Genomic DNA, 54,047 nt, shown 5'->3' on the forward strand with positions numbered 1-54,047 from the left:
TTCGGTGGGGCGCGGGGTTGAAAAGGGTGGCCGAAGGCCATCGCGAAGCGACGCGACGAAGGAGCGCCCTTGACAGGCCGGCCCGACGCGGAAGGACGATGAGGCTGACGGGAAAGCCCCCACCGGTCTCTGAGACCGCTGAGTGAAGTCCGGTCCACCCCCCGTCCCCTCACTCCCCCAGCGCCTCCAGCTGGGCCTCGAACCATGCCGCCGGGGGGAGGGAGGTCGCCGCTGCCGCCAGGCGCTTCGTGCGTTCCGCGCGTTCCTCCTCCGGCATCGTCAGGGCCGCGTGCAGGGCCTCGGCCGTCGCCGTGACGTCGTACGGGTTGACCGTCAGGGCGTCCTGGCGGAGTTCCTCGTACGCCCCCGCCCCCGTCGACAGGACCAGGACGCAGCCCGCCTCCGAGACGACCGGGATCTCCTTCGCCACCAGGTTCATGCCGTCCCGCACCGGGTTGATCAGTGCCACGTCCGCCATCCGGTACGCCGCGAGGGACCGCGCGAAGTCGTCCTGGACGGAGACGAGCACCGGCTGCCACTCCTCCGTCCCGAACTCGGCGTTGATGTCGGCGGCCAGGGACGCGACCGCCGCCGTGTAGGTGCGGTAGACCTCCAGGTCCTGGCGCGACGGGTAGGCCGAGGCCAGGTGGACCACCCGGCCCCGCCACTCCGGGTGGACGGTCAGCAGCTCCCGGTAGGCCAGCAGGCCCCGCAGGATGTTCTTCGACAGCTCCGTGCGGTCCACCCGCACGATCGTCCTGCGGTCCCCGACCTCCGCGCGCAGCGCGGCCAGCTTGTCGTCGACCTCCGGCCGGTGGGCCAGGGCCCGCAGGTCGTCGCCGTCCACACCCAGGGGGTACTGGCCGACCCCGGTGAAGCGCGTCTCCCCGTACCGGCCGTCCTCCGCCAGCCTGCGGTGGTGCACCCCGCCCTGGTGGCCCTCGCGGGGGACGAAGCCGTCGGCGACGCCGTGCACGTCGTCCACCGTGGCGCCGCCGATGAAGGTTGCGGCCCACGCCGCCGTGTGGAAGCCCAGCTGGTCGGCGCCGAGCATGCCCCACACCAGCCGGCTGCGGATGTCGTCCGGGAGCATGTGCAGGAAGTCCGGCGAGGCCCACGGGGTGTGCGTGAAGTGCGCGATCCGCAGGTCGGGGCGCAGCTCGCGCAGGGCCCCGGGGACCAGGGCCAGGTGGTAGTCCTGGACGAGGACGCGGGCGCCCTGCGCGGCCTCCTCGGCCAGGGCTTCGGCGAAGGCCTGGTTGTAGGCGGCGTACGAGTCCCAGCGCCGCCGGAACTCCGCGTCGAAGACGGGCTCGCGGGGGACGTCGTAGAGGTGGTGGTGGGTGAACCAGAGCACCGAGTTCGCGATGCCGTTGTACGCGTCGTCGTACACCGCCGGGTCGATGTCCAGCATCCGCACGCCCGGCTCGGAGATCCCCCGCCGGACCGCTTCGCGGTCGGCGTCGGAGAGGGCCGCGCAGATCCACAGGGCCTCCGGCTGCGCCGCGAGCGCCGCGGACAGGCCGGAGACGAGACCGCCCCCGCCGCGCCGGGCGCTGAGGCTGCCGTCGGCGGCGAGGGCGTACGAGAGCGGGCCGCGGTTCGCGGCGACGAGTACCTGAGAAGCCATGCCGCGAACCTAGCCCGGGGCCTCCTCGCTCAAACGTCCGGGAAATGCCCGAATCGTCACGTGGCGGTCAAGCCGCGACCCGGATCACGGGCCCCGCCCGTTCAGGCGCCGCCCGTTCAGGGCCCGCCCGCTCAGGCCACGCGCCGGACCGCGTACTCCTCGATCTCCAGCATCGGCGGCCGCTCCTCCGTGTCCACGGGGTAGGTGCGCGGAACGAACCCGTCCGGCCCCCTCTCGAACTGGATCAGCTCCGGCCGCACCAGATGGCCGCGCGAGAGCCGCAGCTGCGCGGTGCGGTAGATAGCCGCGGCCATCCGGCCCAGTGCCTGCCCGCTCTGGTGCTTGTGCAGCCGGACCCCGACGTCGACCTGGGCCATCGAGTCCAGTCCGACGGTGTGCAGCGCGTCGACGAGCAGGCCCAGCTCGACCCCGTAGCCGACGGGGAAGGGGAGACGTTCCAGCAGGGAGCGGCGTACGGCGTACTCGCCGCCCAGGGGCTGGACGAAGCCGGCCAGCTGCGGCCAGTGGAGGTTGAGGAGCGGGCGGGCCACCAGCTCCGTGACCCGTCCGCCCTGGCCGGGGGCGTCCCCCAGCGGGCGGTCGTACATGGCTTTGACGAACTGCACCTGCGGGTCGGTGAGCAGCGGGCCGACGATGCCGGAGACGAAAGCGGACGAGAAGTCGCGCAGGTCGGCGTCGACGAAGCAGACGATCTCCCCGGTGGTGGCCAGCAGCGAGCGCCACAGCACCTCGCCCTTGCCGCGCACGGCGGGCAGCCGGGGCAGGATCTCGTCGCGGTGCACCACCCGGGCGCCGGCCTTGGCGGCGACCTCGGCGGTCCGGTCGGTGGACCCGGAGTCGACGACGACCAGCTCGTCCACCAGCGGCACCGGCAGGCCCTCGATCAGGTCGCGCCGGATCACCTCCACGATCTCCCCGACCGTGGCCTCCTCGTCGAGGGCCGGCAGCACCACGCTCACGGTGGTCCCGGCCGCCCGTTTGCGCTCGAGGAGCTGGTCGAGCGGTCGGTCGGCGGCGGACCAGGAGCGGTCGGCCAGCCAGCGCTCCACCTCATCCAGCACTCTCAGCACTCCCTGGCTACTCTGCGGCGGCATCAGACCCGGCGGTTTTCGGCCGAATCGTGATCCATCTCGCGGTTCGGACGGCTGTCTCAACCCACCGCCCCTTCGGTTACAGTCTTGAACAACGCGAAGGTCCACCGCATGCCGGGGGCCCCGCGACAAACGCACCGGCGCGCCTTCGAGCGCGTGTGCCGGTGCCATACCGCTCATCCAGAGGGGCAGAGGGACACGGCCCGTTGAAGCCCCGGCAACCCTCCAGTCGGTTCTCGCGATGCGATACGCATCCCGCGGGGTCCCCGGCTAGGGAAGGTGCCAATTCCGTCTCATGGCGAAGTGCGCCATGGGGAAGATGAGGAGAAAGGGCCTCGCCATCATGGCTGCACAGTCTGTCGCCACCTCTGCCGCTCCGGGATCCGAGACCGCCGGGTCCGTCGACCTCGGCCCCGCCACCGGTCTTTCCTGTCGTGAGTGCGGCACCCGTTTCGAGCTCGGCCCCATCTTCGCCTGCGTCGAGTGTTTCGGTCCGCTGGAGGTGGCCTACGAGCTGCCCACCGGTGACCCGGAGGCCCTGCGCGCGGCGATCGAGGCCGGCCCGAACAACATCTGGCGGTACGCGCCGCTGCTGCCCGTCCCCGCGGACGTGGCCTCCAAGCCGAGCCTGAACCCGGGCTTCACCAAGCTCGTGGACGCGCAGAACCTGGCCAAGGAGCTGGGCGTCACCGGCAAGCTCTACGTCAAGGACGACTCCGGAAACCCGACGCACTCCTTCAAGGACCGCGTCGTGGCCATCGCCGTCGAGGCCGCCCGAGCCTTCGGCTTCACCACCCTCTCCTGCTCCTCCACCGGCAACCTGGCCGGCGCCGTCGGCGCCGCGGCCGCCCGCGCCGGCTTCCGCTCCTGCGTGTTCATCCCGCACGACCTGGAGCAGGGCAAGGTCGTCATGGCCGGTGTCTACGGTGGCGACCTGGTCGGCATCGAGGGCAACTACGACGACGTGAACCGCTTCTGCTCCGAGCTCATCGGCGACCCGCTGGGCGAGGGTTGGGGCTTCGTCAACGTCAACCTGCGCCCGTACTACGGCGAGGGTTCCAAGACCCTGGCCTACGAGATCTGCGAGCAGCTCGGCTGGCAGCTGCCCGACCAGCTCGTCATCCCGATCGCGTCCGGCTCGCAGCTCACCAAGATCGACAAGGGTCTGCAGGAGCTGATCAAGCTCGGTCTGGTCGAGGACAAGCCCTACAAGATCTTCGGCGCTCAGGCCGAGGGCTGCTCCCCGGTGTCCACGGCCTTCAAGGCCGGCCACGACGTGGTGCGCCCGCAGAAGCCGAACACGATCGCCAAGTCCCTCGCCATCGGCAACCCGGCGGACGGCCCGTACGTGCTCGACATCGCGCGCCGCACCGGCGGCTTCGTCGAGGACGTGAACGACGAGCAGGTCGTCGAGGCCATCAAGATCCTGGCGCAGACCGAGGGCATCTTCGCCGAGACCGCGGGCGGCGTGACCGTCGGCGTGACGAAGAAGCTCATCGAGAACGGGCAGCTGGACCCCTCGCTGACCACCGTGGTCCTGAACACCGGTGACGGCCTCAAGACCCTGGAGGCGGTGGCCGCGGACAGCGGCCAGACCGCCACCATCCGCCCGAGCCTGGACGCGTTCCGCGCCGCCGGCCTGGCCTGACCCTTCCCTCGCACTCCACGGAAAGGCGGTAGCGCCATGAGCGTCAACGTCCGCATCCCCACCATCCTGCGCACCTACACCGGCGGCGCCGCCGAGGTCCCGGCCGAGGGCGCGACCCTGGCCGAGGTCATCGCCTCCCTGGAGGCGAGCCACCCGGGCATCGCCGCGCGCGTCCTGGACGACCAGGGCAAGCTGCGCCGCTTCGTGAACGTCTACGTGAACGACGACGACGTGCGCTTCGAGGGCGGCCTGCAGACGGCGACGCCGGACGGCGCGGGCGTCTCGATCATCCCCGCCGTCGCGGGCGGCTGCTGACCCGACCGAATCAGAATTGCCCCCTCCGCTAAAAGCGGAGGGGGCAATTCTGCTTGATTGGGCGCGGTAGAGTTGGGGAAGTCCCCTCCGCTGTTCTTGCCCGCCGCATATGAACGGGCTGCGTGAGGGTTGACATTGAGTCAACATGCGTGCGCCTTTTGGGGCATTGGTGCGGTTCGTCTGGCCCGACTTGCCCAGGAATACGCCAACTTTTCAGCCCATTTCCACGTTTGTTCGTGTCCAGATTTCTCGTCGGAATGACCTGTTGCAGACAGCAGCGGTGCAGATACATTCAGCCCCGGTCGAGGCGTTCCGGCGCAAGTTCTGACCCGGGTCCGCGAAGTGCGGACCTGCGCAAGGGCCAGTAATAGGGGAGTTAGGCATGGCTCAGGGCACCGTCAAGTGGTTCAACGCGGAGAAGGGCTACGGCTTCATCGCGGTCGACGGTGGTGCGGATGTGTTCGTCCACTACAGCGCCATCCAGATGGACGGGTACCGCACCCTTGAAGAGGGTCAGCGGGTCGAGTTCGAGATCTCGCAGGGCCAGAAGGGTCCGCAGGCTGACATGGTCAAGCTCGCGGCCGGCTGAGTCGAAGCGCGATCGGCCACCGACGCACGCACCAACACGTGAGGGGCCCCATCCCGGTCGGGATGCGGGCCCCTCACGTATGTGCCGACCCGGCGGTGGCCCGGCGCCGGCCCGGCATGTCTCGAAGCCGCTTGCACTCGTGGGGGCCGAGTGCTAATCATTGGCGTTAGCACTCTCCGGGTGAGAGTGCTACAAGACGAGGACCGGGCCGGTGAGGCCCGCAGGGTCCGGCGGGAAGGAACCGCCGGGCCGGCAGGCCGTCCGTCGCGGGCGCGGGCGCGGTCCGGAGCAATCCACCCTCCCCTGGTGCCTGGCGGCGCGGGGGGAACCCCAGTCCTGGAGGACCACTTCAGATGGCCAAGATCATTGCCTTCAACGAGGAGGCCCGGCGCGGTCTCGAGCGTGGCATGAACCAGCTCGCGGACGCCGTCAAGGTCACCCTTGGCCCCAAGGGTCGCAACGTCGTCCTTGAGAAGAAGTGGGGTGCGCCCACGATCACCAACGACGGCGTCTCCATCGCCAAGGAGATCGAGCTCGAGGACCCGTACGAGAAGATCGGCGCCGAGCTGGTCAAGGAAGTCGCCAAGAAGACGGACGACGTCGCCGGCGACGGTACGACCACCGCCACCGTCCTCGCCCAGGCGCTCGTCCGCGAGGGTCTGCGCAACGTGGCCGCCGGTGCCAACCCGATGGCCCTCAAGCGCGGTATCGAGAAGGCCGTCGAGGCCGTCTCCGCCGCCCTGCTCGCGCAGGCGAAGGATGTCGAGACCAAGGAGCAGATCGCTTCCACGGCCTCCATCTCCGCCGCCGACACCCAGATCGGCGAGCTCATCGCCGAGGCCATGGACAAGGTCGGCAAGGAAGGCGTCATCACCGTCGAGGAGTCCCAGACCTTCGGTCTGGAGCTTGAGCTCACCGAGGGCATGCGCTTCGACAAGGGCTACATCTCGGCGTACTTCGCCACCGACATGGAGCGTATGGAGGCGTCGCTCGACGACCCGTACATCCTGATCGTCAACTCCAAGATCGGCTCGGTCAAGGACCTGCTGCCGCTCCTGGAGAAGGTCATGCAGTCCGGCAAGCCGCTGCTGATCATCGCCGAGGACGTCGAGGGCGAGGCCCTGTCGACCCTGGTCGTCAACAAGATCCGCGGCACCTTCAAGTCCGTCGCCGTCAAGGCCCCGGGCTTCGGCGACCGCCGCAAGGCCATGCTCGGCGACATCGCCATCCTCACGGGCGGCACGGTCATCTCCGAGGAGGTCGGCCTCAAGCTGGAGAACGCCGGTCTCGACCTGCTCGGCCGCGCCCGCAAGGTCGTCATCACCAAGGACGAGACCACCATCGTCGACGGTGCCGGTGACAGCGACCAGGTCCAGGGCCGCGTCAACCAGATCCGCGCCGAGATCGAGAACTCCGACTCGGACTACGACCGCGAGAAGCTCCAGGAGCGCCTCGCGAAGCTGGCCGGCGGCGTGGCCGTCATCAAGGCCGGTGCCGCGACCGAGGTCGAGCTCAAGGAGCGCAAGCACCGCATCGAGGACGCCGTTCGCAACGCGAAGGCGGCCGTCGAGGAGGGCATCGTCGCCGGCGGTGGCGTGGCCCTGCTGCAGGCCTCCTCGGTCTTCGAGAAGCTGGAGCTCTCGGGTGACGAGGCGACCGGCGCCAACGCCGTGAAGCTCGCGCTGGAGGCCCCGCTGAAGCAGATCGCCGTCAACGGTGGTCTCGAGGGTGGCGTCGTCGTGGAGAAGGTGCGCAACCTGGCCGTCGGCCACGGTCTGAACGCCGCCACGGGCGAGTACGTCGACATGATCGCCGAGGGCATCATCGACCCGGCGAAGGTCACGCGCTCCGCGCTGCAGAACGCCGCGTCCATCGCCGCGCTCTTCCTGACCACCGAGGCCGTCATCGCCGACAAGCCGGAGAAGGCCGCCGCCGCTCCGGGCGGCATGCCGGGCGGTGACATGGACTTCTGATCGGCCCCTGGCTGATCGGCTGTTCTCGAACGAGGGCGGCACCCCTTCCGGCCGGAGGGGGTGCCGCCCTCGGGCGTTTGTGGGGGAGGTGCGGGCTCAGTTCGCGTAGTCCTTGAGCTTCTCCGTCTCCAGGGTGATGCCCACGGGGTCGGGCAGCACGATCGTCTCCCCGTAGGCGTACGGCGCGGACTGCCGGTACCTCCCGTCTTCGGGATCGCTGTGGACGGTCAGGGTGTCCGCGTCCCGGTCGATGAGCAGGTACACCGGGATGCCCGCCTGGGCGTAAGCGATGCACTTCTCGCGCCGGTCGCGCTGGTCGGTGTCGGGGTCGAAGGAAGTGACCTCCACGACCATCAGGGTCCCGGCGGGATCCGCCCACTCGCCGTCCTGGGCGGCGTAGTGGTCGTACGGCGCGAGCGCGCCGTCCGCGCGGGCCCGTCCGGTGCGGTAGCTCTCCACCTTCAGCCCTTGCTCGGGGTAGAGGGCGAGCTCCGGGCGCTGCTGCATGCACTGGCGCAGCAGCCACATGACGATGGCGCCGTGGCGCTGATCGGGCAACGGCTTGACTCCGAGCTTTCCGTTGATGAATTCGAGCGTGACCGTCTCGGGTGCGCGGCGGGCCAGCGTCTCGAAGTCCGTCAGGGACATCTGGGCGTGCGCGGCGGTGCTGGGGGTCATGGGGTCGCCTCCTCGACACCATGGTGCCCCGGTTCGGCGCCGTCGGAGCGGGGGACTGGTCATCGGCGGTTCCCTTCGCGGATGCGGGCCGCGTGGGCGCGGACCTCGGCCGGGGTGAGGGGCGGGGTGAAGACCGGCGGGCGGGGGCCGTCGGGGCGGCAGGCCCGGCAGCGGCCCTCGGCGAAGGCGCCGGGCGGGCCGGGGGCGCGGCATTCGGTGCACTCGACGCGGAGCGGGGGCGGCGCCGGGGCCGGCGGGGCCGCCGGGGTGGGGAGGCGGGCTTCCAGGCGCTTGCGGACGAAGCCGGCCGGGTGGTGGACCAGGGGCGGCAGGTCGGCCGAGAGGGCCGCCCGGATCCGGTCGGGGGTCGCTCCCCGGTCCAGCCAGGGCACGAGGAGAGGGGCGAGGGCCGTGCAGTCGGCCTTGGACAGGGCCAGCGCGGGGGCGGCGCGGCCGAGCGAGGCGAGGATGCCGTACGCGTCGGCGGCGGGTGGCGCGGGCGGTCGCGGGGCGGGGTCCGTGTCCCCGGGCGGTGTCGGGGACGGGGGCCGGGTCGTGGCACAGGGTCCGGCGGAGGCCGGGGACGGGGGTCGGTCCGGGGCCGGGGCCGCAGTCGGGGCGGAGGTCCGTGGCGGGGGTGGGGCTGGGGAGGGTGGTGGTGGGGTGGTCGGTGCCGGTGCATCCCTCAGGGTGAACCGGGCCCACCAGGTGCCGTCGCGGGCGGTGCGGGAGAAGAACGTGCGGGTGACCCACCGCGTGGCGTCGCCGGGCAGCCGCTGCCGCACCCGGTGCAGGTGCCCGGCGGTGGCCAGCCGGTTGAGGGCGGTGCGCAGCGCGCACTGGCCCCACAGGGGCAGCACGGCGGCGAGGGTCTTCACGCTGATGTCGGCGCCGTCCGGCAGGCGGTCGAGGTACCCGGCGACGGCCGCCTCGCGGGCCGGGAGGTGCGCGAAGTCGCGGGCGGTGCGGGGCGCCTGCTCCGGAGCGGCGATTTTGCCGTAACCGGGCTTGGCGAGGGGGTGCGGGGCAGCACTAAGCTGGCCGTCATCCATGGGGATCGTCTGCCGATCTTGATGGTCAGGCCCTCGTGTGGTGTTGGCGCACCAGCGGGGGCCGATTTACGTTTCCAGCCGCAAGGTAGGGCCTCGTGCCCCTGTGTGGCAAGCCGGTCACGGATCGTCATCCGGCCTGGTATGGCCGCCGGTTGGGGAGGGTGGGGGGTGGTGGTGGGCTCCGCCCACCACCCATTCCACAGACAAAGCGCTCGGACTCCCGGGGCTTGAGCCCCGGGCGGTGTTTGGTTGACTTGTGGCATGAGCGACCGGAAGAGCGTGTTCGTCAAGATCTGCGGGCTCAAGACGCCCGAGGACGTCGACGTGGCGGTGGAGGCGGGCGCGCACGCCGTCGGGTTCGTGCTCGCGCCGAACAGCCCCCGCACCGTCGACGCGGCGCTGGCGTGGGAGCTGGCCGCGCGGGTGCCGGCCGGGGTGCTCACCGTCGGGGTGTTCCGGAAGCAGCCGCTGGAGGAGGTGCGCCGGCTCGCCGAGGAGAGCGGCGTGCGCGGGGTGCAGCTGCACGGGGACGAGGGGATCGAGTACTACGACGGGCTCCGAGCCCCGGGCCGGACCCTGCTGCGGGCCACCGCCGAGCACGTCGCGCGCTGCGGCGAGTACGGCGAGGACCTGCTGCTGATCGACGCCCCCGACCCCGGCTCCGGCAAGCCCTGGAACTGGGGATCCGCGCAGTTCACGGCCCCCGAGGGGCGCTGGCTGCTGGCCGGCGGGCTCGGCCCGGGCAACGTCCGCGAGGCCGTCCGGGCCACCGGTGCGTGGGGCGTGGACGTCTCCAGCGGCGTCGAGCGGGAGCGCGGCGTGAAGTCCCCGGAGCTCATCCGGGCCTTCGTCGACGCCGCCACGCATTCATACGATTACTCTGAGTGAGAACGGAGGGGTGTCGGCCCGGAGGGTGGGCAGGACACTCCCATGGAATCGGACCACTCCGGATGGCTGCGCCGCCTGACCGGCCGCCTCCTGCCCTCGGCCGGCGGCGGGGGCCTGCCGGTGTTCACACCGCGCAGCGCCCCCGTCTTCACCGCCGACTTCGCCTCCACCGCCCAATGGGTCGCAGGCCGCTCCTGGGCCTATCCCGACGGCGGCCCGGTCAACCCGGGCGACAACAAGCTCGACCACCTCACCGCCGACCCCTCCTACAGCCGCGGCGGCACCTTCCGGGCGACCCGCCGCCCCGACGGGAACTGGGACACCGGGCTGCTCACCACCGAGGGCAGCGACCAGGGGTTCACCGTCCGCACCGGTGACGTCCTGGAGGCCCGGGTCCGGCTGCCCACCGAGACGGGGGCCTGGCCCGCGATCTGGACCTGGCGCGACGGCGGCCAGGAGATCGACGTCTTCGAGTACCACCCCGACAACCCCGACCTCCTGGAACTCTCCAACCACGTCCGCGAGGCCCACCGCTACCACCACGACCCGGCCGTCCGGCCCGGCGCCTGGGTCGACCTGAGGACCGAGTTCGGCAAACGGTCCGTGGTGTGGTGGGTCAACGGCGTCCGCGTCTACTCCGACGGGCGGGGGGTCGGCCGCGGCTGGCGCGCCCACCTCATCGTCAACCTCTCGGTCTGCGCAGGCCGCTACCACCCGGCGCCGGGGCCGGAGCAGACGGAGATGTCGTACGAGGTGGCGGAGCTGCGGGTGTACAGGGCCTAGGGTGCGTCCTCCCCGGGCGGTGATCGGTGGGGCGGCCGATAATGGGTGCCGTGGACTCGCCGCACAGGCACCGGCACACGCACGGGCCGACCCGGGCGCGGGCCACGGCCCGCCCGGCCGGGTCCGGCCCGGAGCTCTGGCCGTTCGGCGCACGGGCGGCCGTGCTGCTGGCCCCCGTACTGCTGGTCGTCCTGACCCTCGCCTGGGGTGCCGCGCGGACCGCCCTGGGCCTGGGGTCCGCGCCGGCGGGGTGGGTGCTGCTGGGCATCGTCCTGCTGAGCCTGCTGCCGCTGCTGCTCGTGGTGCTCGGCCGGGCCCTGCACGGCGGGGGCGCCGTCGATCCCGGCGCCGTCGAAGCCGCCCTCACGCAGGCCGCCGCCGCCCGGCGCGGACAGCCGGTGCCGCGCAACGTGGTCCCGGAACGGGGCGCGTCCCTGGCCGGGGCCGTCACCTCGCTGCGGGGGCTGCGCGGGGCCGAGGCGGTGATCGTGGACCTGGAGGACGGGCACGCCTGGTGGGAGCACCGGCTGCTGCTCCTGTGCGCCGCGGCCGCCCGGCTCGGCCGGCCCGCGGTGGTCGTCTTCACCGCCCAGCAGGAAGGCCGACCGGGAGGGTTCGCCGGCTGGGCCCGCCCGGCCGACCTCCTCCAGTGCCTCCAGGACGGGGACCCGGACCTGCGCAAGGCGTACCTGGAGGCCTGCGGGCAGGCCGCCGGGGTCCGCCTCGCCGAGGCGTCGGGGGCGGCGCCGGCGGCCCGGCTGATGAAGGAGCTCGGCCTGGAGGGCATGCGCCGCCTGACCCATCCGCCGCCGCGCGACGCCCTCCACCCGTTCCTGGAGGAACAGCTGCTGGCCCGCGCCGTGGACCGGTTCGACACCTCGCCCGAGGAGATCGACCTCCCGCGGCTGCTGGCGCTGTTCACCCCGGTGCTCCACACCCGGGCGCTGGAACGGTCCGACGGGGACGGGGCGTGGCTGCGCGCCGCCCTCTCCGACGAGGGCGAGTACGTCGCGTTCACGGACGCGGGCCGCTACACGGGCATCCTGCCGGGGGCCGCCGTGAGCCGAGCGGTGCTGCTGGCCGTCGTCCGGCCGGGGGCGTAGGCCTGGGCCGTGGCCCTGGCCCCGGGCCGGGCGGGTGGCCACATTCGATCTTCCGCCGTGGGACGGACCGGTGTCTTAATGGCCTGGGTCGGGGATCGCTCTCAACGCCACTCATCCAGGGGGGCCGGTGTCTTTTGACGCAGAATGGGCGGAGCTGAAAGCCGCCCTGTCCGACCGGCAGACGGCGATGCGCCTCAACCAGGTCGGGTCGGGCGGCGGGGGCGAGGGACCACAGGGTGACCTGGAGCTGGACCATCAGGATCTCGCGGCCGTCGGTGACGCGGCGTTCAAGCTCCGCCGGCGGCTCGGCACGGACGGCGATCACGCCAAGGCGAGTACGCACGAGGCGGCCGGTTCCCTGAAGCAGGGCTTCGATCTGGGCGCCGCGCTGTCGACCGTCGCGGACACCTGGCACGCCCAGGTGGGCACCCTCCAGGACGCCTGCGCCCACATCTCCCACCACCTCGCCTCCACGCAGAAGGCGCATGCCGGGGACGAGCACTGGCTCGTGACCCGGTTCAAGTACGCCCAACTGGACAAGGGCTTCGAGGAAGGGGCGCAGCACTGATGGACCTGGACGCGCTGCGCTCCGCCGACTTCTCCAAGCTGGCCACCGCCGTCGGCGACTGGACCGCCATGGCGAAGAAACTGTGGGAGCTGGAGCACGACGCCCGCGGCGATCTCGGCGGGAAAGCGGCCAAGGCCGGCTGGGCGGGGGTGAACGCCACCGTGACGAGGGAGTTCATCACCAAGACCGCCAAGGAGTTCGCCGACGCCGCGACCGAGGCCACCAGCATCGCGAACATCCTGCGGGACACGCACGGCGAGCTCGTCGAGTACAAGGCAAGGCTGGACGAGGCGGTCCGGCGGGGCCTGGAGAAGAACCTCACCGTTGTCGGGACCGGCGGGTGCGGCTTCACCGTCACGATGAGCGTCCACCCCGACCGTGCGGCCGGGGGCGGCACCACGCCCGAGCACACCGAGGCCGAGGCGATCGCACTCCGGGACGAAGTACAGCGGATCCTGGAAGGGGCGACCGAGAGCGATCCCTCGCCACCACCGTCGGCCCGCGCGGCCTGCTCGACTTCTGGGCGGACCTGGCCGACCCGTCCGACGGCGGCGCGCTGCAGCGCTCGCGCCACGACCAGCTCCGCGACTTCCAACGCAACCTCTCCCTCATGCTGGCCGGCGCCACCCAGTCCGACAGCCCGGCCATGCGCGCCTGGGAGAACGACATGGTCAAGCTGGGTGAGGAGCGCATCCAGACCCGGGGCAGCCAGCTCTACGGCTACCAGCTGATGAGCAACCTCATGCGCAACGGCGACTGGGACAACCGCTCGTCGCCACCGAGAAGAAGATGAAGCTCCCGGTCAGCTCTCCCGCGACCAGAACGCGTACGGCATGTTGAACGAGGCCATGAACCGCGAGATGGTCAAGGACATCCATGAGGATCGGCCGAGTGACCCGAAGGAGAGCCTGCTCAGGGCCGGCGCGACGGTGGGCTTCCTCGAAGAAGCCCGATACCAGGCACTGAAGACCGACAAGGACGACCCGTCCTGGGAAGCCAAGTGGCTTTACCACGGCTTCGGCGGAGCCGCGAACTTCATCCCTGTCGTGGGGGACGCCGCCCAGCGCGGAGTCGATGCCCTGGCCTACCAATGGCAGCTCGATGAGCAGGCGCGGATCAACGCCGAAGCCGTGCGCCAGAGCGGCGAAGCCTTCAGCGTCCGCAGATACCAGCTCCAGGCCCTCGCCGACGAATGGGCGAAGGTCAATCCCGCCAGCGGCAACAACCGCTACACGCTCACCTCGGAGATCAACGGGGCCGCTTTCCACGGAAACCAGACGGCCCAGGGCTTGGCAGGCGACCAGTGAACCGCCGCCACGCCGCTCTCATGGTTGCGCTCCTCGTGGCCGGGGCCACGGCGTGTGCACAGGGACAGGACTATGCGGTGCCCGGAGACGTCTGCGACGTCGAAGTACCGTCCGCTCTCGTCAAACCGCTGCTGCCACCTGGTGAGTCGTTCACACAGCGCAATACCTACGAGAGGGGCGGAGACATCAGCGGCTGCGAAATGTCAGTCGACAGGCGCCAAGAACTGACGTTCCAAGCCAGCTTGATGCCTGCCGACCTCGACCCCCTGGACGTCAAGCGCGACCCCCTGACGCGTTCCGGGAATCCGCAGAAGGCCAACATCGGAATCGACGCCCGGATCGCGGACGACGCGGCCATGGCGTACGCCGCGTGCACGTACAAGGGTGAGCCACACCGCTACGTGGTGGAGGTGTGGGTGGAAAGACGCCCGGCGGACGTGGCCAAACGCCGTGAGGACCTTGCCCGGTTCATCACCGCCTATCTCCCGTCCGCCCAGAAGGCGGCGGGGTGCACGGCGTGATCGAGCAGCGGCATGCCCGGACCGCCGCCGTGTTGCTCCCGGGCGAGAAGCTGGACATGTCGTCGGCCAATTCCTGGCAGGACGCGCCCAACTGCCTCGTACGGGTGGACCGCGAGCATGTTTTCCTTGTCCAGGGGGACACCATCTCGGCCGACGTGGATCCGAACACTCGGCGGTCTTGGCACTTGGCGGGCGCGGCGAAGATCCCGGTGGGCGATGACGCCCGGGTCAACGACGACATGGTGGTCGCGGCGGCGGCGTGCACGTACAAGGGCGAGGCCCGCAAGTTCGTCGTCGAGGCCACACGCTTCCACCCCAAGCGCGACGACCCCGAGAAGCGCCGCACGGCGTTGGCCAAGTTCATGACCGCCTACTGTTTCCCTAGAACGGTCCCGCCGTGCCGTCGGTTTCCACTGCCACGACCCCCGGTAGCGCGGCCACGTCCGCGACCTGTCGCGGGCTGAGCCGGGCCGCGAAGCCGTTCAGGGTGTGGTGGAAGTAGCGATCCGGGTGGACGCCGCCGACCTGGGCCGCCACGCCGGCCGGGTCGACGCCCGGCCGGACGGTGACGATGTACGAGGGCGGCGCGGGCTCGCCCACGGCTGCGGCGGCGGTGGACAGGGGCAGGACCGCGACGGCTGCCAGGACGGCGGCGGCCAGGGGCAGGGCTCGGCTCAGACGGGTGCGCATGCCGTGAGGCGATCACGCGCGCGGGGGCGGGTCAACGACGCCGAGGGGTGTGGCGGGGGCACGGCGAGCGCACCGGCCGTGCGCTCCCTGAGGTGGCGGCGGACCGTACGGGTGATCTTGCCGGGGCCGCCCGGGCCGCGTCCGTAGGCGGGCCGCGCCCAGACGCCGCACGGGCACAAACCTTTCCGCAGCGCGGGCGTCAGCGTGCCTTGACGCGGCCGAAGGGCGGATCGGCCGGCCGGGGGCGGGTGTTCAAGCCGGGCCGGAGCGGTACCCGATGGAAGGAAAGGCCGCCCCCGCTGACGCACTCGTCGTCGTGTGGGGCGGCCTGCCCATGCCGATCTTCCCCCCGCCCCCATCAGGGAGTCCCTCCATGCGCCTGCTCGCACGCCTGACCGCCGCCACCCTCCTCATGGTGCCCACGGTCGCGGCCGGAACGGCCGCCGCCGACACCCCGGAGCCGACCCCGGTCCCGCTGCGCACTTCGCCGAACGCCGTGCCCGGCCAGTACATCGTGACCCTGGAGAAGGGGGTGGACGCGGCGAAGGCCGCGCAGAAGCTGGGGCTGAAGCCGACGTTCGTCTACGGCTCGGCGATCAACGGCTTCGCGGTCCCGCTGACCCCGCTCCAGCTGACGATCGTCCGGGTGAGCCTCGGGGTGAAGTCGGTCGAGGAGGACGCGAAGGTGCAGTCCGTGCCGACGCCTTCCGCCGCGAGCGGGGTGCGGGCGCCGTCCTCGTCATGGGGCCTGGACCGGATCGACCAGAAGAACCTGCCGCTCGACAACGACTTCAGCACCAAGGGCAACGGCGCCGGGGTGACCGCGTACATCCTGGACTCGGGCATCGACTTCGCGCACGAGGAGTTCGGCAGCCGTGCCAAGTTCGGCTTCGACGCGATCAACGACGGGCGCAACGGCCAGGACTGCAACGGGCACGGCACCCACGTCGCGGGCACGGTCGCCGGCAAGACCTACGGGGTGGCCCGCAAGGCGAACCTGGTCAGCGTCCGCGTCCTCAACTGCGAGGGCAAGGGTTCGTGGTCGGGGATCCTCGCGGGCATGGACTGGGTGGCCAAGAACGCCAAGCAGCCGGCCGTGATGAACGGCTCCCTGGGCGGGCCCCGGTCGGTGTCGGTCAACGAAGCCGCGACCGCGCTCTCCGACTCGGGTGTGCTGCCGGTCATCGCGGCGGGCAACGACTCGATCGACGCCTGCACCGTCTCCCCGGCCTCCGCCGCCCGGGTGGTCACGGTCGCCGCGAGCAACAAGTTCGACGAGGAGACCGACTTCTCCAACTACGGCACCTGCGTGTCCCTCTACGCACCGGGCCAGGCCATCGTCTCCGCCAAGCTCGGCGGCGGCAGCGTGGCCCTCGACGGCACGTCGATGGCCGCGCCGCACGCCGCGGGTGTGGCGGTCCTCTACAAGGCGGAGCACCCCAAGGCCGACCCGGCGGAGATCGCCGAGTTCCTGGACGAGCAGTCCACCAAGGACGTCCTGACCAGCCTCAGCAAGGGCAGCCCGAACAAGCTGCTGTTCACCGGCGAGCTGTGACCCGCCGCTAGAGCGTCGAGACGAAGGCGGCCCAGGCCCGTGCGTGGAACACCACGTGCGGGCCTTCGGGCTGCTTGGAGTCCCGGACGGGGACGAGGTCGGGGTGGGCGTCGCAGACCTCTACGCAGTCGCCGCCGTCTCCGGCGCTGTAGCTCGACTTCCGCCAGGCGGCAACCTCCAGGCAATCGCCGCCATCGCCGCCGCTGTAGCTGGACTTGTGCCAGGTCGCCGCTGACAGGTCGTACTCAGGAGTGCTGGTCATGTGCGTATTCCTCCGCCGCGGACTCGATCAGGGCCAGCGAGGCGTTGGGTGACAGCGCACTGGCCGTGAGCAGATCGTAGGTCAGGGTGTGTTGGGTGACCGTGGCGGGATCATCCGACAGCTGGCCGGTTCCCAAGCCGGTGACGTAGGCGAGTGGAGGCGCGGCCTCGAAGGACATCAGCTTGAGGGGGCCAGCCAGAGAGGCGTGGGCGCCTGCGCTGAAGGGGATCACCTGGATGATGATCCGGCGTGCCCGGATGAGGCCCACGATGTGGTGGAGGGCGTCAGCCATCACGGCCTGGCTTCCCACGACCCGCCGGATCACTGCCTCGTCGAGTACGCACCACAACAAGGGCGTTGTGGGATCTCCGAGGAGCTTGGCGCGGTCCAGACGGGCCTCGGTCAGGTCGTCGATGACGGGCCCGGGCGCGAGTGGCTGGTACGCGTGGAAGATCTCCCGCGCGTACGCCTCAGTCTGGAGCAGCCCCGGGATGACGAGCGGCGCGTACTCCCGGATGGCCAACGCTTCCGCCTCCGCCTCGGCGGCCTCCGCGAAGTGTTCGGGGTACTTGGACTTCCCCTGGTTCCCGCAGTTGCGGGTGAAGAACCCGGCCGTGCCCAGAACCTGGTCTATGGCCGTGGCGAGTTCGGGGGTGATGCGGCGCGTGCCGTTCTCCATCTGGCCGACGTACGAGCCGCTCACGAACAGCTTCTCGCCGAGGCCGACCTGACTCATGTCGAGGCGTTCGCGGGCTACGCGGAGTTCGGCGCCGAGGAGGGCGCGCGGGGAGGAAGAGGGGTCGAGTTCTTTTCCTGGCATGGCAACTCCTGCTTGAACAGGTGCGGTTGCTGAGGCGAACCTCTTGAAGGCTATCGAGTCGACCACCACTCTGTGTAGAGGAGTTGAATACTCAGAGTAGAAAGGTGACATGTCATGGTGCTCACGCCCCAGGAGCGGATGCGGGCGGCCGAGGAGGCCGTGCGGCAGCTGAGGGAGTCCCTGGAGGGGGTCGGGGTCACCTTCCCCTCCCTCGACGTGGACGGGGTCTCCGCCGCCGGTACCTACGGGCTCCCGCTCGTGGACCTGGGCCGCTGCAACCTGGACACCGCCCTGCGGCTGGCCGCCGTGCTGCACGAGCGGGCCGGGGCCGGGGCGTGAGCGAGCCGGTGGAGGCGGCGGAGTTCGCCTTCGAGCTGGGGTGGAGGCTGCGCGGGCTGGAGGCGGCCCTCGGCGGCGGCGGGTGGCGGCGTACGGGCGCGGGGCTGTCCGTGCGGGCGCGGCGGGACGACGGCGGGGGGACCTGGACGGCGGTCGGGGACGACGGGCGGCGGCGGGTCTCGCGGACGGCCGGGTCGGCGGACGAGGCGACGGCGCAGGTGCAGGAGGCGTTCGGGGTGGAGGGGTGGCGGCCGCAGCCGCCCCCGCCGCCGGGGTGGCACCGGTTCACGCTGCTGCACCGGCCGGCGGGGGAGTGGCCGGCGTACGGGGACGCGCGCTACGACCGGCTCAGGGCGGAGCCGCCGCAGGGGTGCGTGGCCGAGGAGGTCGACGGGGGGTTCGGGCTGCGGTGCGAGCGGCCGGGGGCGCGGCTGCTGGACGCGGTGGCGGTGACGTGCGCGGAGGTCCGGGAGGGGTACGGGCTGCTGATGTGCGACCTCGGTGTCGAGAAGGTGCAGGAGTGGGCGGCCGACGGGCCGGACGGGTGGGGCGCGGAGATCGTCGGCCAGCTGCTGCTGATGGCGGCCGAGCGGGGGCCCCGGCTGGGGTACGCGGTGGAGGACCTGGCGGGGTTCCTGCGGGCGGCCGCCGGGTGCGTCCGGTGAGGGCCGTGACCGTATGGCATTTCGAATGCCATAGTGGTGTCATGGCTGACGACACCGAGTTCCTCCCCGGCGATGGGCCCAGCAGCGGCATCTCGGTATCGCTCACGGCGGGCACCTTGCAGGCGATCCGTGACCGGGTCGGCAAGCGAGGGGTCTCGGCCTATCTGGAACGGGCCGCGCAGCGCCAGATCGAGCTGGACAAGCTGGACGAGCTGATCGCCGACTTCGACCGGGTCAACGGCCCGGCCGACCCGGAGGCCGTGGCCGCGAAGCGCGCCAAGCTCACGGGTCGGTCGCCAGAGGCTGGTGCCGCTGCGTGAGCGGTGTCCTGGTGCTCGACAGCGAAGGCCTGGCGAAGGCCGTGCAACGGGACAAAAGCGTTCACGAATGGCTGACGGCCGCTCGCGCGGAGGGCCTCCTGGTGGTGACTTCGGCCGCCGTATTGGTCGAGGTCATCCATCCGAAAGTGAACGACGCCGCGCTGAAATGGACGCTTTCTCTCCTGCGCGTGGAGCCTGTCACCCAGGCGGTCGCGCAGTCCGCTGCCTCTCTGCTGAAGGCCGCGGGCCTGCACGGCCACAAGTACGCGATCGACGCCATGTTGTGTGCGACGGCCTTGGCACAGCCGGGTCTCGTGACGATCCTGACGTCCGATGTCGAGGACATCGGGCTGCTCACCGCCGAGCACGGCCGCATCCTGGTCGAGAGGGTCTGACCCTCATGAGGGGGGCTGTCAGGCCAGGGCCGGGGCCTCGGACGGCTGGTCCGGGGTGGGTGGTGGGGGCGCGGGGGTCGGGGCGGTGTTCAGTTCGGTCAGCATCTGGCGGGTGAAGCCGAAGAAGTACGTGGCCGCGAAGCCCGTCAGGTAGCCCACCGCCAGGCCGCCCGCGTAGACGGCCAGGGACGCGGCCATCCCCGACGTGCCCTCCAGCAGGGGGAACAGGGCCCAGCCCGAGGGGCCGATCGCGGTGGAGCCGAAGGCGACGCCCAGCTGGTTGAACAGGCCGATGAACGCCCCGCCCGCCGCGCCGCCGACGCAGGCGGTGACGAAGGGGCGGCCCAGCGGCAGCGAGACCCCGTAGATCAGCGGCTCCCCGACGCCCAGGAGGCCGGCCGGGAGCGCGGAGCGGATCGTCGCGCGCAGGGACGGGTTGTGCGGGAGGCGGCAGTAGACGGCCAGCGCCGCCCCGACCTGGCCCGCGCCCGCCATCGCGAGGATGGGGAGCAGGACGGTGTAGCCGCTGTGCTCGATGAGGGTGGTGTGGATGGGGATCAGGGCCTGGTGCAGGCCCAGCATCACCAGCGGGAGGAACAGCCCGCCCAGGACCAGCCCGGCGACGGCGCCGCCGGTGGCGAGGAGCCGGTCGGCGAAGGCGCCGATGGCGGTGGAGACCGTACCGGCGACGAACATCAGGCCGTAGAGGGTGACCAGGCCCGGGACCAGGACGGTCAGGGTCGGGGTGACCAGCACGTCCAGGGACTCCGGGACCCGGCGCCGGCACCAGCGCTCCACGCGGACCGCGAGCAGGGCGGCCGCGAGCGCGCCGAGGACCCCGCCCTGGCCGGGGGAGAGGTGCTGCCCGAAGGCGTCGATCTTCGCGACGCCCGGGAAGACGATCACCGCGGCGACCGCCCCGCCGAGGACGGGCGTGCCGCCGAACTCCTTCGCGGTGTTGTGGCCGACGAACACGGCGATCAGCGCCATGAACCCGGAGCCGATCGCCGCCAGCGCCGGGACCAGGGCGGGGACCCAGCCGAGGTTGGCCAGCAGCCCGCCCAGGCCCGCGATGATCCCGCAGCCGATGAGGGCGGGGATCAGCGGGACGAAGACGTTCGCGATCCGGCGCAGGAACAGCTTGAACGGGGTGGCGTTCCGGGCCTTGCGGGCCTCCTTGAGGGCCGCGCCGCGGGCGGCCAGCGCCTCCGCCGTGACGGGCGGCTCGGCGGGTGCCGGCGTGCGGCCCTCGGGTGGGGGCGGCGGGGTGCGCCCCTCCGCGACCAGGGCCTCGAACTTGGGGGTGACGCGGGCGACGGCGCCCGGCCCGAGCACGATCTGGTACGTGGCGCCGTCCTCCACCACGCCGAGGACGCCGGGGACGGCCCGCAGGGCGGTGTCGTCGACGAGGGAGCGGTCGTTCAGGCCGATCCGCAGGCGGGTCATGCAGTGCGCGACGGAGCCGATGTTGTCCGGGCCGCCGACCAGCGGGAGGATCGCGGCGGCGGTGGCGCGGTGCTTGTCAGGGGTCATGCGGTCGCCTTGCTGTGGGGGGCGGGTCCGGGGGCTACTGGCCTACTGGGCGACGGCGGCGAGCGCCTCGCGCAGGTGGCCGTGGGCGGCGGTCAGCAGGCGGGCGGCGGTGGGGCCGTCCACCCCGCCGAGGAGGACGAGGATCGCGTGCTTGACCTCGCCGCCGGTGGCGGTGAGCGCGGCCTCGATCTCCGCGTCGGGTGCGCCGGTGGCCAGGGCGACGATGCGGCGGGAGCGGGCGCGCAGCTTCTCGTTGGTGGCGCGGACGTCGACCATGAGGTTCCCGTACGTCTTGCCGAGGCGGATCATCGTGACCGTCGAGATCAGGTTCAGGACGAGCTTCTGCGCGGTGCCGGCCTTGAGCCGGGTGGAGCCGGTGAGCAGCTCGGGGCCGACGACCACCTCGATGCCGTGTTCGGCGGCCGCGGCGAGGGCGGAGCCGGCGTTGCAGGACAGTCCGACGGTGAGCGCGCCGCGGGTGCGGGCGAACTCGACGGCGCCGATCGCGTACGGGGTGCGGCCGGAGGCGGAGACGCCGACGACGGTGTCGTCGGCGGTCAAGGCGAGGGCGGTGAGGTCCTCGGCGGCCAGGTCGGCGGAGTCCTCGGCGCCCTCGACGGCCCGGACCATGGCGCCGGGGCCGCCCGCGATCAGGCCGACGACCTGGGCGGGGTCGGTGTTGAAGGTGGGCGGGCACTCGCTGGCGTCGAGGACGCCGAGCCGGCCGGCGGTGCCGGCGCCCGCGTAGACGAGCCGGCCGCCGCGGGCCATCCGTTCGGCGATGGCGTCGACGGCGGCGGCGAGGGGCTCCAGCTGCGCGGCGACGGCGGCGGGCACGGTGGCGTCCTCGGCGTTCATCAGCCGGGCGATGTCGAGGGTGGGGAGCCGGTCGATCTCCGCCAGTTCGGGGCGGAAGGCCTCGGTGGTGAGGGTGTCGAGCTGGGCGCGGAGGTCGGCGTACGCGGTCTCGGGCGTCATGTGCGGGCTCCTGCGGGCGGTGGCTCGGCGGGCCGGGGCTTTCCGGTGGCAGCCATGGTGGCACCGGCGGGGGCCGGGCGGCGGTGCGCCGGGCCGGGCGGGGGAGGTACGCCCTCCCCTTTTGCGGGGGTGAGGGGTCAGAATGAGCCCATGGACCACGCGACCCCCCTGGAACAGGCGCTTCATGTCGCCCGTGCTCTGGTTCTCGCCGATCTCGCCGCCGGTGAGGTCGCCGATGCCGATGTCGTCTCCCTCGTCGAGGACTCGGTCACGCACCGCCGGTGGTGGGTGGAGCAGTGGCCGGAGGGGGTCGGGTATCTGTCCGGACTCGTCGCGCAGGACGTGAAGGACGCCCTGCTGGAGAAGTACGGCCGCTGGCCGCTGTGCCCGGTGTGCGAGCACGGGGAGCCGCACGCCCTGGACGTGGAGCCGGAGCTGGGCCCCGATCCGCACTGGGTGTGCTCGGAGGCCGGGGTGCGGGTGGCGGCGGTGGGCGGTCTCGGCCCCGTCTTCCACCCGGGCCGGTGAGCCGCCGGTGACGGTGTACATAGACCCGCCGGTCTGGCCGGGGCACGGGCGCCTGTGGTCGCACATGGTCAGCGACGTCTCGTTCGAGGAGCTGCACGCCTTCGCGGCGGGCATCGGCTGCCCGCCGCGCGCCTTCGAACGGGACCACTACGACGTGCCCTCGCACCGGTACGCGGACGCGGTGGGGGCGGGGGCGGTGGAGATCGGCAGCAAGGAACTGGTCCGCCGGCTGACGGAGGCGGGCCTGCGGCGGCCGAAGGGCCGCCCGGTGGCGTAGGCCGTCGCTACCGGCCCGCGGGCTGCGTTTGCGCCGGGGCCGGGTGGGTGGCCGAGCCGCCGACCACGCGGGTCGTGGGGGCGGGGCGGGTGCGGCGGTCGATGCGCAGGGCCACGAGGGTCAGGGCGATCGCCGTGAGCGTCATGCCCGCGCCCGCCCAGGCGGTGGCGGCGTAGCCGTAACCGGCGTCGATGACGGTGCCGCCCAGCCAGGGGCCGCCGGTGTTGCCCAGGTTGAACGCGGCGGTGGTGGTGGCCGCGGCGAGGGTGGGGGCGGTGCCGGCGACGTTGAACATGCGGGCGTTGAGGGCGGGGGCGGTGAAGAACGCCGAGACGCCGAGCAGGAAGGACAGGGCCACGGCCGCGACCTGCACGGAGGCCAGCAGGGCGAGGGCCGTGAGGAAGGCGGTGGAGGCGGTGATGCCCCAGACCATCACCGTGAAGAGGCGGCCGTCGGCGATCCGGCCGCCGACGGTGGTGCCGACCAGCGCGCCGACGCCGAAGAGGGCGAGGACCCACGGCACCCACGCCGAGCCCAGTCCGGCCGTCTCGGTGAGCAGCGGGGACAGGTAGCTGAAGGCGCAGAACACGCCGCCCGCGGCGAGGGCGGTGACGGCGACGGCCAGCCACACCTGGCGGTCCGCGTAGATGCCCAGCTCGCGGCGGAGGCGGGGCCGCTCGGCGGGCAGCGGGATCTTCGGGATGAGGACGAGGATCCCGGCGAGGGCGATCGCGGAGGCGGCGCCGACCGACCAGAACGCGGAGCGCCAGCCGAACTGCTCGCCGAGGAAGGCGCCGGCGGGGACGCCGAGGACGTTGGCGATGGAGAGCCCGCCGATCATGACCGACATGGCGCGGGCCCGCTGGTCGGTGCGGACCATGGCGATGGCGACGGCCGCGCCGACGGCCCAGAAGCCGGCGCAGGCGAGGGCCGAGACCACGCGGGAGGCGAAGAGGAACCCGTACGAGGGGGCCAGTGCGCCCGCGACCTGGCCGAGGCCGAAGAGGCTGATGAGGGTGACGAGGGTGGTGCGGCGCGGGAGGCGCAGGGTGGCGACGGCCAGCAGCGGGGCCCCGATGACCATGCCGATCGCGAAGGCGGATATCAGCAGGCCCGCCCGGGGGATGGAGACGTGCATGTCCTCGGCGATGGGCGGCAGGAGCCCGGACAGCATGAATTCGCTGGTGCCGAGCGCGAAGACGGACAGGCCGAGGACGTAGACGGCGACGGGCATGCGGGACGGGGCGTTCGCTGAGGTCGGGGGCATGTCTTTCACGAACCGGGACGGGCCGGGCGGAATTCCCCGGTGCCGGTCGGGTGTGTCAGGTCAGCGCGGCGAGCTCCGCGGCCAGGTTGCGGCGGGCGGGGGCCTCCCAGTGGGCGGCGCCGTAGGGGGTGCGGAAGAGGGCGGGCAGGTCGAGGAGCCGGCGCAGGACGGCGGCCCGGCCGGTGCGGAAGGCCTCGTCGGGGACGAAGGCGTACTCGGCGCGGACGGCGGCGGCGTAGGCGGCGTAGGCGTCGGGGTTCCCGGGGGCGCCGGTCCCGGGGTCGCCGGGGTCGCCCGCGAGGACGGCGAGGTCGGCGTCGCAGAGGGCCTCGCCGTTGGTGTCGCCGGGGGCGGGGTCGTGGGTGACGGTCAGCCGGACCAGGCGGGCGACCTCGGCGGTGCGGGCGGGGCCGACGCCGAGTTCGGCCAGGGCGCGTTCGGCGAGGGCGGCGCTGCGCTCCTCGTTCTCGGAGCGGTCGGGGCGGTAGACGGCGTCGTGGAACCAGGCGGCGAGCTCGACGGCGGTGGGGTCGGCGGCGTGCGGGGCGAGCACGTCGAGGCGGGCGAGGACGTCGGCGAGGTGGGCGGTGGTGTGGTAGCGGCGCTGGGGCTCCGCCCAGGCGGCGAGGAGGCGCTCGGCGTAGGGGGCGGGGTCCTGGGCGGCGCCCGCCGCGGCGGCGGTGGCGGCCCAGCGGCGGCGGAGCGCGTCGGTGGGGGCTTCCGTGCTGGCGTCCGTACGGGCTTCCGTGCCGTCGTCCGTGCGGGCTTCCGTGCCGTCGTCCGTGCCGTCGTCCGTGTGGGTGTCCATGCGGACATTGTGCGGGTGGCGTGATCGTGCTGGTGGCGGGTGGGCCGGGGACCGTACCCTGGATATTGGACTAGACCTATTTTCCCTATGTTCCGAAGGATGGGATCACATGAGCAACCGTGCGCTCCTGGAGGTGATCGCCCTCGACGCGGAGGACGCGGTCGCCGCCCAGGCGGGTGGGGCGGACCGACTCGAACTGGTCACCGACATGGCCGCCGACGGGCTCACCCCGCCGCGCGAGACCTTCGCGGCGATCAGGGCGGCGGTCGACATCCCGCTGCGCGTGATGCTCCGTCTGACGGACGGGTTCGCGGCCGGTGACGTCGCCGGGCTGGCCAGGACGGCGCGGGAGCTGCGGGCGGAGGGGGCGCAGGAGTTCGTCCTCGGGTTCCTGCACCCGGACGGCCGCCCCGACCTGGCGGCGGTCGAGGCGGTCCTGGCGGAGCTCGACGGCTGCCGCTGGACCTTCCACCGCGCGATCGACCGCGCGGCGGACCGGGACGGGCTGCGCAAGGCGCTGGCCGACCTGCCGGGGCTGGACACGTACCTGACGGCCGGCTCGGCGGCCGGGGTCCCGGAGGGGCTGGGCGTCCTGATCGCCGAAGCCGCGGCGGGCCGGCGCGGCGAACCGGGGTACGGGCCGCGGATCCTGGTCGGCGGCGGGCTGGCGCTGTCGCACGTACCGGTGCTGCGGGAGGCCGGCATCGACGCCTTCCACATCGGCGGCGCGGCCCGCCCCTCCGGCTGGGACCACCCCGTCTCCGCGGCGGCCGTCGCGCAGTGGCGGGAGGCGGTGGGGTAAGTCCCCTCCCCGCCCTGCCCGTTCCTCCCTCGGCTCCCGGCGCCGACTGGGGGAGGAACGGGCGCAGGGCCCGGGCGGGACGCCCGGCTCCGCGCAGCGACACGGCGCAGCCCGCCGGGCGACGCCGGGGCCGTCCGCCGGTGCTACGCCAGGGCCGTCGGCCCGGCGACGCCGGGGCCGCCCACCGGGCTACGCCAGGGCCGTCCGCCCGGCTACGCCAGGGCCGTCCGCGGGTGCTACGCCGGGGCCGCCCGCCGGTGCTACGCCAGGGCCGCCGGCCGGGCGACGCCGGGGCCGCCCACCGGGCTACGCCAGGGCCGCCCGCCGGTCTTACGCCAGGGCAGCCCGCCCGGCGACGCCAGGGCAGCCCGCCGGGCTACGCCGGGGCCGTCCGCCGGTGCTACGCCAGGGCCGTCGGCAAGGGGGTGGCGTGGAGGGTTGTGAGGCCTGAGACGGCTCGGGTGAGGCAGACGTACAGGCGGCGCAGCCCCGTCCGCTCGTCCGGCTCGCCGTCCACGATCGCCGCAGGCTCGTCCAGGACGACGTAGTCGTACTCCAAGCCCTTCGCGAGGGACGCCGGGACGAGCGTGAGGCGGGACTCGGCCGTCGTCTCCTCGCCCGGGGACAGGTACGGCAGGCCCGCCTCCGACAGCGCCTGCGCCAGCACCGGGATCCGCGCGTCGGCCGCGATCAGCCCGACCGACCCCTCGTGGGCGAGGAAGGCGCGGCACGCGGCCAGCACGTCGTCCGTCAGGGCCTCCGCCGACGACGGCGCCACCGTCAGCGACCCCGGGGTCTCACGCACCGACGACACCGCCGCCAGCCCCGGCGAGATCTCCGGCAGCAGCCGCGACGCGTACGCGATCACCTCGCGCGGTACGCGGAAGCCCGCCGTCAGCTCCTCCAGCACCGCCTCCGGCTTGCCCAGGTGCGCCAGCGCCTCCGCCCAGCTGCGCGTGGCCCACGGGGTGGTGCCCTGGGCGAGGTCGCCGAGGACCGTCGCCGAACCCGTCGTGCAGCGGCGTCCCACCGCCCGGTACTGCATCGGCGACAGGTCCTGCGCCTCGTCGACGACCACGTGCCCGAGGGAGTGCGTCCGCTCCACCAGGTCGGCGGCCTCGTCGATGAGGACGAGGTCCGCCGGCGACCACTTGGCCGACTTCACGCTCCGGAACGGCTTCGCCCACAGCAGCAGCTTCTGCTCGTCCTCCGTGAGCACCCCCTCGGCGTGTTCCGCCAGGAACTCCGCGTCCGACAGCAGCCGCAGCACCAGCTTCGCAGGCTCCACCAGCGGCCAGACCGCCTTGACCGCCGCCTTCACCGCCGCGTTGCGCGCGACCGCGTCCTGCACCCGGTCGTCGGGCGCCTCGCCCGCCTGCTCCATGCGCACCAGGACGGCGTGCGCGATCCGCTGCGGCAGCGCGTCGCGCGCGGCGCCGTAGCGGATGTCGCGGTTCTGGAGCTCGGTGACGATCTCCTCCAGCTCGTACGCCGGCACCCGCCAGCGCCGCGAGCCGCGGACCACCATCAGCGGCTCGGCGGGCGCGCTGACGTGCGAGCGGACCGCGCGGCGCAGCACCTCCGCCATCCGGGCGTCGCCCTTGACCACGGCGGTCGCGGCGGCGTCGGCGCCGCGCACCTCCAGGCCGGGCCGGGCGACGAGGTCGTCGACGGTCGCCTGCTGGACCTCCAGCTCGCCCAGGGCCGGCAGGACCTGCTCGATGTAGTGCAGGAAGGAACGGTTCGGCCCGATGACGAGCGTGCCGGTGCGGGCCAGCCGCTCGCGGTGCGCGTACAGCAGGTACGCGACCCGGTGCAGACCGACGGCGGTCTTCCCGGTGCCGGGACCGCCCTGGACGCACACCGAGCCGGACAGGCCGGAGCGGACGATCTCGTCCTGCTCGGGCTGGATCGTCGCGACGATGTCGCGCATCGGGCCGACGCGGGGGCGCTCGATCTCCTGCTGGAGCAGCTTGCTGACGGCGGCCGCCTCGCCGGGGTCGGAGAGGTGCTCGTCCTCGTAGGCGGTGAGGTCGCCGCCGGTGTAGCCGAAGCGGCGGCGCAGGGCGACGTCCTGCGGGTCGGCCTTGGAGGCGCGGTAGAACGGCTGGGAGACGGGCGCGCGCCAGTCGATGACCATCGGGTCGCCGTCGGCGTCGTGGACGTGGCGGCGGCCGATGTAGAACTGCTCGCCGCCCGCGCCCTCGGCCAGCTCGGCGCCCGGGGCGTGGAGGTAGTCGAGGCGGCCGAAGAACAGCGGGGTGTGGGACAGGTCGGCCAGCGCCTTGATGCGGTCGTCGATCTGCGCCTGGAGGACGACGGCGTTGACCCAGTTCGCGGTGACGTCGCGGATGTCGAGGGCCTCGACGTCCTCGCGCATCGCGCGCAGGGCGGCCCGGGAGGCCGCCAGGTGGGACCGCTCGCGGCCGAGGAGGTCGGCTGTGTCGGGGGTGGTGTCGGGGGCGTGCGCGGGCACGGGACTGCCTCCAGCGGCTTCGGTGCGGAACAGAAACCCACCGGTTTCCGTCCGGTGGGAGGCTCTCCCCGGTACGGCGGCGGGAGGCGGCAAGAGCGGAGATTGTAGTCAGCGGGCGCGGGCGGCGCGAATGGATTTACGGGACCCGGGTCCCGGGCGGCCGGTACCCCCGTACGGGTGTCATACCCGGGGGTGTCAGACCTTCGGCAGAGCCCTAGGGGAAGTCATGGGACGTGAGGAGGAGCCGGGGGCCGCCGAGGTTGGCTCTCCAGACCGATGTGCGGGGCGGCGGGAAAACGCACCATGGATCCATGAGCACCGCAACCTTCACCCCGATCGAGGGCGGCCGCCCCAGCGGCGCCACCGCCACCGCCTCCCACCACCCCCGCCACCGCGTCGGCGGCGCCCTGCGCGCCGTGAAGGTCTTCGCGGCCGCCGTCGTGAGCGTCGCCGTCCTCGGCGAGTACTCCGAGGACGCGGGCGTCATACGCCGCTGACCGCGCGCTGCCGGCCGCGCCGTCGGCCGCGCGCCGTCGACCACGCCGCTGACCTGCGCTCTCGGGCGTATGGCGGCGTATGGCCGGATCCCGGCGGAGGGTCCGTGCTGATCCACTAGGGTCTCGCGCGTGACCCGCAGCCCCGATCCCGACCGCTCGCCGTCGCCCCTCGCCGGCATGCTGGTCACCGGGGCGCTCCTCGCCCTCGGCGTGCTGTGCGTCGCCCTGCGCGTCCCGACCGCCGATGCCCTCCTCAGCGGGTTCTCCGCCGCCGACTGGCACCCGCCCGCCGGCTATCCGCCCTTCGCCGCGATCCTGTTCACGCCCGCCGCCTGGCTGCCGGCCGGTGTGCTGAAGGCCGTCCTCGTCCTCGGGAACGGCGGCCTGCTCGCCCTGCTGGTGCTGCTCTCCTGCCGGCTCGCGGGAGTACGGGCCCGGCCGGGCCCCGTCCTGGCCGCCACCATCGCCGGGCTGTGGCTGGAGCCGCTGTTCCAGAGCCCGCTGCCCGGCCAGATCAACCTGGCCCTGGCCTGCCTGGCCCTGTGGGACCTCGGCCGGCCGCGCGCCGCCCTCGGCAAGGGCTTCGCGCTGGGCACCGCCGCCGGGATCACCCTGACCCCGGCGGTGTTCATGCCGTACCTGCTGCTCACCGGGCGGGTCCGGGCCGGCCTGACCGCCCTGGCCGGCTTCACCGGTACCGCCCTGCTCGGCGCCCTCGTCCTCCCGGAGGTCTCCGCCGACTTCTGGGCCCACCACCCGCCCACGGCCGACGGGGCCCCGCTGCTGCACTGGCGGTACCTGTGGGTGTGGGCCGTCCCCCCGCTCACCGCCCTCGCGGCGCGGACGGCGGCCGCCCTCCGGCGCCGCCGCCACCGCCACCGCACGACGACGGCCCCGCTCCCGGCCCCGATCCCCGCCCCGAGGTCACCCCTGGGACGGGAGGAGGCGGCGGCGGACACCGCCCGGGTCAGTCGCCCGCGAGCAGCTCGTCGGCGTCCATGATCCGGTAGGCGTAGCCCTGCTCCGCCAGGAAGCGCTGGCGGTGGGCGGCGAAGTCCTGGTCGATCGTGTCGCGCGCCACGACCGAGTAGAACCGCGCCTCGTGCCCGTCCGCCTTCGGCCGCAGCACCCGGCCCAGGCGCTGCGCCTCCTCCTGCCGGGACCCGAAGGTGCCCGACACCTGGATGGCGACGGTGGCCTCGGGCAGGTCGATGGAGAAGTTCGCGACCTTCGACACGACCAGCACGTTGATCTCGCCCTCGCGGAAGGCGTCGAACAGCTTCTCGCGCTGCGCGTTCGAGGTCTCGCCCTTGATGACCGGCGCGTCCAGGTGCTCGCCCAGCTCGTCCAGCTGGTCGATGTACTGCCCGATGACCAGCGTCTGCTCGCCCGCGTGCTTGCGCACCAGCGCCTCGGTGACCTTCCGCTTCGTCGCGGTCGTCGCGCAGAAGCGGTACTTCTCCTCCGTCTCGGCCGTCGCGTACGCCAGCCGCTCCGACTCGGTGAGGTTCACCCGCACCTCGACGCAGTCCGCCGGGGCGATGTAGCCCTGCGCCTCGATCTCCTTCCAGGGCGCGTCGAACCGCTTCGGCCCGATCAGCGAGAACACGTCGGACTCCCGGCCGTCCTCGCGCACCAGCGTCGCCGTCAGCCCCAGGCGGCGGCGGGCCTGCAGGTCGGCGGTGAACTTGAAGACGGGAGCCGGCAGCAGGTGCACCTCGTCGTAGAGGATCAGCCCCCAGTCCCGGGAGTCGAACAGCTCCAGGTGCGGATAGACGCCCTTCCGCTTGGTGGTGAGGACCTGGTAGGTGGCGATCGTGACGGGCCGGATCTCCTTGCGCGTCCCCGAGTACTCGCCGATCTCCTCCTCCGTCAGCGAGGTCCGCTTCACCAGCTCGTGCTTCCACTGCCGCGCCGAGACCGTGTTCGTCACCAGGATCAGCGTGGTCGCCTTGGCCTTCGCCATCGCCCCGGCCCCGACCAGCGTCTTGCCCGCGCCACAGGGCAGCACGACCACGCCCGACCCGCCGTGCCAGAACCCCTCGACGGCCTGCGCCTGGTACGGGCGCAGCGCCCAGCCGTTCTCCTCCAGCTCGATCGGGTGCGCCTCGCCGTCCACGTACCCGGCGAGGTCCTCGGCCGGCCAGCCCAGCTTGAGCAGCGTCTGCTTGATCTGCCCGCGCTCCGACGGGTGCACGGCCACCGTGTCGGCGTCGAGCCGCGCCCCGACCAGCGGGGTGATCCGCTTCGACCGCAGGATCTCCTCCAGCACGGGCCGGTCCGTGCTGGTCAGCACCAGCCCGTGGACGGGGTGCTTGGAGAGGGTCAGCCGCCCGTAGCGGGCCATGGTCTCGGCCACGTCGACGAGCAATGCGTGCGGGACGGGATAGCGGGAGAACTCCACGAGCGCGTCCACGACCTGCTCGGCGTCGTGCCCGGCGGCCCGCGCGTTCCACAGCCCCAGCGGGGTGATCCGGTACGTGTGGATGTGCTCGGGCGCCCGCTCCAGCTCGGCGAAGGGGGCGATGGCCCGGCGCGCGGCACCGGCGAGCTCGTGGTCGACCTCCAGGAGGAGGGTTTTGTCGCTCTGGACGATGAGAGGCCCGTTCACGCCTGTCCCTTTCCGGCGAGTGGCGGCCGCCCGGGCGCGGGCGGCCAAACCTCCAGTCTGCCGCATCGGGCCGCGGGTGTGGGCGTCCTGCCGGACGGCCGGCTACGCGTCCAGGTGGGGCAGCGGGCCCGACGGGTACGGTGGTTCCACCGGGAGCAGGGCGCGGGCCGCGTCCGTGTCGCCGGTGCGCAGCAGGCCGTGGATCTCGCGGACCAGCGGGGTGACGTCGCTGATCGAGACCGTCCACTCGTCGGCGTACGCCCGCGACGCCGGGCCCGACAGGCCCAGCTGGAGGGAGCGGTGGGGCAGCGCCTTCAGGTGCGGGTCGCGCTCCGGGTCCCACTGGACGCGGACCGGCGAGCGGGACAGGGTCCTCTTCCAGTCCGCGCGGTCGGCGTGCACGCGCGGCGCGTAGTGGGACAGGCAGGCCTGCGCCAGGGCCCCGTCGAAGCCCTCGCGGCTGATCTCCACGGCCAGCACCGTCTCCTGGCCCTCCTTCGTGGCCCAGCCGCAGCGGTACATCATCCACAGGAACGACGGCTTGATCCACGTCATCCGCTCCCGCTTCCAGGCGGGCGGGAAGCGGCCGTCGCGGGCCGCCGGGAGGCCCAGGGCGGGGGAGTACGCCTGGTACACCGTCACGGTGGTGGCGGTGTGGGCGGCGCGGATCTGGCGGGTGGGGACCTGGTGGGCGGAGTCCTGGTGCGCGGAGTCCTGGTGCGCGGGGGTCTGGTGGGCGGGGGTCTGTGCGGTGTCCTGCATGGGGTCAGGGTGCGGGCCGCGTACCCGGGTCCGCCAGGGGTTTTCGGCTACACCTGGTCCTCCGCCAGCTCCGCCACCCCCGTGATCCGGTGCAGGGCGTACGTGCGCACCTCGTCCGCCGTGTGGTCGTAGCCGGTGACGAAGCCGCCCTCCACCCGCACGGGTGCGATGACCCGCTGGCTCGCCGCGCCCTCGGCGTTGACGTACCCGATCCACACCGCCGACCCGGTCAGCGCCGCCGCCTGCACCGTCGCCAGGGTCTCCGCCGCGCTGGTGCGTGGCAGTTCGCCCGGCCCCGGGGCGGCCGACTGCCCGGCCGGCTCCTTGCGGACCGCCGTCGCCGCCAGGTCGCCCGCCCGGACCGCCCGTACCGCCGCGCCCAGCAGCGTCGCGTCCGGCACCGGCGGCCCGTCCGGCACCGGCACCGGGGCCGTGCGCTCCGGGGTGCGGTACGCGGCCGCCCGCGCCACCAGCACGTCGCCCGTACGGGATTCGGCCGCCGGGGCGTAACCCATCGCCCGCAGCCCGTCGAGCAGCGCGCCCGGCTCCGCCTGCGCCGCCAGCACCGTCGGCGCGAGCCGGCGCAGCCCCAGGCCCGCCGAGCGCTTGTCGGCCAGGATCTCGCCCAGCATGGCGTCGTCGTCGCAGCGCACGTACGAGGAAGCCGCGCCGACCCGCAGGTGCCCGTGCCGCCGCGCCACGTCGTCGATCAGGTACGCCAGCGGCTGCGGTACCGGGGTGCGGCTGTGCTCGGCGAGGAAGGCGTGCAGGTCGGAGGCGGTCTGCCCGGAGTCCAGGGCCCGGCGCACCGAACCCGGCGTGAACCGGTACACCGTCGCCCCGCCCTTGGACTCCACGTCCGCCAGCACCGCCAGCACGTCGCCCAGCGGCCGGCGCAGCGGACCCGGCGCCACCGCCGTCAGGTCCGCCTGGAGCAGGACGTGGTCCACCGGCTCCGGCAGCAGCGGCGCCAGCAGCGGTGCCGGGTCGCGGCCCGCCAGCAGGGCCCGGCCGAACGCGCTGAGCGCACCCCGGCCGGTGACGCCCAGCACCTCCGCGTCGTGCAGGGTCCAGTGCGCGAGCCGGGCCCGCAGGTCGCTCGTGCCGCGCTCCGGGCGCTCCCACGCGAGCCGCTCCAGCAGCGCGTCCGGGTCGGGGGAGCCGCCCTCGGGCAGGGCGGCGAGGAGTTCGAGGACCCGGCGCCGCACCTCGGGCGCGGGCGAACGGTCCAGGTCGGGGCCGAGCGCCGACAGGGTGCGGCCCTTGGCGTCCTGCTCGCCGACCATCCCCGCCGCGCGGGTGGCGGCCAGCCAGGCCGAGGCCAGCGCCGACCAGCGGGCGGCGGGCGGCAGTTCGCACCAGTCGTCGAAGGCGGGGGTGGGCGCGTACCGCTCGTCGGCCTCGCCGTCACTGGCCAGCAGCCCGGCCGCGTAGGCCAGTTCGATCCAGAACGCGGCCGCCTGCTCGGTGGTGTCGAGGGTGGACGCAGCCCGCTTGAGGTCGCGCACGGCCAGCCCGCCCGCCCGCAGCACCAGCGGACCGGCGTGCTCCCAGGACTTCACCAGCTCCTCGACGGTGGCCAGCGCGGCCAGCGCCTGCCCGGCGGCGTTCGCGTCCACAAGCTGTGGACGGTGCTCGCGGTGCGCGCCGACCGGCGGCGCGACCGGCGCCGTCTCCCGGTGCGCCAGCCCGCCCCGCAGGTGCAGCGCCACCTCGCGCGGCAGCACCACCGTGCGCGGCGAGGCCGGCAGCAGCAGCCCCCGGTCCCGCAGCCAGCGCACGGGCGGCGCCGGGTTCGGCGTCACCTCCCCGTACGGCGGCCCCCACACGAGCCGCCCCAGCACCTGGTGCGCCTCCGCCGGGGCCTCGTCCAGCAGCGCCGACATCCGCTCCGGGTCGGTGAACAGCCCGGTCAGCGCCGCCACCGCCGAGACGGGGTCGTGGGTCGGGGGCAGCCCGGCGGCCGCCACGATCTCCTGGACCCGGGTCGGCGACATCCCCGCCGTGGCCTCCGCGACGGTCGGCCCCAGCCCGGTCGGGGAGGGCCGCTGCGCCGAGGGAGCGAGCAGCTCCCGGGCGGTGCGGACCAGGCGCAGCCGGTCGTCGTCACCCCACACCAGGGCCTGGTCGCGCAGGATCCCCAGGGCCCCGGGGAGGGCGTCGCGGGCCGCACCGCCCCGACCCCGGTCGTCCCCGCCGCCGGTACCGGTCAGCAGCTCCTCCAGCACCGGATACGGGCACGGGTCGGGGGCCACCGCGAGGGCCTCGGCCGTCTGGAGGGCGAACCGGTCGAGCCGGTCCAGCGCCCGCACGACGGAGGCCCGGGTACCGGCGCGGGTGGCCAGTTGCGTGATGTCGCCGGGCACCGGGTTCAGCAGGTCCGGCCGGGCGTGCAGCAGCGCGGCGAGCGCCGCGTCGTCCCGGCCGCGCAGCGCCTCCGCGAGGGAGCGGGGCGGGGACGCGGTGGTGGTGGCGGTGCCGGCGGGCGGCTGTTCCGTCGTGCCCCGCTGCGTGTGCGTCACGGCGCTTCCCTGCGGACTTCCCTCGGGCACGGTGCTCGCCTCCTGGTCACGTCGGCCGGTCGTCGGCCGGTCCCCATCCGGGCAACGGTATCCGTTGCGCCGAGGGCCGCTCCACGCCCGCACGCGCTACCTTCTGGGGCGTGGGGATCGAGAGCGACCATCTGGTCTACGAATACCTGAGCCGGGTCGGGGACTTGGCGCAGCAGCGGCAGCTGTCGTCGGGGGAACGGATGCGGCTCGTGTCGGGGCTGCGCGACGAGATCGACCGGCGGCGCGCCCGCTTCGAACCGGAGACCCCGGAGGCGGTGCGGGCCGTCCTGCGACGCCTCGGCACGCCGGAGGAGGTCCTGGACGCGGCGGCCGCCACCGCCGACCCCGCCGACCCCGTCGCCCCGGTCGCGGTACCGCGCCAGCGCGGCAACCGCCGCCGTCCGGGGGGTCCCGGTGTTCCCGGTGTGCCCGGTGTTCCCGAGCCGCGGAACGTGCCGCCGCACCTGGCGGGCCTGGACGAGCTGGGCGGTTCGTCCGCGGACCACGGCGAACCCGACTGGTGGCGGCTGCCGGCCGCCGGGCGCGGGCCGCAGGTGGAGGGCTTCGCGGGCGGCATCGAGATCCCCGAACTGCTGGGGCGGCCCGAGGAGGACCCAGAACCCGAAGCCGCCGCACCGGCCCCGCCGGCCCCGCCGGGCGGCCTGCTGGCGTACCTCCGGCAGCGGAGGAAGGCATCGAAGCAGCCGGCCGCGGAGGGGGGCGTGCTCGCCAAGCCGGCCAAGGAGGCGCGCCCGCGCCCGCACGGCTTCCTCCTGCTGGCGGCACTGCTGCTGGCCGCGGGGGCGCTGACGGGGTACTGGCCGCTGCTCGGGGCGGGCGCGGTGGTGGCGTACGTGTCCCGGGTGCTCGGTCCGCGGGAGCGCAAGTGGGTGATCCTGGGCGTGCCCGCCGCGGTCTTCACCGCGGGGATGCTGTGGCTGTGGGGCCGCTCCACGGGCCGCTGGGGCGACCCCCTCCCACAGACGCAGCTGGGCCCGGCCTTCCAGTCCATGTGGCCCACCCTGGCCCGCACGGCGAGCGCCACCCTGGCGGCGTACCTGGGCTGGCGCAGCCGCCGGAGGTAAGGGCACACGTGTGGCCTGAAATGGGGCAAGAGCTGACATTCCGCCAAATAACGCTATCCGATAAGCCAACCTCCGCTTAGCCTCCCGTGGCTCGCTGGAGTCTCGGCACAATGGCGCTATGACCTCCCACATCCCCCCACAGCTCACCGTCGGGTTCGACCTCGACATGACGCTCATCGACTCCCGCCCCGGCATCCACGCCGCCTGGACGGCGCTCGCCGCGAAGACCGGGGCGTTCATCGACGCCGACCTGGCCATCACCCGTCTCGGGCCCCCGCTGGAGGAGGAGCTCGCGTACTGGTTCCCCGAGGAGCAGATCCCCGCGATGCGGGACCTCTACCGGGAGATGTACCCCGACCACGCCATCGCGCCGACGCCCGCGATGGCCGGGGCCCGTGAGGCCGTCAAGGCCGTCCAGGCGCTCGGCGGGCGGGCCATCGTGGTCACGGCGAAGAACGAGCCCAACGCCCGCCAGCACCTGGAGCACCTTGGCATAGAGGCCGACGCCGTCATCGGGTGGCTCTGGGCCGAGGGCAAGGCCGAGGCGCTGCGCGAGTACGGCGCGCAGGTCTACGTCGGCGACCACATCGGCGACGTGCGCGGCGCCCGGACGGCCGGGGCCGTGTCGGTGGCGGTGGCGACCGGGCCGTGCGCGGCGGAGGAGCTGCGCGAGGCCGGGGCCGACGTGGTGCTGGACGACCTCACCGCACTGCCGCAGTGGCTGGCGGAGTTCGCCCGCACCCTCGCGGCCTGAACCCCGCCGGGAACGAGGGGCGTCAGGCGGCCTGGGACGCCCGGGCCGCCCGGCGCTGGGCCGCCGCCGAGCGGAGCACGCCGGCGGCGGAGATCGCGAAGCCGACGCCCATGAGCATGCACACCGCCCACGCGTACGACGGGAACGGGTCGGTGCCCAGGAACAGCGGGGCCATCGTCACGAGGGTCGCCACGGCGCCCACGATGAAGACGATGCCGCCCGCCTTGACCAGGCCGTCGCCGGGCCGTGCTTCGTCGGGGTGAGGAGTAACAGTCACCCCACCAGGGTAGTTCCCTGGCCGAAGCGGTCCAGCGCGAAGGACCGGGGAACGTCTTGCCACCCGTTTCAGGACCATTAGCCTGGAGGAGGCGGGTCGAAGGACCCGCTGTACTGCTATCCGGAGCCGTTCACCTCGGCGAACCGGACCCGACGAGCACAAGGACAGAGGACGGACGTGCCTACCGGCAAGGTCAAGTGGTTCAACAGCGAGAAGGGCTTCGGCTTTCTCTCCCGAGACGACGGCGGAGACGTCTTCGTGCACTCGTCGGTGCTCCCCGATGGGGTCGACGCGCTCAAGCCCGGGCAGCGCGTGGAGTTCGGCGTCGTCGCGGGGCAGCGCGGTGACCAGGCGCTTTCGGTAGTCGTGCTGGAGCCGACGCCGTCCGTGGCGGCCGCGCAGCGGCGCAAGCCCGACGAGCTCGCCTCGATCGTGCAGGACCTGACGACCCTGCTGGAGAACATCACCCCGATGCTCGAGCGCGGCCGCTACCCCGACAAGGCGCAGGGCGCGAAGATCGCCGGCCTGCTGCGCGCGGTGGCCGACCAGCTCGACGTCTGACCGTCGGATCGTTTCCCCACGCGTACCCCGGTGCCCCGCCGCTCGTCCGAGCCGCGGGGCACCGGTGCGTGCGGGGGAGCGCCTACGGGAAGCTCAGCGCGTCCGGCCCGATGGCCGGAACCAGACCTTCGGCCGCGGCCCTGGTCAGCAGCCCGCGCACGGCCGCGTAGCCGGCGTCGCCCAGGTCGGCGGTGAACTCGTTCACGTACAGCCCGATGTGCTGGTCGGCGACCTTCGGGTCCAGCTCCTGCGCGTGCGCCCGGACGTAGGGCCGGGAGGCCTCGGGGTCCTCCCACGCCATCCGCACCGACGTACGGGCCGCCTCGGCCAGCGCGCGGAGGGTGTCGGCGCCCAGGGAGCGCTTGGCGATGATCGCGCCGAGCGGGATCGGCAGGCCGGTGGTGGACTCCCAGTGCTCGCCCATGTCGGCCAGGCAGTGCAGCCCGTACTCCTGATAGGTGAACCGGGCCTCGTGGATGACCAGCCCGGCGTCGACCCGGCCGTCGCGCACCGCCGGCATGATCTCGTGGAAGGGCAGGACCACGACCTCGCCGACCCCGGCGGGGAGCACGTCCGCCGCCCACAGCCGGAACAGCAGGTACGCGGTGGAGCGCTCGCTCGGCACCGCGACCGTCCTGCCCGTCAGGTCCAGTCCCGGCTCGCGGGTGAGGACGAGGGGGCCGCAGCCGCGTCCGAGCGCGCCGCCGCAGGGCAGCAGGGCGTACTCCTCCAGCACCCACGGGAGCACCGCGTACGACACCTTCAGCACGTCCAGCTCGCCGCGCTCGGCCATGCCGTTGGTGACGTCGATGTCGGCGAAGGTCACGTCGAGGGCGGGAGCCCCCGGGACGCGGCCGTGCGCCCAGGCGTCGAAGACGAAGGTGTCGTTCGGGCAGGGCGAGTAGGCGATGTCGAGCGTGCTCAGCGGGGTGCGGTCGGGGGTGTGGTCAGCGGTCGCGGTCATGGCGTTCTCCCCAGGTGACGAGTACGGGTCCCAGCGCGCGGAACCCGTCGGCGAGGGCGGCCAGCGCGTCCCCGATCCGCCAGGCGGCCCGGTCGCGCGGCCCGACGGCGTTGGACACGGCGCGGATCTCCAGCACCGGCAGCCCGTGCGCGGCGGCCGCCTCCGCCACCCCGAAGCCCTCCATGGCCTCGGCACCGGCGAGCGGGTGCCGGGCGGCCAGCTCGGCGGCGCGGGCGGCGCTGCCGGTGACGGTGGAGACGGTGAGGACGGGCGCGAGCAGCGCCCCGGTGGCCTCGGCGGCCCGGGCGGCCAGGTCGGCGGGCGGAAGGTGCACGCTGCGGCCGAAGCCGAGCTCCTGCACGGGGACGAAGCCGTCGGGGGTCTCGGCCCCCAGGTCGGCGGCGACGAGCGCGTCGGCGACCACCAGCGAGCCGAGCGGGGCGGCGGGGGCGAACCCGCCGCCGATGCCGGCGGAGATGACGAGCGAGTAGTCGGCCAGCGCGAGGGCGGTGGCCGTGGCGGCCGCGGCGGAGGCCGGGCCGACACCGCCGACGAGCACGTCGGCGGCGAGGCCGGGCAGGTCCCGGCGGGTGATGAGGTACCCCCCGGGCAGGGTGCGCGGTTCGGGCGTGACCGGGTCCTGATGAGGGGTGAGCCCGGAGGCCGCGGAGTCGGCCTCCGCGGCCACGGCGGTCACGATCAGCGCGCGCACGCTGCTGCGCCTGCCGCTTGTTACTTCTTGAGCTTCAGCTTGAAGGACCAGACGGCGAGGGGCTTGCCGTCCTCGCCGACCTGGACGAAGCTCAGCATCTTCGACTGGGGCGCCTCGCCCTGGCCGCCGGTCGCGAAGACGTCGGCGCCCGCGAAGCTGCGGTAGGTGTTCGCGGAGGGCTCGGTGATGGGCTGGCCGTCGAGGACGGCCTGCCACTTCTTGCCGTCCTCGACGACCTTCGGCTCGACGCCGAGGCGCAGCGTGTCGCCGCGGCCGTACTCGATGGTCTTGGCGTCCTTCTTGCCGGTGAGGCACTCCTGGACCCTGTCCATGGAGAGGTCCTTGCCGTCGGAGCGGCACTCGGACTCGGCGGACACCGACGAGCTGCCGACGGTCACGGTCGCGAGCGGCGTCGGCTTGTCGCAGGCGGACAGGAGGAGGAGGCCGGCGGACACGGCTCCGAGGGCCGCGACGCTGCGGCGGGCCCTACCCGGGAAAAGCGGTGCGGTCATGAGCCGAAGGCTATCGGGCCGGTGGGCCGCGCCGCCGCACGGGGGGTATGGGGCGGCGTGCCCTTGCGCTCCGCGGGGGGTGGGGGGCCGTCTGCGGCGCCGCTGCGGGGGCTCCGCCCCGGACCCCCGCGCCTCAATCGCCGGCGGGGCTGGATTTCGGCTCAGCTCGTCGACCGCCCGCGCAGCGCACGGAACGGGGTCCGGGGCGGAGCCCCGGGGGGCGGCTACGCCACTCGGGTTCGGGGGGAGCCGTGGGGGTGGTGGGGGGTGAGGAGGCCGCGGAGGGCGAGGGCGGTGCCCAGGGCGATGACGGCCGAGGCGACCGCCATCCCCAGGACCCCGTTCAGGGGGAGGGCGATGCCGATGCCGCCGCCCAGGACCCACGCCATCTGGAGCAGGGTCTCCGAGCGGGCGAAGGCCGACGTGCGGACGGCCTCCGGGACGTCGCGCTGGATCATCGCGTCCAGCGACAGCTTCGCCAGCGCCTGGCAGAAGCCCGCCGTGCCGGCCAGGACCGCCATGAACGGGCCGCTGAAGACCAGGGCCGAGAGGATCGTCACGCCCAGCGTGGCGGACAGGACGGCGGCCACGATCGCCTCCGGGGCGCGGGCCCGCAGCCACGCCCCCACCGCCGTGCCGCACGCGTTGCCCACGCCCGCCGAGGCGCCCACGATGCCGAGGGACACCGCCGCGCTCTGGCCGCCCAGCGGATGCTCGCGCAGCAGGAACGCCAGAAAGAAGATCAGGAACCCGGACAGCACCCGCATCGCCGCGTTCGCGAGGAGCCCGCAGAGCACCGGACGGCTCACCGTCCGCAGCCCGGGCCGTTTCGAGTGGGCCTCGTGGGTGGAGAGGCGGGCCCGGCGCTCGCCCTTGGCGTCGTCCACCTTGTGCGGCAGCTGGAACGCCGCGAACGTCCCCCACACGAAGATCGCGCAGGCCCCGTACAGCGGCCACGGCGGCCCGAGCGCGTGCAGGCCGGCCCCGACGGGCGCGGCCAGGCCCGTCGCGAGGAGGCCGGCGAGGGTGACCCGGGAGTTCGCCTTGACCAGGGAGAACCCGTGCGGCAGGAGGCGCGGGACCACCGCGCTGCGGACGACCCCGTACGCCTTCGACGCGACCAGGACGCCCAGGGCGGCCGGGTACAGCTCCAGCCCGCCCGTCGCCACCGCGCCCGACATCATCACCGCGAGCAGCGCCCGCGTCAGCATCGCGCCCGCCATCGCCGCCCGCCGCCCGTGCGGCAGCCGGTCCAGCAGGGGGCCGATGACGGGGGCCAGCAGGGTGAAGGGGGCCATGGTGATGGCCAGGTACAGGGCCACCCGTCCGCGTGCCTCGTCCGTGGGAACGGAGAAGAAGACGGTGGAGGCGAGCGCGACCGTGATCATGACGTCGCCGGCGCCGTTGATCGCGTGCAGTTCGATCAGTCGGCCGAGCCCCGATTCCCCGGCGCCGTGGGCGTGCGTGACGCGCCGGATCCCGCGTGCCGTACCGGTGAACGGGAGGTGCAGGGCACGCCCGACCGCCCGGCCGGCCCGCCTGGCCGGTCCCGAGCCGTCTGCGGACGACCGTACGGGAGCCACGTGGACATAGTGCCCCAGACCGTCCTCCGGGACCCGCCCCGGCGCGTCCGGGCGGCACCGGGGGGTGGGCCGGCGGGCCCCCGGCGGGTCGCCCGGGGGGCGCCGATGTCCGCGAATCGGACCTCGCATGTGGGCCGAAGCCGCCGGAGGAGGTAGCGTGCGTAGCGCGCCACCGGCGGTTGCTCTTGGCCGCGCGCCTCTTCGCGATCCCGCAGAATGGATCACATGGGGTGCGCCCGAGGCCGATCGGGGCGCGGACGTCGACGCGGCCCTCTGGTCCGCTCCGCCCGCGCTACGTACGGACGAGACCGACGGGTCGTTGTGGACGACAGTACGGACGGCGCACTCGTGAGACGGCGTAGGAGAGAACGAGACCTGTGAGTGCTGCGACGACGCGAAGCCGTACCCCGCGTACCCCCGCCCCCGACCGCCTGTGCGTCGAGGCCGTGGAGCTCGCCCGCGAGGCCGCCGAGGAGGCCGCCTACCCCGGTGTGGTGGGCGAGCACGTCTCGGTCGTAGCGGAGGGCGACCGGGTCGTCACTCACTTCTTCGAGTGCAAGGAAGCGGGCTACCGGGGCTGGCGCTGGGCCGTCACGGTCACCCGTGCGTCGCGCGCCAAGAACGTCACCCTGGACGAAACGGTGCTGCTGCCGGGTGACGACGCGCTGCTCGCGCCGGAGTGGGTGCCGTGGAGCGAGCGGCTGCGTCCGGGCGACATGGGTCCGGGCGACCTGCTCCCGACGGAGGCGGACGACCTGCGGCTGGAGCCCGGGTACAGCGGCGAGGACGCGGCCCCGCCGAACTCGGTGGTCTCCGCGGAGATGGCCGAGCTGGTGGAGGCGGAGGACGCCGACGTCACCGACCGGGTGGTCGTGCCGGCGCGCGGGTCGATCACGGCCGTCGCGGAGGAGCTGGGGATGCGCCGTGCGCGGGTGCTGTCCCGCTACGGGCTGCACACGGCCGCCGACCGCTGGGACGAGTCCTTCGGGTCGAAGACGCCGATGGCGCAGGCGGCACCGGCGTCGTGCGTGTCCTGCGGCTTCCTGGTGGCGATCGGCGGGTCGCTGGGGCAGGCCTTCGGGATCTGCGCGAACGAGTTCGGGCCGGCGGACGGGCGGCTGGTGTCGCTGTCGTACGGCTGCGGGGGGCACTCGGAGGCGGCCGTGATGCCGAAGCCGCCGAAGCCGGCGGAGCCGGTGCTGGATTCGATGGCGATCGACGAGTTCCCGCTGCGGCCGGCCGCGGCCGACGCGGGGTCGGTGCCGGTCGAGGACCTGCCGGGCGAGGACCTGGGGCACTCGTAGCCGGGGCGCCGCCGCCGCGGGGGCCTGCTCCGCGGCGCGGTGACGCCGTACGCTCGGCGGCATGGACATGGTGGGGATGACCGGTCGGGTGACGGGGACGGTCGGGCCAGGGCTCGTCGGGGAGGTCATCGTGCACATCCGGGGCGGCGCCGAGCACTTCCTCGCGCATCCCGCCCCGGGCGAGAGCGCGCGGATCGAGGTCGGGTCCGTCGTCACCGTCGTGGAGTACCAGCCGCCGCGCACCGTCTACGTGATGGCGGTCTACGAGGGCTGACGCCCGCTCTCGTATCAAGATGGCGACAAGAATGATCCGGCCACTTCTCCACCGGGCCCCACCAGGCGCACACTCACCCCCGTCGGTGCCGAACGGCACCGCGCTAAGGGGGCGTTGCCGATGGCTATCGGCGTCGTGGCGGGAGTGGTTCTCGCCGCAATCATTGCCTTGATCGGCCTGTTCAAGCTCATGTGGCGGGTGGCCGAACCGAACGAGGCGCTCGTCATCTCCGGTTCCACGCACAAGACCGAGGGCATCGGCGAGGGCATGGGCTTCCGGATCGTCACCGGCCGCGGCACGCTCGTCCTGCCCGGTGTGCAGGCCGTGCGCAAGCTGTCGCTGGACCTCAACGAGACGCAGCTGAACGTGGACTGCGTGACCCACCAGGGGATCCCGCTGCGGGTCAAGGGCGTCGTGATCTTCAAGATCGGCGACGACTACGTGTCCATCGCCAATGCCGCGCGCCGTTTCCTCGACCAGCAGAAGATGATGCCCGAGCGGGTGCACATCGTCTTCGCCGGTCATCTGCGGTCCATCGTCGGCGGTCTGACGGTCGAGGACATGATCCGCGACCGGGAGAAGCTGACCGGGCAGACCCGGGCGGCCTGCGGGACCGAGATGGAGAAGCTCGGGCTGATCGTGGACTCGTTGCAGATCCACGAGATCGAGGACCCGACGGGGTACATCAAGAACCTCGCGATGCCGCACGCCGCCGCCGTGCAGCGTGACGCGCGCATCGCGCAGGCCGAGGCGAACCGGCTGGCGACGGAGGCCGAGCAGACGGCCTTCGCCCGGATGGCCGAGGCCACCCGGGACAGCGAGATCCTCCAGGCCGGCTACCAGGCCGAACGGGACAAGGCCGCGGCCACCGCCCGGCAGGCGGGCCCGCTGTCCGAGGCGGCCGCCCGCCAGGAGGTCGTCGTGCAGGAGACCCGGGTCGCGGAGCTGGAGGCGCACCGGCGCGAGCAGCAGCTCCAGGCCGACGTGCGCAAGCCGGCGGACGCGGCGGCGTACCAGACGAGGACGCTCGCCGAGGCGGAGCGCGACGCGCGGATCTCGGCGGCGCAGGCCAAGGCGAAGGAGACGGAGCTGGCGGCCGCCGCCGAGGCGACCCGGGTCAAGACGGCCGCGGCCGCCGAGGCCCAGGCCACCGAGGCGCGCGGGCACGCGGCGGCCACCGCGACCCGGGTCAGCGGTGAGGCGGAGGCGGCGGCCACGCAGGCCAAGGGCCTCGCGGCGGCCGAGTCGGCGCGGGCGAACGGTCTCGCGCAGGCGGAGGCGGCCAAGGCCAAGGGTCTGGCGGAGGCCGAGGCGATCAAGGCGCGGGCCGCGGCCCTCGCGGAGAACCAGGAGGCGGTGGTCGCCCAGCAGCTCGCGGAGAACTGGCCGGCGATCGTCCAGGCGGGCGCGGGCGCCTTCGGCAACGTCGAGCACATGGTGCTGCTGAACGGGGCCGAGGGGATGTCGGAGATGTTCGCGAAGGCCCTGACGATGGGCGGCACGGGGCTGGGCGTGGCCCGGCAGCTGCTGGCCTCGATGTCCGACCGGCAGAAGGGCGAGGGGGACGGGGAGGCGAAGACCCCCGCCGCCACCCCGGTGAACGGCACGGGCCCCGACGGCCGGACACGCATCCCGATCGACGAGGACCGCACCTGACCGGCCCCGACTGCCGCCCGACGGCCCGAATCCGGCCCTGAGGTCAGGGCTTCGGGCGGCGCCTCAGGGTGCGTCTGGCTGCCAGGGCCAGGGCTGCGGCGGCTGCGACGAGCAGGGCGCCCCTGGTGAAGCCGCCGCCCTTGCCGTCCGACGGGCCCGGCTGTCCGGCCGGGCCCGCGGCCGGGGGGCGGGCGGCGGGGGCCGAGGGGGGCGGGGTGGTGGCGGGGGCCACGGGGACGGCCACCACGCGGCTGGACACGCCCTCCGCGCCGAACAGCAGCGTCCTGCCGTCCGCGGAGTACGTCACCGACTCCGCCTGCCCCTGCCAGGGCGCGTCCACCCGCTCGCCCTCCCCCTGCGGGCGGCCGTCCTTCCACGGGTACGTCCGCGCCGTGAAGTAGCCGCGCAGCGTCAGCCGGGTGCCGTCCGGGGAGAACGCCCCGTCCGTCACCCACGGCACCTCCGCGATCCGCCGGAAGACGTTGCGCCCGTCCGCCGACAGCTTCTCCGGGCCCTCGTAGAGGCCGCCGCCCTTCTCGTTCTTGCTCGCGATGTACACCCGGCCCGTCACCGGATGCACCATCAGCGCCTCCGCGTTGCGCGGCCCGTCCGCGTACACCGCCGTGAACTGCTCGGCCGTGACCGTCGCGTCGTGCAGTTCCTTCGGCTCCGGGAAGCGGTAGATCCACACGTGGTCCCAGGTGCCGTCCCGGTTGTCCCCGATGTCACCGACGTAGAGGTTCCCGTCCGGGCCCAGCGAGATGGCCTCCACGTCGCGCGGGGTGCCGATGCCGCCCAGCGTGATCCGGGCCACCGTCCTGCCCGTCGCCGAGTCCACCGCGTACACGTACGGGCCGTCGTCGCTGTCGTTGTGCGTCCAGTAGACGCCCGGGTGGATCCGGCTGGCCGCCAGCCCGCTCGACTCCGTGATCCGCGGATCGGTGATCGTGAACCCGGACGCCGTGGGGGCCGGGCTGGCGGCCGGGGCGGCTCCGTTGGCCGCGGCGGGGCCCGCCGGCAGCAGGCCCAGGGCGAGAGCCGCGAAGGCGGCGAGAGCGGCGGGAGCGGCGGTCGTCGGGACGGTCGGCAGGCGCATCCCCCCAGCCTGCCAGCCCCCGCCCCGTCAGGGGCCGTGCCCGCTCCGGCCCCCGGCGTGTCCGGCATCACAGGGGTGCGCGCCACGTGATCCGCGATGATGACCGGATGCGTTTCATGTTCGTCGGCGATTCCATGACCATCGGGCGCGCCGGCGACTTCACCTGGCGCTACCGGATGTGGCAGCACCTGCGCGCCACCCTGGGCGACGGCTCCTTCGAGATCGTCGGCCCGCGCAGCGCGCTGTACGACCCGGCCGGCGACACCGCGGCCGGCGACGACTACGCCGCCCCCGGCTTCCCCGCGCCCGCCCGCCGCCACCTGGCCGGCTGGGGCGAGGGCTGGCAGCACATGGCCCCGCTGATCGGGCCCGCCGTCCGCGAGAGCGGGGCGGACGTGCTGCTCGTCTCCCTCGGCCTGATCGACCTCGGCTTCTACACGAAGGCCGACCAGACGGCCGAGAACGTCCGCGCGTTCATCGCGGCCGCCCGCGCGGCCCGTCCCGGCGTCCGGATGGTGTTCCTGCCGGTCATTCCCAACGTCCGGGCCGAGGAGGACGCCCCCTTCGCCGCCGAGGTCGTCCGCTTCAACGAGCTCCTCGCCAAGACCGTCGCCGACCTCGCCGACGCCGCCTCGCCGGTGCTGCTGGCCGCGCGCCCGCAGGCGTACGACATCCATCGCGACACCTACGACGGCACGCACCCCAACGCCTCCGGCGAGCACCGCCTGGCCGGGGAGTTCGCGGCCGTCCTCCACCAGGCCTGGGGCATCGGCGGCCCCTACCGCCCGGTGGCGGACGACGCGTAACGCGCCCCGGGGGCGGGGGTCTTGCTTCGAGCGCACTCCAAGCCATTGACTTGGTCCCCATGAAGTACACGCAGCTCGGACGCACCGGCCTCAAGGTCAGCCGACTCGTACTCGGCACGATGAACTTCGGTCCGCAGACCGACGAACCCACCAGCCACACGATCATGGACGCCGCGCTCGACGCGGGCGTCAACTTCTTCGACACCGCCAACGTCTACGGCTGGGGTGAGAACAAGGGCCGCACCGAGGAGATCATCGGCACCTGGTTCGCCCAGGGCGGCGGCCGCCGCGACAAGACGGTCCTCGCCACCAAGGTCTACGGCTCGATGTACCGCGAGGGCGAGACCTGGCCCAACTTCGACCGCCTCTCGGCCCTCAACATCCGCCGTGCCGTGGACGCCAGCCTCAAGCGGCTGCAGACCGACCACATCGACGTCTACCAGTTCCACCACGTCGACCGGCAGACCCCCTTCGAGGAGATCTGGCAGGCCGTCGAGGTCCTGATCCAGCAGGGCAAGATCCTCTACGCCGGCTCCTCCAACTTCCCCGGCTGGAAGATCGCCCAGGCCAACGAGACCGCCGCGCGCACCGGCCGGCTCGGCCTGGTCAGCGAGCAGTGCCTCTACAACCTCGCCGAACGCCGCGCCGAGATGGAGGTCATCCCGGCCGCGCAGGAGTACGGGCTCGGCGTCATCCCGTGGTCCCCGCTGCACGGCGGGCTGCTCGGCGGGGCCATCCGCAAGCAGGCCGCCGGCGCGTCCGAGGGGCGCAGCGCCTCCGGCCGCACCGCGGACGCCCTCGCCGACGCCACGGTACGGGCGCAGGTGCAGGCGTACGAGGACCTGCTCGACAAGCACGGCCTGGAACCCGGCGACACGGCCCTGGCCTGGCTGCTGACCCGGCCCGGGGTCACCGGCCCGATCGTCGGCCCGCGCACGCCGGAGCAGCTCGCGTCCGCGCTGCGGGCGGTGGAGCTGGAACTGTCGCAGGAGGTCCTCGCCGGACTGGACGAGATCTTCCCCGGTCCGGGCCCTTCGCCGGAGGCCTTCGCCTGGTAGGCGCCCGTCCCGGCGGGGCGGCCGCGAACGGTGCTACTGGCCGACCGCGGCCGCCACGGCGACGACGACGAACATCAGCACGAGCACACCGGCCATGACACGGTTTCTGGTCTTCGGGTCCACCCGTCGAGACTAACGCGAAGGCGCCCGGGCCCCGTGCCAGGGGCTGCGAGACTTCCGTCATGGTCACAGTCGACGACGTACGGCGGCTGGCGCTCGCGCTGCCGCGCACCGAGGAGCACCTCGTTCGCGACCGGGTGAAGTTCCGGATCGGCCGGATCGTCTACCTCGCCCTCTCGCGGGACGAGACCGGGCTGGGCTTCGCCTTCCCCAAGGAGGAGCGGGCCGCGCTCGTCGCCGCCGAGCCGGAGAAGTTCCTCCTGCCGGGCGCCGGGGACCTGCGCTACCACTGGGTCGAGGCGCGGATGGCCGCCCTCGGCGTGGCGGAGCTGGCGGAACTGGTCACCGACGCCTGGCGGATGTGCGTACCGGCCAAGGTGGCCCGCGCGCACCTGGAGGGCGGGGCGGAGGTCGGGCTGCCGCCCGCGCCGGGGCTGGAGAGCGGCGGACCGGACGAGGCCGCGCTGGCCGCCGAGCTGGGCCGGCCGGGGCTGCCGCTGGCGAAGCTGCTGGACGAGTACCTGTACGTGACGATCACGCACCAGGGGTCCTGAGGGCGGACGGGGCGGCGCCGCCCCCGCGGGGCGGGGGCGGCACCGGGGCGGCCGTGGGTCAGGCCTTGCCCTTGAGGTTCGAGACCAGCTGGTTGGTCAGCTTGGTCGCGCCGGCCAGGCCCTTGTCGCCGTTGCCGCTGACCAGCACGGTCACCACGGAGTGGCCGACGCGCGCGGCCACCAGGGTGGTGCCGCCCATCCATTCGGGACTGGTCTCGGTGATGACCCAGGCGCCGTCGCCCACACCCGCGAGGGGCTTCTCGGTGACGGTCACCTTGCCGTGGGTCTGCTCGTCGGTGAAGCTCGGGCAGGCCTTGGAGAGCATGCCGAGGGCACCGAGGACGGTGGTGGAGGTGGTGCCCTGGTAGACGTCGATCTCCTGGGCGTACTCCTCGGAGGAGTTCTTGTTGACGTAGGCGTCCTGGGCGAACGAGACGCCGTCGATGCCGGTGATGCCCGTCCACGCGGTCCCGCCGAGCTTGGTGCAGTCGGGGGTGGGCACCTCGGCGGCGACCGGCGGCCGGTAGGTGGGGCCGCTGTCGCGGGCGTCCGAGGGGTCGGCGGTGTAGCCGGACGGGAAGAAGGAGGCGGGGGCGAGCGCGGCCTTGAGCTGCACGCCCGTCAGGAGGCCCTTGTTGGGTCCGTCGGTGGCCGGCGCCCCCGTGGGGGCCGAGGGGGCGGCGGCCTTGACGGCGGCCTTGGCGGCCTCCTTGGGGATGAGGGAGCAGCCGGTGAGCGCGAGCGGAAGGACCGCGACGGCGAAGAGGGTGGCGACGGGCGATATCTGACGCACGGTGTGGTTCGACCTCGTTGTTCGGGCGTACTGCTGACTCCGGTCGGCCGCGCCCCCGGCCGTCCCCCGGCCCGCGCGGGGGAGCGCGGTGCGTCCGGTTCAGCGACAGGACTCGCGCATCACATCGGGCCGCCGTCGGCACGGCAAGGGTTCAGCGGATCCTTTGCCTCCGGATGTGAAACCTTTTCCTAAAACCCTGCACGAGTGCCCGAATAGTGCTAATGGCCGGTCAGGGGCCAGGCACCGACAACCTCGTAGCGCGGCTGCTCCCCGGCGACGCCGGAGACGGGCAGGTTGCTGCGGACGAGGCTGAGGGTGTCGACCTGCCAGGGCGTGCCCTCGAACCCGGCGAGGGCGTCCAGGCAGGGCCGCAGGTCGGCGCCGTCGTGGCGGGCGCGCGCGAGGGTGAGGTGCGGGGTGTAGCGGCGGTGCTGCTCCATCGGGATCCCGGACCGCCGGGCCGCGGCGTCGGCCCGCTCGGCGAGCAGCCGCAACGCGTCGAGCCCGCCGGCGGCGCCGACCCACAGGGCGCGGCGGCCGAAGTGTCCGGAGCCGTGGAGGCGGAGCCGGAAGGGGGCGGTGTGGGCTGCCGCCCGCCCCAGGCGGGTGCGCAGTTCGGGGAGCCGGGCGTCGTCGACCTCGCCCATGAAGGCGAGCGTGAAGTGCCACCCGGCTTCGCCGGTCCAGCGGAGGTCCGTGCCGTCCGGCGCGGCCGCCACGGCCTCGCGCAGCTCGGCGGTGGCGTCGGCGCTGGGCAGCACGGCGGCGAAAAGCCTCATGACTCCGACGATAGCCGCCGCGCGGGGCCGGCCTACGCCGGGAAGCGGTGGTCGACCCAGCGGAAGGCGGCTTCGATGAGGGCGGACGCCGCGGCCGCGATCGCGACGGCGATCCACGGCATCGTGATCCCCTCCAGCTTCAGCTGGAAGAAGTGCTGCAGCCAGGGGACGACCAGGACGACGAGGAACGCCGCCCCCATCGCCGCCACCAGTGCCACCCGCCACCACGTGTACGGCCGGGCGATGATCGCCAGGACCCACAGCGAGGTCAGGAAAAGCGTCAGCGTGGCCGCGCTGGTCTCCGCCGTCAGGGAGTCCGGGCCGGAGTAGTGGTGGCGCGCGATCAGGTACGAGGTGAAGGTGGCCGCCGCCGCGACCGCCCCGCCGGGGACGGCGTAGCGCATGACCCGCCTCACGAAGTGGGGCCGGGCCCGTTCCTTGTTCGGCGCCAGGGCCAGGAAGAAGGCGGGGACGCCGATGGTGAGGGTGGACAGCAGGGTGAGGTGGCGGGGGAGGAAGGGGTACTCGACCTGGGAGCAGACGACCAGGATAGCCAGAAGCACCGAGTAGACCGTCTTGACGAGGAACAGGGTCGCCACGCGCGTGATGTTGCCGATGACCCGCCTGCCCTCGGCGACCACCGACGGCAGGGTGGAGAAGCTGTTGTTGAGGAGGACGATCTGCGCGACCGCGCGGGTGGCCTCGGAGCCCGAGCCCATCGAGACGCCGATGTCGGCGTCCTTGAGGGCGAGGACGTCGTTGACCCCGTCGCCGGTCATGGCGACGGTGTGCCCGCGGGACTGGAGGGCGCCGACCATGTCCCGCTTCTGCTGCGGGGTGACCCGGCCGAAGACGGCGTTGCCGTCGAGGACCTCGGCCATCGCGTCCCGTTCGGCGGGCAGGTGCCGGGCGTCGACGGTGTCGGCGGCGCCGGGCAGGCCCAGCTTCCCGGCGACCGCGCCGACCGAGACGGCGTTGTCGCCGGAGATGACCTTCGCCTTGACGTCCTGCTCGTCGAAGTAGCGCAGGGTGTCGGCGGCGTCCGGCCGCAGCCGCTGTTCGAGGACGACGAGGGCGGTCGGCCTGACCCCGCTGGCGACGGCCGGATCGTCGAGCTCACGGGCCGAGCGGGCCAGCAGCAGGACCCGCAGCCCCTGTTCGTTGAGACCGTCGATCTCCTCCAGGGCCGGGTCGCCGCTGGGCAGGAGCACGTCGGGGGCGCCGAGCAGCCAGGTGTTGTTCTCGCCGTCGCCCTCGCTGAAGCTGGCGCCGCTGTACTTGCGGGCGGAGGAGAAGGGCAGGGACTCCGTGCAGCGCCACTCGGCGCTGTCGGGGTAGGCGTCGATGATGGCCTGGAGGCTGGCGTTGGGGCGCGGGTCGGATTCGCCGAGGGCGCCGAGCACCTTCTTGACGTACTCCGGCTCCGCGCCGCCGAGCGGGCGCAGCTCGGTGACGTCCATGCCGCCCTCGGTGAGGGTGCCGGTCTTGTCGAGGCAGACGACGTCCACGCGGGCGAGGCCCTCGATGGCGGGCAGCTCCTGGACCAGGCACTGCTTGCGCCCGAGCCGGATCACGCCGACGGCGAAGGCGACGGAGGTGAGGAGGACGAGCCCTTCCGGGATCATCGGGACGATGCCGCCGACAGTGCGGGCGATCGCGTCCTTGAGGTTGTCGTCCTTGACGACGAGCTGGCTGATGATCAGGCCGATCGAGGTCGGGATCATCATCCAGGTGACGTACTTGAGGATGGTGGAGATGCCGGTGCGCAGCTCGGAGTGGACGAGGGTGAAGCGGGAGGCCTCTTCGGCGAGCTGGGCGGCGTAGGCCTCGCGGCCGACCTTGGTGGCGGTGAAGGCGCCGCCGCCGGCGACGACGAAGGAGCCGGACATGACCTGGTCGCCGGGCTTCTTCAGGACGGGGTCGGCCTCGCCGGTCAGGAGGGACTCGTCGATCTCCAGGCCGTCGGCCTCGCCGACGACCCCGTCGACGACGACCTTGTCGCCGGGGCCGAGCTCGATGACGTCGGACAGGACGATCTCGGAGGTGGAGATCTCGGCGGTGGTGCCGTCGCGGCGCACGCTCGGTTTGGCCTCGCCGATGACGGCGAGCCCGTCGAGGGTCTTCTTGGCGCGTAGTTCCTGGATGATGCCGATGCCGGTGTTGGCGACGATCACGAAGCCGAAGAGGCTGTCCTGGATCGGCGCGACGAACAGCATGATCACCCACAGGACGCCGATGATGGCGTTGAAGCGGGTGAAGACGTTGGCGCGGACGATGTCGGCGGTGGAGCGCGAGGAGCGCAGCGGGACGTCGTTGACGTCGCCGCGCGCGACGCGTTCGGCGACCTCGGCGGTGGTCAGTCCGCCCGGCTTGAAGCGGGGGGCGGGGGGTTTCACCGGGTGGACGGGGTCCAGCTCGGCTCCCGCGTCGATGGCGGCGCCGGGCCGCTCGGGCCCGTCATGGTCGATCCTCGCCGACTGGGTCATGTTTTCGACGGTAAGGGGCGTTCCGCCCCGCCACCCGCCGAGAGGCGGGAAGATCCGACCTCAGGATGACGGGAATCCTCCCCGGGTCGGGCCCGGACAGGACGGGCTGGGCCCGCTAGGCCCCGCCGCCCGTCTGCTGCGCCGGGCCGGCCTGGTCCGCTCCCTCGGCCCCGGCTGCCTGCTCGGCGGCGTGGCGCTTGATCGCGGCGTCGCGGCCGCGGACGTACCAGATGCCGATCAGGCCGAGTGCGCCGCCGGCCGCGCAGGTCCACAGCCACCACAGCAGCTTCTGGTCCGCGAACCAGCCGTAGAAGGGCAGCTGGACGACGAACAGGGCGAACCAGAGGATCGTGCCGCCGGTGATGGTGGCGACAACCGGCCCCTCCAGGGGTTCGGGCGCCTCGTGCGTAGGGGTCCACTTCGCCATGCGGTCCAGTCTAGGTGGCCGAATTCCGGGTCTACGCGCGCAGATGGACTGGCATCCGTTCATGTGTTCATACTGAAACGGTTTGCCTACGGCCGGATTGCTTCGTAGGAATCACCAATTCGACTCAGTTTGAGGACCGCATGAGCACCTCGGCACCCGCCGCGGCCCCCACCAGCGGCCTGGACCGCTTCTTCAAGATCTCGGAACGCGGTTCGACCGTGGCCCGCGAGGTCCGGGGCGGCTTCGCGACCTTCTTCGCGATGGCCTACATCATCGTGCTGAACCCGATCATCCTCGGCAGCGCCAAGGACATGTACGGGCACCAGCTCGACGGCGGCCAGCTGGTCACCGCCACCGTCCTGACGGCCGCCTTCTCCACCCTCCTCATGGGTGTCATCGGCAACGTCCCGATCGCCCTGGCCGCCGGCCTCGGCGTGAACACCGTCGTCGCCCTCCAGCTCGCCCCGCGCATGAGCTGGCCCGACGCCATGGGCATGGTGGTCCTGGCCGGCTTCGTCGTGATGCTGCTGGTCGCCACCGGACTGCGCGAGCGGGTCATGAACGCCGTCCCGCTCGGCCTGCGCAAGGGCATCGCGATCGGCATCGGCCTGTTCATCATGCTGATCGGCCTGGTCGACTCCGGGTTCGTCACCCGCATCCCGGACGCCGCCCACACCACGGTCCCGCTCCAGCTCGGCGGCAACGGCCACCTGCACGGCTGGCCCGTCCTGATCTTCGTCGTCGGCGTGCTGCTCACCATCGCGCTGATGATCCGCAAGACCCCGGGCGCCATCCTGATCTCCATCGTCGCCATGACCGTCGTCGCGGTCGCGGTGCAGCTGGTCGCCGACCTGCCGGACCTCGCCTGGGGCCTGACCGTCCCGCAGTGGCCGGGCAACCCGGTGGCCGCCCCCGACTTCGGGCTGGTCGGCCAGGTCAGCCTCTTCGGCGGCTTCGACAAGGTCGGCGTGCTGACCGGCGTCCTGTTCGTCTTCACCGTCCTGCTGTCCTGCTTCTTCGACGCGATGGGCACCATCCTCGGCGTCGGCGACGAGGCCAAGCTGACCAGGCCCGACGGCACCTTCCCCGGCATCAACCGGGTCCTGCTGATCGACGGCCTGGCCGTCGCCTCCGGCGGCGCCACCTCGTCCTCCGCCACCACCTGCTTCGTGGAGTCCACGGCGGGCGTCGGCGAGGGCGCCCGTACGGGCCTGGCCAACGTGGTCACCGGCGGCCTGTTCACGGTCTCGCTGTTCCTGACCCCGCTCGCCACGATGGTCCCCTCGCAGGCCGCCACCCCCGCCCTCGTCGCGGTCGGCTTCCTGATCCTGGCCGGTTCGGTCCGGGACATCGACTGGAGCGACTTCACCATCGCCGTCCCGGCCTTCATGGCCATGGTGATGATGCCGTTCACCTACTCGATCACCAACGGCATCGGCATCGGCTTCGTGAGCTTCTGCGTGCTGCGCCTGGCGACCGGCCGGGGCCGCGACGTCCCGGCCGCGATGTACGCCGTCTCGGCGGTCTTCGTCTTCTACTACGCGATGCCGGCGCTCGGCCTCACGTAAGCCCGTAGAACTTCTCCGTCTCGTCGACGGCGGCCTTGAACCGCTCGTCGAAGTCATCGCGAATGAGCGTCCGGACGACATAGTCCTGGACGCTCATTCCGCGTTTGGCGGCGTGGTGCCTCAGCCGCTCCAGCAGCTCCCCGTCTATGCGCATGCTCAGCACATGTGTCCCCATGCCGAAAGGGTCGGGCCACGGGGTGCGCGCATGCGCCCCTTTCCACGCCCGACTCACCCGTACGAGTGATCCGGCCGGATCCCACCCCACCCCACCCCTGCGTTCGTTAGCCAGAGTAATGAGTTATTCTAAGTACATGCCAGACCTCTCCCATGGCGACGACGCTGCCGCCGTGAACGACCTGCGCTCCGCCGTGATG

At 73.2% G+C, this 54,047-nt stretch carries 58 protein-coding genes and 1 riboswitch (1 of these 59 running past the window's edge); of the genes, 32 read left to right on the top strand and 26 right to left on the bottom strand.

Going from position 1 to position 54,047, the window contains the following annotated elements; genetic code table 11:
• Positions 1-169: 169 nt before the first annotated feature.
• Together ACFVXK_RS07210 and ACFVXK_RS07215 are read right to left on the bottom strand one after the other, a co-directional pair.
• The gene (locus ACFVXK_RS07210; protein ID WP_389610531.1) at positions 170-1,630 is read right to left on the bottom strand and encodes a trehalose-6-phosphate synthase; all 1,461 of its coding nucleotides are present in this window, start codon (positions 1,628-1,630) and stop codon (positions 170-172) included.
• A 131-nt stretch (positions 1,631-1,761) separates the two neighbouring features.
• Entirely contained in the window at positions 1,762-2,712 is a 951-nt protein-coding gene (locus ACFVXK_RS07215; RefSeq protein WP_389610532.1) for a glucosyl-3-phosphoglycerate synthase, read from the bottom strand.
• A 203-nt stretch (positions 2,713-2,915) separates the two neighbouring features.
• Positions 2,916-3,068: riboswitch (SAM riboswitch) on the top strand.
• A gap of 17 nt (positions 3,069-3,085) precedes the next feature.
• On the opposite strand from ACFVXK_RS07215, the gene thrC reads away from it, so the two are divergent.
• The 4 genes from thrC (at position 3,086) to groL (ending at position 7,267) form a co-directional block, all read left to right on the top strand.
• Complete coding sequence (thrC, locus tag ACFVXK_RS07220) at positions 3,086-4,390, top strand: threonine synthase (protein ID WP_389610533.1); 1,305 nt, start codon at positions 3,086-3,088, stop codon at positions 4,388-4,390.
• A gap of 36 nt (positions 4,391-4,426) precedes the next feature.
• Complete coding sequence (locus tag ACFVXK_RS07225; RefSeq protein ID WP_389610534.1) at positions 4,427-4,705, top strand: MoaD/ThiS family protein; 279 nt, start codon at positions 4,427-4,429, stop codon at positions 4,703-4,705.
• Between the two features lie 382 nt (positions 4,706-5,087).
• Positions 5,088-5,294 carry a cold-shock protein gene (locus ACFVXK_RS07230; protein WP_008743607.1) on the top strand — a complete coding sequence of 69 codons (207 nt, stop codon included), beginning with the start codon at positions 5,088-5,090 and terminating at the stop codon, positions 5,292-5,294.
• 353 nt (positions 5,295-5,647) lie between these two features.
• Positions 5,648-7,267, top strand: a complete 1,620-nt coding sequence (groL, locus tag ACFVXK_RS07235; protein ID WP_125813871.1) for a chaperonin GroEL — start codon at positions 5,648-5,650, stop codon at positions 7,265-7,267.
• A gap of 96 nt (positions 7,268-7,363) precedes the next feature.
• Here groL and ACFVXK_RS07240 read toward each other — a convergent pair whose 3' ends face one another.
• A complete protein-coding gene (locus ACFVXK_RS07240) occupies positions 7,364-7,945 on the bottom strand; it encodes a Uma2 family endonuclease (RefSeq protein WP_389610535.1) in 582 nt (193 codons plus the stop codon).
• A 59-nt stretch (positions 7,946-8,004) separates the two neighbouring features.
• Positions 8,005-8,997 carry a hypothetical protein gene (locus ACFVXK_RS07245; protein WP_389610536.1) on the bottom strand — a complete coding sequence of 331 codons (993 nt, stop codon included), beginning with the start codon at positions 8,995-8,997 and terminating at the stop codon, positions 8,005-8,007.
• Between the two features lie 261 nt (positions 8,998-9,258).
• Between ACFVXK_RS07245 and ACFVXK_RS07250 the strand changes: the two genes are divergently transcribed.
• The 7 genes from ACFVXK_RS07250 (at position 9,259) to ACFVXK_RS07280 (ending at position 14,167) form a co-directional block, all read left to right on the top strand.
• Positions 9,259-9,885: a phosphoribosylanthranilate isomerase gene (locus tag ACFVXK_RS07250; RefSeq protein WP_389610537.1), complete on the top strand. Its 627-nt coding sequence runs from the start codon at positions 9,259-9,261 to the stop codon at positions 9,883-9,885.
• Between the two features lie 42 nt (positions 9,886-9,927).
• Positions 9,928-10,668 (top strand): beta-glucanase, encoded by a 741-nt coding sequence (locus tag ACFVXK_RS07255; RefSeq protein ID WP_389610538.1) that lies wholly within the window; start codon positions 9,928-9,930, stop codon positions 10,666-10,668.
• A 50-nt stretch (positions 10,669-10,718) separates the two neighbouring features.
• Positions 10,719-11,771: a hypothetical protein gene (locus tag ACFVXK_RS07260; protein ID WP_389610539.1), complete on the top strand. Its 1,053-nt coding sequence runs from the start codon at positions 10,719-10,721 to the stop codon at positions 11,769-11,771.
• Positions 11,772-11,898: 127 nt separating this feature from the next.
• Positions 11,899-12,339: a hypothetical protein gene (locus ACFVXK_RS07265; protein ID WP_389610540.1), complete on the top strand. Its 441-nt coding sequence runs from the start codon at positions 11,899-11,901 to the stop codon at positions 12,337-12,339.
• Positions 12,339-13,070, top strand: coding sequence for a hypothetical protein (locus tag ACFVXK_RS07270; RefSeq protein WP_389610541.1), 732 nt, complete (start codon positions 12,339-12,341; stop codon positions 13,068-13,070). Before ACFVXK_RS07265 ends, ACFVXK_RS07270 begins: the two co-directional genes overlap by 1 nt.
• Positions 13,071-13,187: 117 nt before the next feature.
• On the top strand, positions 13,188-13,646 hold the full coding sequence (locus tag ACFVXK_RS07275; RefSeq protein ID WP_389610542.1) for a hypothetical protein: 459 nt from the start codon (positions 13,188-13,190) through the stop codon (positions 13,644-13,646).
• A 20-nt stretch (positions 13,647-13,666) separates the two neighbouring features.
• Positions 13,667-14,167, top strand: a complete 501-nt coding sequence (locus ACFVXK_RS07280; RefSeq protein WP_389610543.1) for a hypothetical protein — start codon at positions 13,667-13,669, stop codon at positions 14,165-14,167.
• A 381-nt stretch (positions 14,168-14,548) separates the two neighbouring features.
• Here ACFVXK_RS07280 and ACFVXK_RS07285 read toward each other — a convergent pair whose 3' ends face one another.
• A complete protein-coding gene (locus ACFVXK_RS07285) occupies positions 14,549-14,857 on the bottom strand; it encodes a protease inhibitor I9 family protein (protein ID WP_389610544.1) in 309 nt (102 codons plus the stop codon).
• A 373-nt stretch (positions 14,858-15,230) separates the two neighbouring features.
• Between ACFVXK_RS07285 and ACFVXK_RS07290 the strand changes: the two genes are divergently transcribed.
• Positions 15,231-16,412, top strand: a complete 1,182-nt coding sequence (locus ACFVXK_RS07290) for a S8 family serine peptidase (protein ID WP_389610545.1) — start codon at positions 15,231-15,233, stop codon at positions 16,410-16,412.
• Between the two features lie 7 nt (positions 16,413-16,419).
• Here the strand turns inward: ACFVXK_RS07290 and ACFVXK_RS07295 are convergent, their stop codons facing one another.
• Together ACFVXK_RS07295 and ACFVXK_RS07300 are read right to left on the bottom strand one after the other, a co-directional pair.
• Positions 16,420-16,674, bottom strand: coding sequence for a DUF397 domain-containing protein (locus ACFVXK_RS07295; protein ID WP_389610546.1), 255 nt, complete (start codon positions 16,672-16,674; stop codon positions 16,420-16,422).
• On the bottom strand, positions 16,658-17,494 hold the full coding sequence (locus ACFVXK_RS07300; protein WP_389610547.1) for a helix-turn-helix transcriptional regulator: 837 nt from the start codon (positions 17,492-17,494) through the stop codon (positions 16,658-16,660). The genes ACFVXK_RS07295 and ACFVXK_RS07300 overlap by 17 nt, the downstream gene beginning before the upstream one ends.
• Positions 17,495-17,608: 114 nt before the next feature.
• Here ACFVXK_RS07300 and ACFVXK_RS07305 point away from each other — a divergent pair, with 114 nt between their 5' ends.
• Genes ACFVXK_RS07305 through ACFVXK_RS07320 form a run of 4 tightly spaced genes read left to right on the top strand, consistent with a single transcriptional unit; the run spans position 17,609 to position 19,213 of the window.
• Complete coding sequence (locus ACFVXK_RS07305) at positions 17,609-17,833, top strand: hypothetical protein (protein WP_362148209.1); 225 nt, start codon at positions 17,609-17,611, stop codon at positions 17,831-17,833.
• Positions 17,830-18,498, top strand: a complete 669-nt coding sequence (locus tag ACFVXK_RS07310; protein ID WP_389610548.1) for a hypothetical protein — start codon at positions 17,830-17,832, stop codon at positions 18,496-18,498. The genes ACFVXK_RS07305 and ACFVXK_RS07310 overlap by 4 nt, the downstream gene beginning before the upstream one ends.
• A 41-nt stretch (positions 18,499-18,539) precedes the next feature.
• Positions 18,540-18,818, top strand: coding sequence for a hypothetical protein (locus tag ACFVXK_RS07315; RefSeq protein WP_042814122.1), 279 nt, complete (start codon positions 18,540-18,542; stop codon positions 18,816-18,818).
• Positions 18,815-19,213 carry a type II toxin-antitoxin system VapC family toxin gene (locus tag ACFVXK_RS07320; protein WP_389610549.1) on the top strand — a complete coding sequence of 133 codons (399 nt, stop codon included), beginning with the start codon at positions 18,815-18,817 and terminating at the stop codon, positions 19,211-19,213. Before ACFVXK_RS07315 ends, ACFVXK_RS07320 begins: the two co-directional genes overlap by 4 nt.
• Before the next feature lie 18 nt (positions 19,214-19,231).
• Here the strand turns inward: ACFVXK_RS07320 and ACFVXK_RS07325 are convergent, their stop codons facing one another.
• A complete protein-coding gene (locus ACFVXK_RS07325) occupies positions 19,232-20,746 on the bottom strand; it encodes a PTS transporter subunit EIIC (RefSeq protein ID WP_389610550.1) in 1,515 nt (504 codons plus the stop codon).
• Positions 20,747-20,788: 42 nt separating this feature from the next.
• On the bottom strand, positions 20,789-21,724 hold the full coding sequence (gene murQ / locus ACFVXK_RS07330; RefSeq protein ID WP_389610551.1) for an N-acetylmuramic acid 6-phosphate etherase: 936 nt from the start codon (positions 21,722-21,724) through the stop codon (positions 20,789-20,791).
• Between the two features lie 150 nt (positions 21,725-21,874).
• Here murQ and ACFVXK_RS07335 point away from each other — a divergent pair, with 150 nt between their 5' ends.
• Both ACFVXK_RS07335 and ACFVXK_RS07340 read left to right on the top strand, forming a co-directional pair.
• Positions 21,875-22,252, top strand: a complete 378-nt coding sequence (locus tag ACFVXK_RS07335; protein WP_389610552.1) for a hypothetical protein — start codon at positions 21,875-21,877, stop codon at positions 22,250-22,252.
• Between the two features lie 7 nt (positions 22,253-22,259).
• Positions 22,260-22,529, top strand: coding sequence for a DUF4031 domain-containing protein (locus tag ACFVXK_RS07340; RefSeq protein ID WP_389610553.1), 270 nt, complete (start codon positions 22,260-22,262; stop codon positions 22,527-22,529).
• A gap of 7 nt (positions 22,530-22,536) precedes the next feature.
• On the opposite strand, the gene ACFVXK_RS07345 is transcribed toward ACFVXK_RS07340, so the two are convergent.
• Together ACFVXK_RS07345 and ACFVXK_RS07350 are read right to left on the bottom strand one after the other, a co-directional pair.
• Complete coding sequence (locus ACFVXK_RS07345) at positions 22,537-23,763, bottom strand: Cmx/CmrA family chloramphenicol efflux MFS transporter (RefSeq protein WP_389610586.1); 1,227 nt, start codon at positions 23,761-23,763, stop codon at positions 22,537-22,539.
• An 88-nt stretch (positions 23,764-23,851) separates the two neighbouring features.
• A complete protein-coding gene (locus ACFVXK_RS07350) occupies positions 23,852-24,604 on the bottom strand; it encodes a hypothetical protein (protein WP_389610554.1) in 753 nt (250 codons plus the stop codon).
• 109 nt (positions 24,605-24,713) lie between these two features.
• Here ACFVXK_RS07350 and ACFVXK_RS07355 point away from each other — a divergent pair, with 109 nt between their 5' ends.
• Positions 24,714-25,406, top strand: a complete 693-nt coding sequence (locus tag ACFVXK_RS07355; protein WP_389610555.1) for a copper homeostasis protein CutC — start codon at positions 24,714-24,716, stop codon at positions 25,404-25,406.
• A gap of 400 nt (positions 25,407-25,806) precedes the next feature.
• On the opposite strand, the gene ACFVXK_RS07360 is transcribed toward ACFVXK_RS07355, so the two are convergent.
• Positions 25,807-27,786, bottom strand: coding sequence for a HelD family protein (locus ACFVXK_RS07360; protein ID WP_389610587.1), 1,980 nt, complete (start codon positions 27,784-27,786; stop codon positions 25,807-25,809).
• Positions 27,787-28,193: 407 nt separating this feature from the next.
• Between ACFVXK_RS07360 and ACFVXK_RS07365 the strand changes: the two genes are divergently transcribed.
• Both ACFVXK_RS07365 and ACFVXK_RS07370 read left to right on the top strand, forming a co-directional pair.
• Entirely contained in the window at positions 28,194-28,379 is a 186-nt protein-coding gene (locus tag ACFVXK_RS07365) for a hypothetical protein (RefSeq protein ID WP_389610556.1), read from the top strand.
• A gap of 129 nt (positions 28,380-28,508) precedes the next feature.
• A complete protein-coding gene (locus ACFVXK_RS07370; protein WP_389610557.1) occupies positions 28,509-29,381 on the top strand; it encodes a glycosyltransferase 87 family protein in 873 nt (290 codons plus the stop codon).
• Here ACFVXK_RS07370 and ACFVXK_RS07375 read toward each other — a convergent pair.
• The 3 genes from ACFVXK_RS07375 to ACFVXK_RS07385 all read right to left on the bottom strand — a co-directional run bounded on the left by ACFVXK_RS07375 (position 29,347) and on the right by ACFVXK_RS07385 (position 34,274).
• Positions 29,347-30,990, bottom strand: coding sequence for a DNA repair helicase XPB (locus tag ACFVXK_RS07375; RefSeq protein ID WP_389610558.1), 1,644 nt, complete (start codon positions 30,988-30,990; stop codon positions 29,347-29,349). The two genes, ACFVXK_RS07370 and ACFVXK_RS07375, sit on opposite strands and share 35 nt — an antisense overlap.
• 102 nt (positions 30,991-31,092) lie before the next feature.
• Complete coding sequence (locus ACFVXK_RS07380) at positions 31,093-31,752, bottom strand: DUF4291 domain-containing protein (protein WP_389610559.1); 660 nt, start codon at positions 31,750-31,752, stop codon at positions 31,093-31,095.
• A gap of 47 nt (positions 31,753-31,799) precedes the next feature.
• The gene (locus ACFVXK_RS07385) at positions 31,800-34,274 is read right to left on the bottom strand and encodes a helicase C-terminal domain-containing protein (RefSeq protein WP_389610560.1); all 2,475 of its coding nucleotides are present in this window, start codon (positions 34,272-34,274) and stop codon (positions 31,800-31,802) included.
• Between the two features lie 140 nt (positions 34,275-34,414).
• Between ACFVXK_RS07385 and ACFVXK_RS07390 the strand changes: the two genes are divergently transcribed.
• Positions 34,415-35,389, top strand: a complete 975-nt coding sequence (locus ACFVXK_RS07390) for a hypothetical protein (protein ID WP_389610561.1) — start codon at positions 34,415-34,417, stop codon at positions 35,387-35,389.
• A 118-nt stretch (positions 35,390-35,507) separates the two neighbouring features.
• Positions 35,508-36,143 carry an HAD family hydrolase gene (locus tag ACFVXK_RS07395; RefSeq protein ID WP_389610562.1) on the top strand — a complete coding sequence of 212 codons (636 nt, stop codon included), beginning with the start codon at positions 35,508-35,510 and terminating at the stop codon, positions 36,141-36,143.
• Positions 36,144-36,165: 22 nt separating this feature from the next.
• Here the strand turns inward: ACFVXK_RS07395 and ACFVXK_RS07400 are convergent, their stop codons facing one another.
• A complete protein-coding gene (locus ACFVXK_RS07400; protein WP_358895985.1) occupies positions 36,166-36,420 on the bottom strand; it encodes a hypothetical protein in 255 nt (84 codons plus the stop codon).
• 177 nt (positions 36,421-36,597) lie between these two features.
• Here ACFVXK_RS07400 and ACFVXK_RS07405 point away from each other — a divergent pair, with 177 nt between their 5' ends.
• A complete protein-coding gene (locus ACFVXK_RS07405) occupies positions 36,598-36,981 on the top strand; it encodes a cold-shock protein (protein WP_389610563.1) in 384 nt (127 codons plus the stop codon).
• An 82-nt stretch (positions 36,982-37,063) separates the two neighbouring features.
• Here ACFVXK_RS07405 and ACFVXK_RS07410 read toward each other — a convergent pair whose 3' ends face one another.
• From ACFVXK_RS07410 to ACFVXK_RS07425, 4 genes are all read right to left on the bottom strand, one after another.
• A complete protein-coding gene (locus tag ACFVXK_RS07410) occupies positions 37,064-37,945 on the bottom strand; it encodes a 1,4-dihydroxy-6-naphthoate synthase (RefSeq protein ID WP_389610564.1) in 882 nt (293 codons plus the stop codon).
• A complete protein-coding gene (locus ACFVXK_RS07415) occupies positions 37,929-38,657 on the bottom strand; it encodes a futalosine hydrolase (protein ID WP_389610565.1) in 729 nt (242 codons plus the stop codon). The genes ACFVXK_RS07410 and ACFVXK_RS07415 overlap by 17 nt, the downstream gene beginning before the upstream one ends.
• Before the next feature lie 20 nt (positions 38,658-38,677).
• Positions 38,678-39,169: a DUF2771 domain-containing protein gene (locus ACFVXK_RS07420; RefSeq protein WP_389610566.1), complete on the bottom strand. Its 492-nt coding sequence runs from the start codon at positions 39,167-39,169 to the stop codon at positions 38,678-38,680.
• Between the two features lie 224 nt (positions 39,170-39,393).
• Positions 39,394-40,770 (bottom strand): MFS transporter, encoded by a 1,377-nt coding sequence (locus ACFVXK_RS07425; RefSeq protein WP_389610588.1) that lies wholly within the window; start codon positions 40,768-40,770, stop codon positions 39,394-39,396.
• 359 nt (positions 40,771-41,129) lie between these two features.
• On the opposite strand from ACFVXK_RS07425, the gene ACFVXK_RS07430 reads away from it, so the two are divergent.
• The 3 genes from ACFVXK_RS07430 to ACFVXK_RS07440 all read left to right on the top strand — a co-directional run bounded on the left by ACFVXK_RS07430 (position 41,130) and on the right by ACFVXK_RS07440 (position 43,986).
• The gene (locus ACFVXK_RS07430; protein WP_389610567.1) at positions 41,130-42,056 is read left to right on the top strand and encodes a DUF3027 domain-containing protein; all 927 of its coding nucleotides are present in this window, start codon (positions 41,130-41,132) and stop codon (positions 42,054-42,056) included.
• Positions 42,057-42,123: 67 nt separating this feature from the next.
• Entirely contained in the window at positions 42,124-42,330 is a 207-nt protein-coding gene (locus tag ACFVXK_RS07435; protein ID WP_389610589.1) for a hypothetical protein, read from the top strand.
• A gap of 120 nt (positions 42,331-42,450) precedes the next feature.
• The gene (locus ACFVXK_RS07440) at positions 42,451-43,986 is read left to right on the top strand and encodes a flotillin family protein (protein WP_389610568.1); all 1,536 of its coding nucleotides are present in this window, start codon (positions 42,451-42,453) and stop codon (positions 43,984-43,986) included.
• A gap of 43 nt (positions 43,987-44,029) precedes the next feature.
• On the opposite strand, the gene ACFVXK_RS07445 is transcribed toward ACFVXK_RS07440, so the two are convergent.
• On the bottom strand, positions 44,030-45,082 hold the full coding sequence (locus ACFVXK_RS07445) for a WD40 repeat domain-containing protein (protein WP_389610569.1): 1,053 nt from the start codon (positions 45,080-45,082) through the stop codon (positions 44,030-44,032).
• Between the two features lie 107 nt (positions 45,083-45,189).
• Between ACFVXK_RS07445 and ACFVXK_RS07450 the strand changes: the two genes are divergently transcribed.
• From ACFVXK_RS07450 to ACFVXK_RS07460, 3 genes are all read left to right on the top strand, one after another.
• A complete protein-coding gene (locus tag ACFVXK_RS07450) occupies positions 45,190-45,888 on the top strand; it encodes a GDSL-type esterase/lipase family protein (protein ID WP_389610570.1) in 699 nt (232 codons plus the stop codon).
• A 59-nt stretch (positions 45,889-45,947) separates the two neighbouring features.
• A complete protein-coding gene (locus tag ACFVXK_RS07455) occupies positions 45,948-46,946 on the top strand; it encodes an aldo/keto reductase (RefSeq protein ID WP_389610571.1) in 999 nt (332 codons plus the stop codon).
• 182 nt (positions 46,947-47,128) lie between these two features.
• Positions 47,129-47,620, top strand: coding sequence for an MmcQ/YjbR family DNA-binding protein (locus ACFVXK_RS07460; protein WP_389610572.1), 492 nt, complete (start codon positions 47,129-47,131; stop codon positions 47,618-47,620).
• Between the two features lie 58 nt (positions 47,621-47,678).
• On the opposite strand, the gene ACFVXK_RS07465 is transcribed toward ACFVXK_RS07460, so the two are convergent.
• From ACFVXK_RS07465 to ACFVXK_RS07480, 4 genes are all read right to left on the bottom strand, one after another.
• Positions 47,679-48,413, bottom strand: a complete 735-nt coding sequence (locus ACFVXK_RS07465; protein WP_389610573.1) for a hypothetical protein — start codon at positions 48,411-48,413, stop codon at positions 47,679-47,681.
• 218 nt (positions 48,414-48,631) lie between these two features.
• A complete protein-coding gene (gene thpR, locus ACFVXK_RS07470) occupies positions 48,632-49,192 on the bottom strand; it encodes an RNA 2',3'-cyclic phosphodiesterase (RefSeq protein ID WP_389610574.1) in 561 nt (186 codons plus the stop codon).
• Between the two features lie 32 nt (positions 49,193-49,224).
• On the bottom strand, positions 49,225-51,678 hold the full coding sequence (locus ACFVXK_RS07475; RefSeq protein WP_389610575.1) for an HAD-IC family P-type ATPase: 2,454 nt from the start codon (positions 51,676-51,678) through the stop codon (positions 49,225-49,227).
• Between the two features lie 115 nt (positions 51,679-51,793).
• Positions 51,794-52,105: a DUF2530 domain-containing protein gene (locus ACFVXK_RS07480; protein ID WP_389610576.1), complete on the bottom strand. Its 312-nt coding sequence runs from the start codon at positions 52,103-52,105 to the stop codon at positions 51,794-51,796.
• A gap of 140 nt (positions 52,106-52,245) precedes the next feature.
• Between ACFVXK_RS07480 and ACFVXK_RS07485 the strand changes: the two genes are divergently transcribed.
• Positions 52,246-53,673 (top strand): NCS2 family permease, encoded by a 1,428-nt coding sequence (locus ACFVXK_RS07485; RefSeq protein ID WP_389610577.1) that lies wholly within the window; start codon positions 52,246-52,248, stop codon positions 53,671-53,673.
• Here ACFVXK_RS07485 and ACFVXK_RS07490 read toward each other — a convergent pair.
• Positions 53,666-53,848 (bottom strand): hypothetical protein, encoded by a 183-nt coding sequence (locus tag ACFVXK_RS07490; RefSeq protein ID WP_007265601.1) that lies wholly within the window; start codon positions 53,846-53,848, stop codon positions 53,666-53,668. The genes ACFVXK_RS07485 and ACFVXK_RS07490 overlap by 8 nt on opposite strands.
• A gap of 136 nt (positions 53,849-53,984) precedes the next feature.
• Here ACFVXK_RS07490 and ACFVXK_RS07495 point away from each other — a divergent pair, with 136 nt between their 5' ends.
• Positions 53,985-54,047, top strand: the start of a protein-coding gene (locus ACFVXK_RS07495) for a MarR family winged helix-turn-helix transcriptional regulator (RefSeq protein ID WP_079429105.1). The gene runs 375 nt beyond the window's last position; the window shows 63 of its 438 coding nt (coding positions 1-63); the start codon lies at positions 53,985-53,987; its stop codon lies off the right edge, out of view.

It is taken from the genome of Streptomyces sp. NPDC058157 (assembly GCF_042884105.1).
GTDB lineage: Bacteria > Actinomycetota > Actinomycetes > Streptomycetales > Streptomycetaceae > Streptomyces.

Coding starts and splice junctions, on each gene's coding strand:
- ACFVXK_RS07315 (WP_042814122.1), top strand. CDS start 18,540: ATGGCTGACGACACCGAGTTCCTCCCCGGCGATGGGCCCAGCAGCGGC.
- ACFVXK_RS07435 (WP_389610589.1), top strand. CDS start 42,124: ATGGTGGGGATGACCGGTCGGGTGACGGGGACGGTCGGGCCAGGGCTC.
- ACFVXK_RS07485 (WP_389610577.1), top strand. CDS start 52,246: ATGAGCACCTCGGCACCCGCCGCGGCCCCCACCAGCGGCCTGGACCGC.
- ACFVXK_RS07230 (WP_008743607.1), top strand. CDS start 5,088: ATGGCTCAGGGCACCGTCAAGTGGTTCAACGCGGAGAAGGGCTACGGC.
- ACFVXK_RS07350 (WP_389610554.1), bottom strand. CDS start 24,604: ATGGACACCCACACGGACGACGGCACGGACGACGGCACGGAAGCCCGC.
- ACFVXK_RS07270 (WP_389610541.1), top strand. CDS start 12,339: ATGGACCTGGACGCGCTGCGCTCCGCCGACTTCTCCAAGCTGGCCACC.
- ACFVXK_RS07460 (WP_389610572.1), top strand. CDS start 47,129: ATGGTCACAGTCGACGACGTACGGCGGCTGGCGCTCGCGCTGCCGCGC.
- ACFVXK_RS07300 (WP_389610547.1), bottom strand. CDS start 17,494: ATGCCAGGAAAAGAACTCGACCCCTCTTCCTCCCCGCGCGCCCTCCTC.
- ACFVXK_RS07225 (WP_389610534.1), top strand. CDS start 4,427: ATGAGCGTCAACGTCCGCATCCCCACCATCCTGCGCACCTACACCGGC.
- ACFVXK_RS07480 (WP_389610576.1), bottom strand. CDS start 52,105: ATGGCGAAGTGGACCCCTACGCACGAGGCGCCCGAACCCCTGGAGGGG.
- ACFVXK_RS07325 (WP_389610550.1), bottom strand. CDS start 20,746: ATGACCCCTGACAAGCACCGCGCCACCGCCGCCGCGATCCTCCCGCTG.
- groL (WP_125813871.1), top strand. CDS start 5,648: ATGGCCAAGATCATTGCCTTCAACGAGGAGGCCCGGCGCGGTCTCGAG.
- ACFVXK_RS07335 (WP_389610552.1), top strand. CDS start 21,875: ATGGACCACGCGACCCCCCTGGAACAGGCGCTTCATGTCGCCCGTGCT.
- ACFVXK_RS07275 (WP_389610542.1), top strand. CDS start 13,188: ATGAACCGCGAGATGGTCAAGGACATCCATGAGGATCGGCCGAGTGAC.
- ACFVXK_RS07285 (WP_389610544.1), bottom strand. CDS start 14,857: ATGCGCACCCGTCTGAGCCGAGCCCTGCCCCTGGCCGCCGCCGTCCTG.
- ACFVXK_RS07280 (WP_389610543.1), top strand. CDS start 13,667: ATGGTTGCGCTCCTCGTGGCCGGGGCCACGGCGTGTGCACAGGGACAG.
- ACFVXK_RS07395 (WP_389610562.1), top strand. CDS start 35,508: ATGACCTCCCACATCCCCCCACAGCTCACCGTCGGGTTCGACCTCGAC.
- ACFVXK_RS07450 (WP_389610570.1), top strand. CDS start 45,190: ATGCGTTTCATGTTCGTCGGCGATTCCATGACCATCGGGCGCGCCGGC.
- ACFVXK_RS07250 (WP_389610537.1), top strand. CDS start 9,259: ATGAGCGACCGGAAGAGCGTGTTCGTCAAGATCTGCGGGCTCAAGACG.
- ACFVXK_RS07295 (WP_389610546.1), bottom strand. CDS start 16,674: ATGACCAGCACTCCTGAGTACGACCTGTCAGCGGCGACCTGGCACAAG.
- ACFVXK_RS07380 (WP_389610559.1), bottom strand. CDS start 31,752: ATGCAGGACACCGCACAGACCCCCGCCCACCAGACCCCCGCGCACCAG.
- ACFVXK_RS07490 (WP_007265601.1), bottom strand. CDS start 53,848: ATGGGGACACATGTGCTGAGCATGCGCATAGACGGGGAGCTGCTGGAG.
- ACFVXK_RS07305 (WP_362148209.1), top strand. CDS start 17,609: ATGGTGCTCACGCCCCAGGAGCGGATGCGGGCGGCCGAGGAGGCCGTG.
- ACFVXK_RS07245 (WP_389610536.1), bottom strand. CDS start 8,997: ATGGATGACGGCCAGCTTAGTGCTGCCCCGCACCCCCTCGCCAAGCCC.
- ACFVXK_RS07475 (WP_389610575.1), bottom strand. CDS start 51,678: ATGACCCAGTCGGCGAGGATCGACCATGACGGGCCCGAGCGGCCCGGC.
- ACFVXK_RS07420 (WP_389610566.1), bottom strand. CDS start 39,169: ATGACCGCACCGCTTTTCCCGGGTAGGGCCCGCCGCAGCGTCGCGGCC.
- thrC (WP_389610533.1), top strand. CDS start 3,086: ATGGCTGCACAGTCTGTCGCCACCTCTGCCGCTCCGGGATCCGAGACC.
- ACFVXK_RS07440 (WP_389610568.1), top strand. CDS start 42,451: ATGGCTATCGGCGTCGTGGCGGGAGTGGTTCTCGCCGCAATCATTGCC.
- ACFVXK_RS07365 (WP_389610556.1), top strand. CDS start 28,194: ATGAGCACCGCAACCTTCACCCCGATCGAGGGCGGCCGCCCCAGCGGC.
- ACFVXK_RS07410 (WP_389610564.1), bottom strand. CDS start 37,945: ATGACCGCGACCGCTGACCACACCCCCGACCGCACCCCGCTGAGCACG.
- murQ (WP_389610551.1), bottom strand. CDS start 21,724: ATGACGCCCGAGACCGCGTACGCCGACCTCCGCGCCCAGCTCGACACC.
- thpR (WP_389610574.1), bottom strand. CDS start 49,192: ATGAGGCTTTTCGCCGCCGTGCTGCCCAGCGCCGACGCCACCGCCGAG.
- ACFVXK_RS07345 (WP_389610586.1), bottom strand. CDS start 23,763: ATGCCCGTCGCCGTCTACGTCCTCGGCCTGTCCGTCTTCGCGCTCGGC.
- ACFVXK_RS07355 (WP_389610555.1), top strand. CDS start 24,714: ATGAGCAACCGTGCGCTCCTGGAGGTGATCGCCCTCGACGCGGAGGAC.
- ACFVXK_RS07360 (WP_389610587.1), bottom strand. CDS start 27,786: ATGCGCGAGGACGTCGAGGCCCTCGACATCCGCGACGTCACCGCGAAC.
- ACFVXK_RS07290 (WP_389610545.1), top strand. CDS start 15,231: ATGCGCCTGCTCGCACGCCTGACCGCCGCCACCCTCCTCATGGTGCCC.
- ACFVXK_RS07210 (WP_389610531.1), bottom strand. CDS start 1,630: ATGGCTTCTCAGGTACTCGTCGCCGCGAACCGCGGCCCGCTCTCGTAC.
- ACFVXK_RS07255 (WP_389610538.1), top strand. CDS start 9,928: ATGGAATCGGACCACTCCGGATGGCTGCGCCGCCTGACCGGCCGCCTC.
- ACFVXK_RS07445 (WP_389610569.1), bottom strand. CDS start 45,082: ATGCGCCTGCCGACCGTCCCGACGACCGCCGCTCCCGCCGCTCTCGCC.
- ACFVXK_RS07455 (WP_389610571.1), top strand. CDS start 45,948: ATGAAGTACACGCAGCTCGGACGCACCGGCCTCAAGGTCAGCCGACTC.
- ACFVXK_RS07240 (WP_389610535.1), bottom strand. CDS start 7,945: ATGACCCCCAGCACCGCCGCGCACGCCCAGATGTCCCTGACGGACTTC.